This is a genomic window from Mesorhizobium sp. M1406 (genome assembly GCF_040317555.1).
GTDB lineage: Bacteria > Pseudomonadota > Alphaproteobacteria > Rhizobiales > Rhizobiaceae > Mesorhizobium.
Genome location: NZ_JAMYKW010000045.1, coordinates 1 through 41538, shown reverse-complemented (window position 1 = coordinate 41538; position 41538 = coordinate 1). Strand labels below are relative to the sequence as shown.

General features: G+C 61.1%; 42 protein-coding genes and 2 pseudogenes. 20 read left to right on the top strand and 24 right to left on the bottom strand.

Translation table 11 applies throughout. The annotated features are described in order from the left end of the window. The first annotated feature begins 103 nt into the window (after window positions 1-103). On the top strand, window positions 104-379 hold the full coding sequence (locus NKH03_RS26395) for a LysR substrate-binding domain-containing protein (RefSeq protein WP_352971515.1): 276 nt from the start codon (window positions 104-106) through the stop codon (window positions 377-379). A gap of 13 nt (window positions 380-392) precedes the next feature. Here the strand turns inward: NKH03_RS26395 and dsdA are convergent, their stop codons facing one another. Then, window positions 393-1769, bottom strand: coding sequence for a D-serine ammonia-lyase (dsdA, locus tag NKH03_RS26390; RefSeq protein WP_352882083.1), 1377 nt, complete (start codon window positions 1767-1769; stop codon window positions 393-395). 20 nt (window positions 1770-1789) lie between these two features. Beyond that, a pseudogene (locus tag NKH03_RS26385) lies at window positions 1790-1975 on the bottom strand (hypothetical protein); the annotation flags it as partial. On the opposite strand from NKH03_RS26385, the gene NKH03_RS26380 reads away from it, so the two are divergent. Then, a complete protein-coding gene (locus NKH03_RS26380) occupies window positions 1937-2614 on the top strand; it encodes a C-terminal helicase domain-containing protein (RefSeq protein ID WP_352971513.1) in 678 nt (225 codons plus the stop codon). The pseudogene NKH03_RS26385 and the gene NKH03_RS26380 overlap by 39 nt on opposite strands. A 158-nt stretch (window positions 2615-2772) precedes the next feature. Here NKH03_RS26380 and NKH03_RS26375 read toward each other — a convergent pair whose 3' ends face one another. The 4 genes from NKH03_RS26375 to NKH03_RS26360 all read right to left on the bottom strand — a co-directional run bounded on the left by NKH03_RS26375 (window position 2773) and on the right by NKH03_RS26360 (window position 5922). Further along, complete coding sequence (locus tag NKH03_RS26375; protein WP_352881278.1) at window positions 2773-3411, bottom strand: hypothetical protein; 639 nt, start codon at window positions 3409-3411, stop codon at window positions 2773-2775. Further along, the gene (locus NKH03_RS26370) at window positions 3408-3935 is read right to left on the bottom strand and encodes a gamma-glutamylcyclotransferase family protein (RefSeq protein ID WP_352881280.1); all 528 of its coding nucleotides are present in this window, start codon (window positions 3933-3935) and stop codon (window positions 3408-3410) included. The genes NKH03_RS26375 and NKH03_RS26370 overlap by 4 nt, the downstream gene beginning before the upstream one ends. 780 nt (window positions 3936-4715) lie before the next feature. Further along, on the bottom strand, window positions 4716-5219 hold the full coding sequence (locus NKH03_RS26365) for a cupin domain-containing protein (protein WP_352881282.1): 504 nt from the start codon (window positions 5217-5219) through the stop codon (window positions 4716-4718). 25 nt (window positions 5220-5244) lie between these two features. After that, complete coding sequence (locus tag NKH03_RS26360) at window positions 5245-5922, bottom strand: peroxiredoxin-like family protein (protein ID WP_352971511.1); 678 nt, start codon at window positions 5920-5922, stop codon at window positions 5245-5247. A 415-nt stretch (window positions 5923-6337) separates the two neighbouring features. Here NKH03_RS26360 and msuE point away from each other — a divergent pair, with 415 nt between their 5' ends. From msuE to NKH03_RS26290, 14 genes are all read left to right on the top strand, one after another. Continuing rightward, window positions 6338-6898: an FMN reductase gene (gene msuE, locus NKH03_RS26355; protein ID WP_352881286.1), complete on the top strand. Its 561-nt coding sequence runs from the start codon at window positions 6338-6340 to the stop codon at window positions 6896-6898. Window positions 6899-6932: 34 nt separating this feature from the next. After that, window positions 6933-8102 (top strand): acyl-CoA dehydrogenase family protein, encoded by a 1170-nt coding sequence (locus NKH03_RS26350; protein WP_352971509.1) that lies wholly within the window; start codon window positions 6933-6935, stop codon window positions 8100-8102. A 22-nt stretch (window positions 8103-8124) separates the two neighbouring features. Next, entirely contained in the window at window positions 8125-9249 is a 1125-nt protein-coding gene (locus tag NKH03_RS26345) for an LLM class flavin-dependent oxidoreductase (protein ID WP_352971508.1), read from the top strand. Window positions 9250-9312: 63 nt separating this feature from the next. Beyond that, window positions 9313-10374, top strand: coding sequence for an ABC transporter substrate-binding protein (locus tag NKH03_RS26340; protein WP_352881291.1), 1062 nt, complete (start codon window positions 9313-9315; stop codon window positions 10372-10374). A gap of 11 nt (window positions 10375-10385) precedes the next feature. Then, window positions 10386-11405 (top strand): ABC transporter permease, encoded by a 1020-nt coding sequence (locus tag NKH03_RS26335; protein WP_352971507.1) that lies wholly within the window; start codon window positions 10386-10388, stop codon window positions 11403-11405. Beyond that, complete coding sequence (locus NKH03_RS26330) at window positions 11399-12196, top strand: ABC transporter ATP-binding protein (protein ID WP_352881295.1); 798 nt, start codon at window positions 11399-11401, stop codon at window positions 12194-12196. The genes NKH03_RS26335 and NKH03_RS26330 overlap by 7 nt, the downstream gene beginning before the upstream one ends. Window positions 12197-12222: 26 nt before the next feature. Next, entirely contained in the window at window positions 12223-12744 is a 522-nt protein-coding gene (locus NKH03_RS26325) for a YcnI family copper-binding membrane protein (RefSeq protein WP_352881297.1), read from the top strand. Next, the gene (locus tag NKH03_RS26320) at window positions 12741-14387 is read left to right on the top strand and encodes a copper resistance CopC/CopD family protein (RefSeq protein WP_352971506.1); all 1647 of its coding nucleotides are present in this window, start codon (window positions 12741-12743) and stop codon (window positions 14385-14387) included. The genes NKH03_RS26325 and NKH03_RS26320 overlap by 4 nt, the downstream gene beginning before the upstream one ends. Window positions 14388-14564: 177 nt before the next feature. Beyond that, window positions 14565-15899 carry an LLM class flavin-dependent oxidoreductase gene (locus NKH03_RS26315; RefSeq protein ID WP_352971505.1) on the top strand — a complete coding sequence of 445 codons (1335 nt, stop codon included), beginning with the start codon at window positions 14565-14567 and terminating at the stop codon, window positions 15897-15899. A 55-nt stretch (window positions 15900-15954) separates the two neighbouring features. After that, on the top strand, window positions 15955-16929 hold the full coding sequence (locus NKH03_RS26310; RefSeq protein WP_352881302.1) for an ABC transporter substrate-binding protein: 975 nt from the start codon (window positions 15955-15957) through the stop codon (window positions 16927-16929). Window positions 16930-16953: 24 nt separating this feature from the next. Next, window positions 16954-17829 (top strand): ABC transporter permease subunit, encoded by an 876-nt coding sequence (locus NKH03_RS26305; protein ID WP_352971504.1) that lies wholly within the window; start codon window positions 16954-16956, stop codon window positions 17827-17829. Continuing rightward, complete coding sequence (locus NKH03_RS26300) at window positions 17802-18593, top strand: ABC transporter ATP-binding protein (RefSeq protein WP_352971502.1); 792 nt, start codon at window positions 17802-17804, stop codon at window positions 18591-18593. Before NKH03_RS26305 ends, NKH03_RS26300 begins: the two co-directional genes overlap by 28 nt. A gap of 12 nt (window positions 18594-18605) precedes the next feature. Then, window positions 18606-20195, top strand: coding sequence for an FAD-dependent oxidoreductase (locus NKH03_RS26295; RefSeq protein WP_352881306.1), 1590 nt, complete (start codon window positions 18606-18608; stop codon window positions 20193-20195). Beyond that, window positions 20192-20575, top strand: a complete 384-nt coding sequence (locus NKH03_RS26290) for a 4Fe-4S binding protein (protein ID WP_352881308.1) — start codon at window positions 20192-20194, stop codon at window positions 20573-20575. Before NKH03_RS26295 ends, NKH03_RS26290 begins: the two co-directional genes overlap by 4 nt. A gap of 126 nt (window positions 20576-20701) precedes the next feature. On the opposite strand, the gene ocd is transcribed toward NKH03_RS26290, so the two are convergent. Together ocd and rocF are read right to left on the bottom strand one after the other, a co-directional pair. After that, window positions 20702-21757 carry an ornithine cyclodeaminase gene (ocd, locus tag NKH03_RS26285; protein ID WP_352881310.1) on the bottom strand — a complete coding sequence of 352 codons (1056 nt, stop codon included), beginning with the start codon at window positions 21755-21757 and terminating at the stop codon, window positions 20702-20704. Window positions 21758-21759: 2 nt separating this feature from the next. Further along, window positions 21760-22692 carry an arginase gene (rocF, locus tag NKH03_RS26280; protein ID WP_352881312.1) on the bottom strand — a complete coding sequence of 311 codons (933 nt, stop codon included), beginning with the start codon at window positions 22690-22692 and terminating at the stop codon, window positions 21760-21762. 135 nt (window positions 22693-22827) lie between these two features. Between rocF and NKH03_RS26275 the strand changes: the two genes are divergently transcribed. After that, window positions 22828-23268, top strand: coding sequence for an Lrp/AsnC family transcriptional regulator (locus NKH03_RS26275; protein WP_352881314.1), 441 nt, complete (start codon window positions 22828-22830; stop codon window positions 23266-23268). Window positions 23269-23277: 9 nt separating this feature from the next. On the opposite strand, the gene NKH03_RS26270 is transcribed toward NKH03_RS26275, so the two are convergent. The 7 genes from NKH03_RS26270 to NKH03_RS26240 form a co-directional block, all read right to left on the bottom strand. After that, window positions 23278-24057, bottom strand: a complete 780-nt coding sequence (locus NKH03_RS26270) for an ABC transporter ATP-binding protein (RefSeq protein ID WP_502913561.1) — start codon at window positions 24055-24057, stop codon at window positions 23278-23280. Continuing rightward, window positions 24054-24773, bottom strand: coding sequence for an ABC transporter permease (locus NKH03_RS26265; RefSeq protein WP_352881383.1), 720 nt, complete (start codon window positions 24771-24773; stop codon window positions 24054-24056). Before NKH03_RS26265 ends, NKH03_RS26270 begins: the two co-directional genes overlap by 4 nt. After that, window positions 24773-25483, bottom strand: a complete 711-nt coding sequence (locus tag NKH03_RS26260) for an ABC transporter permease (protein ID WP_352881317.1) — start codon at window positions 25481-25483, stop codon at window positions 24773-24775. The genes NKH03_RS26265 and NKH03_RS26260 overlap by 1 nt, the downstream gene beginning before the upstream one ends. Next, window positions 25483-26664 carry an NAD(P)/FAD-dependent oxidoreductase gene (locus tag NKH03_RS26255; RefSeq protein ID WP_352971500.1) on the bottom strand — a complete coding sequence of 394 codons (1182 nt, stop codon included), beginning with the start codon at window positions 26662-26664 and terminating at the stop codon, window positions 25483-25485. The genes NKH03_RS26260 and NKH03_RS26255 overlap by 1 nt, the downstream gene beginning before the upstream one ends. Window positions 26665-26670: 6 nt before the next feature. Continuing rightward, a complete protein-coding gene (locus NKH03_RS26250; protein ID WP_352971498.1) occupies window positions 26671-28119 on the bottom strand; it encodes an FAD/NAD(P)-dependent oxidoreductase in 1449 nt (482 codons plus the stop codon). Continuing rightward, window positions 28116-28415 (bottom strand): (2Fe-2S)-binding protein, encoded by a 300-nt coding sequence (locus NKH03_RS26245; RefSeq protein ID WP_352881321.1) that lies wholly within the window; start codon window positions 28413-28415, stop codon window positions 28116-28118. Before NKH03_RS26245 ends, NKH03_RS26250 begins: the two co-directional genes overlap by 4 nt. Before the next feature lie 132 nt (window positions 28416-28547). Continuing rightward, window positions 28548-29495, bottom strand: coding sequence for a transporter substrate-binding domain-containing protein (locus tag NKH03_RS26240; RefSeq protein ID WP_352971521.1), 948 nt, complete (start codon window positions 29493-29495; stop codon window positions 28548-28550). 153 nt (window positions 29496-29648) lie between these two features. On the opposite strand from NKH03_RS26240, the gene NKH03_RS26235 reads away from it, so the two are divergent. Beyond that, complete coding sequence (locus NKH03_RS26235; RefSeq protein WP_352881324.1) at window positions 29649-30554, top strand: LysR substrate-binding domain-containing protein; 906 nt, start codon at window positions 29649-29651, stop codon at window positions 30552-30554. Window positions 30555-31170: 616 nt separating this feature from the next. Here the strand turns inward: NKH03_RS26235 and NKH03_RS26230 are convergent. From NKH03_RS26230 to NKH03_RS26190, 9 genes and pseudogenes are all read right to left on the bottom strand, one after another. After that, window positions 31171-32261, bottom strand: a pseudogene (locus tag NKH03_RS26230) (LacI family DNA-binding transcriptional regulator). Between the two features lie 59 nt (window positions 32262-32320). Continuing rightward, on the bottom strand, window positions 32321-32623 hold the full coding sequence (locus tag NKH03_RS26225) for a PfkB family carbohydrate kinase (protein WP_352971519.1): 303 nt from the start codon (window positions 32621-32623) through the stop codon (window positions 32321-32323). Between the two features lie 58 nt (window positions 32624-32681). Continuing rightward, window positions 32682-33161 (bottom strand): PfkB family carbohydrate kinase, encoded by a 480-nt coding sequence (locus tag NKH03_RS26220; protein ID WP_352881328.1) that lies wholly within the window; start codon window positions 33159-33161, stop codon window positions 32682-32684. A gap of 64 nt (window positions 33162-33225) precedes the next feature. Further along, the gene (locus NKH03_RS26215; RefSeq protein WP_352881329.1) at window positions 33226-34209 is read right to left on the bottom strand and encodes an SIS domain-containing protein; all 984 of its coding nucleotides are present in this window, start codon (window positions 34207-34209) and stop codon (window positions 33226-33228) included. A 60-nt stretch (window positions 34210-34269) separates the two neighbouring features. After that, window positions 34270-35088, bottom strand: coding sequence for an ABC transporter permease (locus tag NKH03_RS26210; protein WP_352971496.1), 819 nt, complete (start codon window positions 35086-35088; stop codon window positions 34270-34272). Then, complete coding sequence (locus NKH03_RS26205) at window positions 35085-35837, bottom strand: ABC transporter permease (RefSeq protein ID WP_352971494.1); 753 nt, start codon at window positions 35835-35837, stop codon at window positions 35085-35087. The genes NKH03_RS26210 and NKH03_RS26205 overlap by 4 nt, the downstream gene beginning before the upstream one ends. Before the next feature lie 273 nt (window positions 35838-36110). Beyond that, entirely contained in the window at window positions 36111-36299 is a 189-nt protein-coding gene (locus tag NKH03_RS26200; RefSeq protein ID WP_352971517.1) for a TOBE domain-containing protein, read from the bottom strand. 161 nt (window positions 36300-36460) lie between these two features. After that, window positions 36461-38317 (bottom strand): TPR end-of-group domain-containing protein, encoded by a 1857-nt coding sequence (locus NKH03_RS26195; RefSeq protein WP_352881337.1) that lies wholly within the window; start codon window positions 38315-38317, stop codon window positions 36461-36463. Between the two features lie 480 nt (window positions 38318-38797). Beyond that, complete coding sequence (locus NKH03_RS26190; RefSeq protein ID WP_352789692.1) at window positions 38798-39553, bottom strand: SDR family NAD(P)-dependent oxidoreductase; 756 nt, start codon at window positions 39551-39553, stop codon at window positions 38798-38800. Between the two features lie 201 nt (window positions 39554-39754). Here NKH03_RS26190 and NKH03_RS26185 point away from each other — a divergent pair, with 201 nt between their 5' ends. Together NKH03_RS26185 and NKH03_RS26180 are read left to right on the top strand one after the other, a co-directional pair. Next, window positions 39755-40636, top strand: a complete 882-nt coding sequence (locus tag NKH03_RS26185; RefSeq protein WP_352971492.1) for an AraC family transcriptional regulator — start codon at window positions 39755-39757, stop codon at window positions 40634-40636. Window positions 40637-40799: 163 nt separating this feature from the next. Continuing rightward, window positions 40800-41538, top strand: a 739-nt coding sequence (locus NKH03_RS26180) for a tyrosine-type recombinase/integrase (RefSeq protein ID WP_352971490.1), incomplete at its 3' end; no start/stop codon positions are given.

The following is a 41538-nucleotide window of genomic DNA, read 5'->3' as shown; positions in this document are numbered from 1 at the left end:
AGCCGTGGCACGCTGATCAGCCCGGCCCCATGCCGGAGAACGCGGCGACCAAGCCGTCAGCTACACCACTTCCTGGGACACGATCTCCGAAACCTACACACGAATGCTCGCCGATGCCTGTCAGGCAGCCGGCTTCAAACCAAACATCGTCGCACGCTGCAAGGGTTTCGAGGTCACGATTGCCATGATCCGACAGGGGTATGGCATTTCGATACTTCCTGGGCTTCGGGCCAGTCACGACCTCGAAGACGTATGGGTATGCAAAGTCGTTCCGGAAATCCGGCGCAAGATTTTCCTAGCGTTCCGAAAGGGAGAGAAACGAAGCCCGGCGTTGCAGATCTTCATAGACGAGATAACGCGCAAGCCGATTCTGTCATAAGCCGCCGCGAGGATTACCCCAAAGCAGCGGCAGCACGACCATTCGAACCTGTGCCGATCTCAGAGCCCTCGGCAAGAGCTTCCGCTTGCTGCAGGAAGTTCTTGAACTGCTCCTGCGGAACGAATGAACCGCCCGTGGTCCAAAGAATGTGGGTCGCACGAGACATCTTCGCCTGAAGGCCTCTCTCCCGCTGGAATCGGCGTCCAGCTTCATGTCGGACGATGAAATTCGGTCCAATCAGCGCCGCGGCCGCAGATGGCTCCAGCTTCTGACCCTGAGTTAACCATGCCGCACGTAGCAACCTGAACAGGTCGTCGTCGGCAACCGTGAAAATGCCTGCCAGCATTTCGCGCATCACTGTTGCCACGAATGACGACATTCGCGCGACCGCCATGCCATCAGCTTCGGTTCTGTTGGTCAGGCCGATATCATAGACCGAGACGAGTGCCTTGGACCCGGACATCATATGCGCAAGTGCGCATGGCGACTGGGTAGGCTCGACAAAGAAGGCGTGGACGTGGTCACCAAGAATGGCTTTTGCGCCGTAGGCCACGCCTCCGGGGGCCCCGCCTATACCGCAAGGCAGGTATAGAAATAGCGGATGATCCGCGTCGACCGGGATCCCCAGATCTGCAAGTTGCTCTGCTAGTTCACCCGCTGCGGCACTGTATCCCAGGAAGAGGTGACGCGACTGTTCATCATCGACGAAATAGATGGTTGGATCCGAGGCGGCTTTGTCCCGTGCGTTCTCCACCGCGGTTGTGTAGTCAGCTTCGTGCTGAACGACTTCAACGCCAAGACGGCGAAGGCGCTCAACTTTCCAAGCCTTGGCATCCGACGACATGTGCACGGTCGCCTTGAAGCCCAGGGCGCGGGCGGCGATTCCGACACTCAGTCCGAGATTGCCAGTACTGCCGACGGCGAGGGTATAGGCTGAGAAGAGTGCCCGGGCTGGGTCGTCGGCCAGCTTCACAATGTCATCGTCGTCGGAGAGAAGTCCGGTCTTTCGGGCGAGCTCCTCGGCAAATAGGAAAACCTCATAGACACCTCCCCGCGCCTTGATGGAGCCAGCCACGGGGAGATGACTGTCAGCCTTGATGAAGGTGCGGCCGAACTCTCTCGATCTGTAGCCAAGGGCCTCATGCAATTCCTTGAGCTCAACAAGCTCAGATCGAATCCGTCCTGACGTCGCCTTAAGTTCGGGGAAGCACGCCGCCAGCAGGGGCGCCAATCGCGCCCAGTTTCTACAAGCATCGGTTACATCGTTGGGCGAAATCGGAAGCTCAGCGTCACCGATGGCTCCATTGCGATACAAGGGATTGAGCCAAAGGGTCGGCTTCGCGGCCAGAAGATCGGCGCGGGCGGGATCTGTGGGCAGCCGAACTTTCATATTGGAATCCTTGGATGTCGCTAGTGTTTCAAGACACGGGCCAGGAACGAGCGGGCTCGATCGTTTCTGGGGTTGTCGAAGAACTCGTCGGGTTCGCCGATCTCAAGGATACTGCCCTGATCAATATAAACGATGCGGTCGGCCACCTCCCGGGCAAACCCCATCTCGTGCGTCACGATCATCATCGTCATACCGTCGGCCGCCACGCACTGACCGTCCATAAGGCCCAGGGCAGCGAGTTCGACACGGTGTTCGTGGTTCTGCCCAATCCCTGCAGAATCCTGTCCCGCGAGCTTCTCTACACGGCGCTGACCCGTCAAAGCCGACGACTCGTGATCCTGTGTCAGGGCGACCCGCATCGGCTGGTTGATTTCCGACACCTGTCCGACGCGGCCCGCCGCCTTACCAATCTATTCGGACCACCTCGACCGATCGTAGTTGGAACGCGGATTTTTGATGGCAAACACATTCACCGCTCACGCCGCGGCGAACTGATGATCTCCAAATCGGAAGTGATAATCGCCAACGAGTTGCAAAGCGCCGGTCTTGATTACGCCTATGAACGTCCACTCATCGTCTCTGACGGCAGCCGTCGATATCCTGACTTCACGGTCGAGGACGCGGTAACCGGCAGCATCTGGTATTGGGAGCATCTCGGCATGAAGGGAGATGCCGAATATGATCGGAAGTGGGCGCTCAAGCTCCAGTGGTATCGGGACAATGGGATCCTGCCAGAAGAGGCGGGCGGTGGCCCCAACGGCATCCTGGTAACTACCGAAGAGCTCGACGGTATCCAGACTGACCAGATCATGGCGCTGATCGCGAAGATCAAGGATGGTGTCTAGGGTTGGCCTCCTTACTCGCGTATAGTCTGCGGGGGCGAGCCTCGGATGGTCGCGGCGGCGTTCGCGGGTCGGCGGCTAGAATGTCATAGGACTCCAGCGGAGACATAGTTGTCAGTTTCATTCACGCTGGGGCGCCAATTGGCCAGAGAAGATTCGAACTAGCCCTCGCAAAGGCTATCGAATTTTCGAATGAAGGCTTCTTGAAGGGACCTGTTGGTCGTGAGCTGCCGTCCGTACGATTTGACGAAATCATTGAAGGCAGGTTGCAGACGATTCCGATAAATGGCCGGAACGCTTGTATCGATAGCCTGTTTAGCTGACGGGTCTACCTGTATACGCCATCGCCCTTTTGTCCGCGCTTCATGTAACAGCCCACACCGGACACAGGCATAAAACTCCCTAGCGGTTCCCGCGCGCGCAAACATAGTTTTGAAGGGCTCATTTGCTTCAAGGAAGCCAACAAACATATTGCCACTATCCGAATATTCATCAGCTCCCAACGGGGGGTCGCCTTTTCGCCGATAGCGGTAAGACTTGCCCACGAGCGTAGAGGCCAGAAATTCAATCAGTGAACAGTGAAGGGTGACGATAGCAAATCCTTCACCCGCCTTTTCCGGCATATTTTCCAATGCCCCAACCGGCTCAAAATACCTGCTGTTCAGACGCGCCAAGAAGAAGTCGCCAAAAGCATCTGTCCAGAGCTGCGGGTTCTTCGATCTTGAGAGCCGGCGTCTGGCCGCGGACCAATCGCCTACCGTCTTGTCGCCGGCGATGCGGGTATCCCTGTGAAGCCTCACAACGTTGCTCCCAACAGCGCCAGAGCCTCTATCCGCGATGGACGATCCTGGACCGGGTCGCCTGCCGTCTGAGTATTCTCGACTGCAGCGACATACTCCTCCGGCAAAGCGTGTTCGCGCGCTCCGGCCACCACGAGGCGCAGATACCAGTCGTAAGGCTTCAAATCGGGATCGAGAAAGCCATCACTGGCAATGTAGGTGAAGGCCTCAAGCTTTCCCGTTTCATCGCCAGTTCGCACGCGAAACCGTTCCACGCGATCATATCCCTTGCCGGCGCCCTCGAAACGGTCAAGCTGCGATAGCTCGCGTTCATCAAGCTCAAACATCACGCCCACAATCCGCTGCCCAACACGAGTATCCGGGACAAGTGTGGCCTTCCCGGATCCGTCTTGGCCGCGCTTGAAGAATGCGAGCGAATAGTTGCCTGCCGTCGCAACCCCTTTGACCTTTGCCGAAGGGCAACGCGCCTGAAGACGGGCTGTGAGCATATTTGAGCCATAAGCGAAGTACAGCAGCGTAGCCATTTTGAGGAAACTACCACGGAAGCCGGCGGAGACGTATGGACTGCCCGTTGCGCCAACGGACAGACCTTCAAACTACGAATCTGGGGGTCAGGAGTTCGAATCTCTTCGGGCGCGCCATTCCAAGTCGTTGAAATCGTTAACATTTTTGGCGATCAACCGGCAGCGGCACCGGCTTAATTTTTTTTCAGCCGGTTTTGAAAGAACGGACATTCCTTCGAGTTATGTCGCAGCTTGGCGTAGGCGCGACCGGGAAAGGAAGTGAAGCCTGACCCCGTGTCCCCCAAGAGCGGCCACGTTCGAAACCCATGCGGCACCAACTGACCGCCGAGTCGTAACCGATAGAGCGCTGCCCTACCCTGGCCTCGTCGAAATGCTCGTCGGTGCACGACAAGCCTTTGCGCCGGTCGAAAGGAATCGCGTGAAGTGCTTGGTCACAAGCGGATGGTCAGAAGAACGTGACCGGAAATGGGACCAGGACCCACGCGATGGGCGGATGTGGTCGTCATTATGACCGGGACCGCGAAAGTCGAAGAAGCGGGACAGCCAGCGTTCCAGCGGATTTGTAGCTCTCGCTGTGACTTTGCCAACGCTGGGAACTGACCTGCGCGGCAGACCCATCTCCCCGACAACAGATCATGACTTCGAGCCTATGTCGGTATCGGTGGTTGCGTGAACCTGCACCGTGGCGGATACATGCTCACGAACTGAAGCGGTTGGTGGAATGATTAGCGGAGTGAGTGAGGCCTTGGCTTCGTCGCGATTTCTATGAGGTCTGGAAGCTCACCTATGGATTGGATCTATCCACAGCACCTCTTCGGGTGCTTCCACAGGTTTGATGTCCAGATTGACGACCACCGGCTCTTGGCCTGACCTGACAAGAACGCATTCCAGCGTCTCGTCGCGGCTGGCATTGATCTCCTGATGCGGCACGTAAGGCGGCACATAGATGAAGTCGCCGGGGCCGGCCTCCGCCACATACTCCAGGCTCTCGCCCCAGCGCATGCGCGCCTTGCCCTTGACGACATAGATGATGCTTTCCAGATCGCCATGGTGATGAGCGCCGGTCTTGGCGTTGGCGTGGATGGTCACCGTGCCGGCCCATATCTTTTCGGCGCCCGCCCGAGCCTTGCTGATCGCCGCCGCGCGGTTCATGCCGGGCGTCTGCGCCGTGTTGGGGTCGAGCGAATTGCCGGGAATGACCTTTACCCCGTTCTCGCGCCAGTCGACTGGCGCGTGGTCGTGGTCATGCTCATCGTGGCCGTCGTGCCTGTGGTCGTGTGTCAAGATCTTGCTTCCTGTTGTCGGCTGTTCACGCCGCGACGCGGGCGGTGATGGTCTTCAGGGCAGCGATGATATCGACCGGTTCGGTGCGCACAAGCCAGTCCGGGCTGACATCGGCAAATCGCACCGTCCTCGATTGATCGATGATCACCGCCGTCGGCATGGGAAGTTCCCAGGTTCCCGTTCCGGTCACCTCGCCGATCGGGCTGCCGCTTTCGAGCGAAACGCGGCGGGAAGGTTCGTCGAAGGAATAGAGGATGCCGAACCGGCGGCCCAGCGCATTGTCCGCGTCCGTGGCGATCAGGAAATCCAGCCTGTGACGGTCCTTGATGTCGTGCAATTTTTCGCCAACTTGCGGACTGATCCCCACCAGGGTCGCCCCCAGCCTGCTCAGCTCCGGCGCAAGATGCTGATTGTAGTAAGGCAACGCGACATTGCAGACCGGGCATCCCGCGAAGCGGAAGAAGATCAGCACCAGAGGCCCGTTCTCGAGAAGACCCTCCAGCGTAAGTGACTGGCCGTCCACCTCGGTCAACGCGAAGGGCTGAACGGTATCTCCTGCTTTGACGAAGGCCGAGCGGTCGGCTGTATCGACGAGCAGGCGGCGCTGGTCGACATTGATCTTCAACCTGTCGGCCGGCATCGTCAGCGCCCGCTTGGCCTGGAATTCGGCAAGGGTTCCGTTGAGCGATTGCACCTTGGACATTGGTCTTCTCCGTGGTGAAGATTGGACGCCGAAGCGGCGCGGATGATCCGGCCGTCGAGTTTCGTTCAGGATAGGTGGCCGAGGCCGCCGCGCGAGAGAAGAAATTGCGCGAAGGGTTTCGCCGCGCAACGAATTGTCTATTTCGGGCGGCCAAGCCGAGGCCAGTTTTCCATCGAACGATCGGGCACGAACTGGCATCTACCAAGCAGCAGTCGGTCACAAGATGCGCGCGTCCGGCTGGGCTCGGCCGCAGGCATGATTTTCTAACAGACAGCAAACATTCGAAACGACAGCGACTCCTTCTCTCTAAAATCTATAAATATTGTAGACATTAAGACGCCTCGGCAGCCATTCGCTCGCGCAGTCCGGTGTTCGTTCGAAAAACTTGGAACTTTCAACGACAAAGGGGGCCTGCATGTCTCACGCAAAACTGGTCGGCCTGATCGGCAGTTTCAACCGTCCCTCCAAATCCTACGCTCTGGTAGAGGCGGTCGCAGGGCTTGCATGCGCCCGATACGGTCTTCGCTCTAGACTCTACGACCTGGCCGATATCGGTCCTTCGCTGGGCAACGCCCGGCGCTATGATGATCTCGACGCGGGCGCGCGGAAAGCCATGCAACACATCATCTCGGCCGATGTGCTCGTCGTCGGGTCGCCGACCTACAAGGGCAGCTATACCGGGCTCTTCAAGCATTTTCTCGATCTGATCGATCCGCTCGCCCTGCAAGGCAAACCGGTAATCCTGACCGCCACGGGCGGCGGCGACCGCCACGCGCTGATCGTCGAGCATCAGCTTCGCCCGCTTTTCGGTTTCTTCATGGCGCATACGCTGCCCAGCGCCATCTATGCGGCAGACAGGGATTTCGACGACTACCGCCTCGTCTCGCAGCCCGTTCGCCATCGTGTCGAACAGGCTGTAGCCGAGCTTGGTCCGTTCTTTCCGCAAGCATTGCATCACGCCGTGGCTGCCGAGTGATGCCGTCGTCTATTGCGGCAGAAGGGATGCGTAGATGACGGTTACCCCGCTTCGTCCAAGGGCTGCAACGACCGCTCGCAAATCCGTCGAGGCGGCGGCTGAATTGGCGCGAACATTTGCCGAGACCGCCGGCGACTTGGATGAGAGTGCCGCATTTCCGCACGAGAACATTTTTCGGTTGCATGATGCTGGTCTTATCGCCCTGACGGCGCCGGTCGAACTCGGCGGCGGCGGGGCGGGTCTCGCCGAAGCATCTGAGGTAATCCGCGAAATCGCCCGCGGCGAACCGTGCACCGCGCTTATCCTGATCATGCAGTACATAAACCTTGCCACGCTGCCAGGCGGGCGCTGGCCCGAACACCTCATGCGCAAGGTGGTCGGCGATGCCGTCGAGAACGGCGCCTTGATCAACGCGTTTCGCGTCGAGCCAGAACTCGGCACGCCGATACGAGGAGGGCTCCCGGCGACAACGGCGCGGCGCACGGCCGATGGCTGGTCGATCAGTGGCCGAAAGATCTATTCGACGGGCGTGGAAGGCCTGAGCTGGGCGATCGTATGGGCGAGAACCGAGGAAGATGAACCGCGTGTCGGCGGCTTTCTGGTTCCCGCCAATGCGCCTGGACTGCGCATCGAAAAAACCTGGAATCCACTCGGCATGCGCGCCACCGGAAGCCACGACGCCGTGCTGGAAGATGTGCGTATCCCCCTCGACCATGCCGCCGACATTCGTCTTCCGTCTGAGTGGGATACGCGCGGCGAGGGACAGGCCGCATGGTTCGGCACGCTGCCGGGCGCGCTCTATACCGGCGTCGCGCAGGCAGCGCGCGATTGGCTGGTGCGCTTTCTGAAGGAGCGCGTGCCGACCAATCTCGGCCAGCCGCTGGCGACGATCCCACGCATCCAGCAGGCGGTTGGGGAAATCGAGGAATTGATCGCCGTCAACCTCCGGCTGATCGCATCAGCGGCGCGCGATGTCGACGAAGGGCGTCCTTTCACCCTGTCGGCAGCCGGCCTGATCAAGGTGGTCACGACGGAAAACGCCATTGTCGCCGTCGAAAAGGCGCTGAAGCTTACCGGCAATCACGGCATCTCACGCCACAACCCGCTCGAGCGCCATCACCGCGATGTGCTTTGCGGTCGCATTCACAGCCCGCAGGAAGACACGGTTCGGCTCGGCGCCGGCCGCCTTGCGCTCGGTATCTGACCAGCAAACGACGGAGGTTTTCGTGCCAGTCGAATTCATCGGTTACATCGGAAATTTCAACGCATCGGAGACGATCGCCCGTTCCGGCCCAATCATCAGCCGCGAACACATCGCCGCTGCCGCCGCCATCCACGAGAATGGCGGGTTCGACCGGGTGCTGCTGGCGTTTCACTCCACGTCACCGGAAAGCATCCTCGTCGGCCAGTATGTGACCAGCATCACCCGGAAACTGAAATTGATGATCGCGCATCGGCCGGGTTTCACGGCGCCGACGCTTGCCGCGCGCCAGTTGGCGACATTGGATCATTTGAGCGGCGGCCGGGTCTCGGTCCACATCATCACCGGCGGCAACGATCAGGAGCTGGCGCAGGACGGCGACCACCTGACTAAGGACGAGCGCTATGCCCGCACGAGCGAGTATCTCGACATTGTGCGCAAGGAATGGACCAGCGAAAAACCGTTCGACTTTGAGGGCAAGTATTATCGGATCGCCGGCGGCTTCTCGGAGGTCAAGCCGCACGGCCAAGATGGCATCCCCGTCTATTTCGGTGGCTCCTCCGACGCGGCGATCGCAGTCGCCGGCAAACATGCCGATATCTACGCCTTGTGGGGCGAGACCTATGCGCAGGTTGCCGAGACAATCCAGCGCATCCGCGCCGCGGCGGACGCTCATGGCCGCGCGCCGCGCTTCAGCCTGTCGCTGCGCCCGATCCTGGCAGATACGGAGGAGGCGGCATGGGCGAAAGCCGACCGTATCCTGCAGCGCGCCAAGGCCCTGCGCGCCAGCGCTTCAGGCGAGCGCCTGATCAACGTCAATGCCAAGAATGGTGTCAGCGGGCCCCCTAACGAAGGTTCGCGCCGCCTGCTGGCGGCGGCCGCGCAAGGCGCGCGCCTCGACAAGCGTCTGTGGACGGAAATCGCAGCGCTGACCGGAGCCAGCGGCAATTCGACCTCGCTGGTCGGCACACCCGACCAGGTCGCGGAGGCGATGCTCGACTACTACGATCTCGGCGTCACCACCTTCCTCATCCGCGGCTTTGATCCACTCGAAGACGCCTTCCACTACGGCCGCGATCTCATCCCGCGCGTGCGGACGCTCGTGGCGGCGCGGGACCGCGCCGCGCCGCATGTCCAGGCGGCCGAATAGTTCCCAGGCGCAAGGTTGGCGGCCCCCACTAATCCAGCACGGCATCCTCAAGGAGAATCGAACATGACCTGGAAGACTTTTGCATCGGCAGGCAGCAGTTCCCTTATCGGCGGGCTTGACCGCCGCTCGTTCCTCAAGACGGCGGGAGCGCTCGGGCTTGCTGCGCCGCTTGGCGCGGTGTCCGCAAGCAGCCTCTGGGCGCAGGCCGTGGCACCGGCCAGCGAGCTGAAGAAGATAAAGTTCGCAACCAACGCCTCGGCCATCTGCCTGGCGCCGGTGTTTGTCGCGCAAGAGCAAGGCATCTTCAAGAAATACGGGCTCGATGTCGAATTGGTCAATTTCGGCGCCTCGACCGAAGCGCTTCTTGAAGCCATTGCCACCGGTAAGGCCGATGGCGGCGTCGGCATGGCGCTGCGCTGGCTGAAGGCCCTGGAGCAGGGCTTCGATGTGAAGATCACGGCCGGATCGCATGGTGGCTGCACGCGTCTCGTCGCGCTGAAATCGAGCGGCATCACCGATCTCAAGCAGCTCAAGGGCAAGACGATCGGCATTTCCGACCTCGCCAGTCCCGGCAAGAATTTCTTCTCGATTCTGCTCCACAAGGAAGGGCTCGATCCGATTGCGGATGTCGAATGGCGCCAGTATCCCGGTGAGCTTCTGCAACTCGCCGCCGAAAAGGGCGAGATCCAGGCCATCGCGGACGGCGACCCCAAGGCCTATTTCTGGCTGCAGGATCCGAAATACATCCAGGTCGCGTCGAACCTCGACCACGGCTTCGAAAACCGCGTTTGCTGCATCGTCGGCCTGCGCGGCAGCCTGATCCGCGATGATCTCCCCGCCGCGCAGGCGCTGACCCGTGCGCTGCTCGAAGCGCAGGACTGGACTGTTGCCAAGCCCCAGGACGCCGCCAAGGCCTTCCTGCCGAATGCACCCAAGGACAAGACGGTCGACGAGCTCGTCGGCGTACTGCTTTCGCAGACGCACAATCACAATCCGGTCGGCGCCGATCTGAAGCAGGAAATCGCGCTCTATGCGCAGGAGCTGCGTGACGTGCAGGTGTTCAAACAGTCGACAGATCCGCAGGAGTTCGCTGAGCGCGTTTATGCCGACGTGCTGACGGCGTAGGAGATGCTACGATGACTTCGATTGATCCATCGCTTTCCGGGCATTCTGAAACCTCTCCTCTGGAGGGAGCTCCCGCGCGAACCGGTGCGGGCATATGGGTGTTCGGGCTGGCAGCAGCGGCCAGCTGGGTCGGCGTGGCCGCGCTGATCGAACTCTGGCCGGAGATCATCCCGCAGCCTTACGGCCGGGAGCTGGCGATCATTTCGCTGGTGATCGCGCTCGGACTGATCGTCGTCGCGGCAACGGGGCGGCTCTTTGGAGCCACCGCAATCACCACCCGCTATTATGGACCCTGGTTCGTCGCAGCCGCGATCGTTGTCGGGGGCTGGGAGATCGTGACGGCAAAGACCGGCGTTTTGCCCGTGCCCTTCTTCTCGTCGCCGCAGAGCATTCTGGAAGTGTTCTTCGACGATTGGGGCCGGCTTGGCATCAGCGTCTGGTATTCGGTGCTTTTGCTGGCGAAGGGCTATTTCTTCGGCGCTGCCGCGGGCTTCGTCACCGGCGTGACCATCGGCTGGTCGCGGGCGGCGAGCTACTGGGTGCATCCGCTGTTGCGGCTGATCGGACCGCTGCCGGCGACGGCCTGGCTACCACTCGCCTTCTTCATCTTTCCGACCAGCGGCTCGGCCAGCGTGTTCCTGATCGCGCTCGCGACCGCCTTCCCGATGACCATCCTCACCTGGTCGGGCATCGCCAGCGTCAACCGGGATTATTACGATATCGCCCGCACGCTCGGCGCAAAGCCATCATTCCTGATCCTGAAGGTCGCGATACCGGCTGCTCTCCCGCATGTGTTTGTCGGACTTTTCATGGGTCTCGGCACGTCCTTCGCAGTGCTCGTTGTCGCCGAAATGCTCGGTGTGAAAGCAGGCCTCGGCTGGTACCTGCAATGGGCTCAAGGGTGGGCCGCCTATGCCAACATGTATGCGGCTCTTCTGGTAATGGCGCTGATGTGTTCGAGCCTGATAACCATTCTCTTCAGAGTGCGCGACTGGACGCTTTCGTGGCAGAAGGGCCTGGTCAGATGGTAGCTCTTGCAACGAACACCATTGCAGCGTCCGCCGCTGCCGGCCAGAAGATCGATATCCAGAGCGTCTTCCATCAATTCGAGCTCGAGGGCGAGCCGCTGCCGGTGCTCGACGGCATCGATTTTTCGGTGGAGCCAGGATCGTTTGTCGCGCTGCTCGGCCCGTCCGGTTGCGGTAAGTCAACGCTGCTTCGCCTTCTCGCCGGGCTCGACCATCCGACCAAAGGTGACTTGAAGGTTGATGGTGAAAACGTCGGCGATCCGGATCCCTCGCGCATCATGGTCTTCCAGGATCCGACTTTGTTTCCGTGGCGCACGGTGTGGGACAATGTAGCGCTTGGCCTCGAAGCCCGAGGTATCCTGAAAAAGTCGCGCCAGCGTGTCGATGATGCCATCCAGCTCGTTGGGCTTGACGGCTTCGACAAGGCCTATCCGCATCAACTCTCAGGCGGCATGGCGCAGCGTGTGGCGCTGGCCCGCGCCTTGGTGAACGAGCCGCGCCTGCTGCTGCTCGATGAGCCTCTGGGCAAGCTGGATTCGCTGACGCGCCTCACCATGCAGACGGAGCTTGTTGGGCTTTGGCAGCGCGCCGGACTGACCGCCGTTCTCGTCACGCATGACGTGGAGGAAGCGCTGTTCCTGACCCAGCGTGTGCTGATTTTTGGCCCGCGCCCGGCGCGCATCGTCGCCGATCTGAAGGTTGATCTTCCCTATCCGCGCCATCGCGGTGACCCGCGCCTTGCCGAACTTCGGCGCGAAGCGCTCGGCCATCTCGGTCTGGCGGCGACCTGGTAACCGAACACGGATTGGAAGCCCCGATCATGGAGAAACTGAACCGCAGCCTACGCGCCGCCCTTGCAGCCGCCGCTTTTGCGATTTCGTTGCCCGCCAGCGCTCACGTCACTTTCGAGAACAAGGAGGTGGAGGCAGGACGCCCCGTCAGGTTCGTGCTGCGCATTCCGCATGGCTGCGCGGGTTCGGCGACAACCGCCATACGAATTGCGATTCCCGACACGCTGAGCGGCGTGACGCTCGAGCCCAAGCCCGGCTGGACGCTTTCGGCCGCGACCGGCGATGCGACACCTGTTCAGGTCGCGGGCGCCGGCAACGGCAATGGCGGCCTGCAAGAGAAGGAGATCGCCTGGACTGGCGGCAGGTTGGAGAACGGCCAGCACGACGAATTCATCTTTTCGGCGACGGTCAGCGCGCAGGCTGGCACGATCTACGTTCCGGTCGTGCAGGAGTGCGAGAAGGGCGTCGAACGCTGGATCGAGATCCCGCCGGCCGGCGGTTCGTCCGAAGACCTCAAACATCCGGCGCCCTCGGTCCGCGTCCAGCCTTGACCCTGCCGACCAGAGCGGCACTCCTGGCGAAGGCAATGGTGGCGATCTTCGCCGCCATTTTCGTGCTGGGGTTTTGCGCCGGCTCGGCTTTTGCCCACGCGACGTTGATCACGGCCGAGCCCGCCGACGGAGCGGTTGTGCCGGTTGCCCCGCAAGCCGTTACGCTGCGTTTCTCCGAGCCGGTACGACCATTGGTCGCGCGGCTGATCCATCCGGGCGGACACACCGAAATCCTGAAAGACATCGATGACAGGGGCTCGGTCATCGTGCTGACCCTGCCGCCAAACCTCGAAAGAGGCACACATATCCTGTCCTGGCGCGTGGCATCGTCCGACGGCCATCCGATCGCCGGCGGGCTGCTGTTCTCGGTCGGCGCGCCGAGCGCGGTTGCCCCGCAGGCCGTCCAACAATTCGATCTCCCGGTTCGGATCGGCCTCTGGTCGGCACGATTTCTGCTGATGCTCGGGCTGATCGTTGGCGTCGGCGGCGTGGCCTTCGAGGCCCTGATCGGCCGCTCTGGCCCAGGACAATGCCGGATCGTGACGGGGTCTCTCTTCCTGGGCCTGGCCGCGACGCCAGTGCTCATCGGGTTCCAGGGCCTCGATGCGCTGGGCGAATCCGTTCCAGCCCTGACCCGGTCCGAAGTCTGGAGTGCCGGCCTCTGGGCAACGAGCTATGGCCGCTCCACGTTGCTGGCGGCGACGGCACTGGCCCTCGCCTATGCGGCCGGCGAGGCCGGCCGGACGCGGTTCGGCCTTTGTCTTGCCGCCGTGGCGCCTCTGCTGGTCGGCGTGGCGGTCGCCAGCGCCGGTCACGCCTCGACCGCATCGCCGCGATACCTCACCGTGCCTGCCGTCTTTCTCCATACGGTGTCGGTCTTGCTCTGGATCGGCGCATTGGCGCCACTCGGTATGGTGCTGGCCCGTGGAGATGCCGCAGCGTCTCTCGCGCTCAGGCGCTTTTCATCCGTCATTCCGGTGATCGTCAGCGTCCTCGCTCTGTCCGGTCTGCTGCTTTCCGTCGTGCAGGTGCAAACCGTCCCGGCTTTGTGGAATACCGACTATGGCCGCGTGCTTGTGGCCAAGCTCGCATTGGTTTTCGTGCTGTTCGTGTTCGCAGCGATCAACCGTTTCTATTTGACCGCTCCCGTGATTGCCGGCGACGCCCGCGCGACGCGGCGGCTGACGCGCAGCATAGGGACTGAGATCGCCATTGGGACAGCCATTATCGCCGTACTCGGCCTGTGGCGTTTCACGCCGCCGCCGCGCGCGATCGCGGCAAATCCCGCACTGTTTGAGGCGCAGGAAGTCCATGCCCGGAAGGACGGCGTCGGGGCCAACCTGTCGATCCATCCGCCCATCGTCGGGCCGGTCAGGATCGAGATCCGTGATCTCAATCTCGATGGAAAACCGCTCACACCGATCAGTGTCAGCGTCGATCTCGACAAGCCGTCTTACGGCATCGGCCCGTTCACACGCGACGCGCGCCCGATCGAAGGGCATGGCTATCTCGCAGACGGGTTCGTCTTGCCTCTCGACGGGTTCTGGATCGTGCGTGTAACCATTGTGCTCTCGGAATTCCGGTCGGTGACGCTGATCGACGTCTTTGATGTCCGCAAGAGCGTTCCGACAAAAACTGGATGAACACGCCGAAGCCTCCGCCGGACAGCCGCGCCGGAGAAATCAACTCCCCAATACGCCGCGAATTCGCAATCATATTTCTAGTCTATAGATTTGATAAAATTTAGGTTGATGTGACGTTCGGCCGTTCGCGCAAGATGATTTTCGTATTCGGCCTCATCGACCGAACAGGAGATTGAGATGTCGAAAAAGCGCCAGTTGAAACTCGGGTTCATGCTGCATGGCGTCGGAATGGGATGGGGCGACTGGCGTCACCCGGACGCCGACCCGACCGCGAGCACCAGCTTCGAGTACTACAAGAGGCAGGCGCAGCTCGCCGAAGCCGCCAAGTTCGATTTCCTCTTTGTTGCCGACAGTGTTTTCATTACCGAAAAATCCAGCCCGCATTATCTCAACCGCTTCGAGCCGCTGACGATCCTGTCGGCCCTGGCCGGCGCGACTTCCCATATCGGCCTCGTCGCCACGCTCACCGCCAGCTACAGCGAGCCCTTCAACGTCGCGCGCCAGTTCGCCTCGCTCGACCACATCAGCGGCGGTCGCGCCGGCTGGAACGTGGTGACCTCATGGCTTGAAGGCAGCGCGGTCAATTTCAGCAAGTCCTCGCATCTGGCGCACGACACGCGCTATCGGCTTGCCGCCGAACATCTCGATGTCGTCCAAGGTCTGTGGGATTCCTGGGAAGACGACGCGCTCGTTCACGACAAGGCGAGTGGCGTGTTCTTCGATCCGGCAAAGCTTCATCCGCTCAATCACAAGGGCGAGTTTTTCCAGGTCAAAGGGCCGCTCAACATCGCCCGCTCGGCGCAAGGCCAGCCCGTGATCTTCCAGGCTGGTGCTTCCGAAGACGGCAAGAACTTTGCGGCCAAGCGCGCCGACGCGATCTTTGTCCACCATGACGATCTCGACGAGGGCAAAACCTACTACCTCGACACCAAAAAACGCGCTGCCGGTTTCGGTCGTGATCCCGACGAACTCGTCATCCTGCCCGGAATCCGCCCGGTGATCGGGTCGACCGAGGAGGAGGTCGAGCGCAAATACCGGGAATTCGCCAACCTGACCTCCATCGAGAACGCGCTGTCGATGCTCGGCCGCCCTTTCAACGACTATGATTTTCTACAGCACGACCTCGACGCGCCGTTCCCGGATGTCGGAGCGCATGGGGCGAACAGCAACCAGAGCACATCGCGCAAGATCCTGGAAACCGCGGCGCGGGAGAACCTTACGCTTCGCCAGGTCGCGCTGCGCTTTGCGACGCCGCGCACCGAATTCGTCGGGACGCCGGAGCAGGTCGCCGATGCGCTCCAGCGCTGGCTGCAAGAACGCGGCTCCGACGGTTTTGTGATCAACGTGTCGTTGCCGAAGGACTTCGACGTCTTTGTCGAGGCCGTCGTTCCAATCCTTCAGGCGCGCGGCATCTACCGCACCGAATACGAAAGCGAGACGTTCCGCGGCAATCTCGGCATTCGCGTTCCGCCCAACCGTTACGCCACGAGTGTCGCCGTGGCGGCCGAGTAAGCCTTCTGCCGTCCCCCCAGCAAATTCCTCCCACAAGCTGAAAGTGAACCCTCCCATGACCGCCATCTCCCGTCGCACATTCAGCCTCCTCGTTGGCGGGCTAGCAGCCGTCGCGACCCTCTTAACGCTGCCGGCTCTCGCCGCCGAAGACCTGAGCAAGGTCGTTCTGCGCGTCGGCGACCAGACCGGCGCGACCCGCGCCAAGCTGGAAGCGGCTGGTCTCCTCAAGGACGTGCCTTATCACATCGAATGGTCTGTCTATCCGGCCGCCGTCAACCTGCACGAGGCGCTCAAGGCCGACGCCGTCGACATCGGCCAGGCGGCGGATTCTCCAACCGTCAGCGCGATTGCAGGCGGCTCCAAGATCAAGGTCGTCGCCAATTTCTCGAATGGCGGGCTCGGCAGTTCGCTGATCGTTCCGGCCGGCAGCACGATCAAGACGATCCAGGATCTCAAGGGCAAGACCATCTCGCCGACGACCCGCGGCAGTGTTGCTCACTATTTGACACTCGGCGTGTTGAAGAGAGCCGGGCTGACCACCAGTGATGTGAAACTCGCCTTCCTCACGCCGGCCGACGCGAGCGCCGCCTTTCAGTCTGGCAGCATCGATGCCTGGGGCACGTGGGGCATCTACCTGGCGCGCTCGGTCGGCACGCTGAAAGCGACTGTGCTGATCGACGGGCCGGGCATCAACACCGGAAACTTCGTGCTGAGCGCGACCGACGGCGCGCTTGCCGACCCCGGCAAGGCTGCCGCGATCGCCGATTTCTCCGACCGCATCGAGCGCGGCTACAAATGGTCGCTCGAAAACAAGGGTGCGTTCATCGATTTCTATGCGGGCTTCACTAAGCAGGACAAAGCCCTTGTCGAAAATATCTATCCGATAGAAGCCGCATACAAGCGCACGCCCATCGACGACACATTCGTCGCCTCGCTGCAGAACGTGTTTGACACGTGGAAAGAGGCCGGCGTGCTAACCGGCTCGCTCGACCTCCGCGACTACGTCTATCGCGGCCTTCCGATCAACTGAGGCAGATTTGAGGAACAAAGGTCGATGAACTCGATCGCGACGATCACCATCGCACCAAGCGCCGCCGAAAGACATGTGCCTGGTGAACCGGCAGGGTTGGCCAGGCAACGCATCGAGCCGGCCTCGGCTTCCGCGCGCAGCCTGCCGCGCTGGGTGAGGCGGGCATCCGGACCAATCGCTCTTGTTCTGCTTTGGCATATTGCCTCGCTGACGGGCGCTTTGCCTGGTGAAGTCTTGGCTGGTCCGTCCACGGTGATCTCCAGCGCCGTCAAGCTATTCCAGACAGGCGAATTGCAGGCAGCGATATGGGTATCTCTCGTCCGTGTGCTGATTGGCCTGGCAATCGGCGGTACGGTCGGGGTGGCGCTCGCTGTGCTGGCGGGGCTGTTCCGGATCGGTGAAGATCTCATCGACGCGACGATGCAGATGGCGCGCACGCTGCCCCATGTCGCGCTGATTCCGCTGCTCATCATCTGGTCTGGCATCGGCGAAGCGCCAAAGATCGCGCTGATCGCTCTGGGCACCGCTTTCCCGCTCTACCTCAACGTTTATGCCGGCATTCGCAACGTGGATTCGACGCTGATCGAGGCCGGTCGCACGCTCGGGCTTTCACGCGCGGCAATGATACGGCATGTCGTGCTGCCGGGTGCGCTGCCGAACGCACTGGTTGGTCTTCGCTATTCGCTCGGCGTTGCGTGGCTGTCGCTCGTCTTCGGCGAGCAGATCAATGCCACGGCCGGCATCGGCTATCTCATGGCCACGGCTCGCGAGTTCTTCCAGACCGACGTCATCGTGGTCTGCCTCGTCGTCTACGCACTGCTTGGGCTTGCGGTCGATTTCACGGTCAGAACTCTAGAAAAGGTGTTCCTCGCATGGCGGCCAGCGTTCAGCGGAACTTGACAGTGGTCGAGACGGATGCGCCTGTGCGCGTATCCGAACGGCCGAAGGTTGCAGGACAGGCGGTCAGGGTTCGTGGCCTCACGCGTCGCTTCGACGAGCGCGAGGTGTTGAAGAGCCTCGACGTCGACATCGCGCCGGGCGAGTTCGTGGCGCTTCTCGGCGCCAGCGGCTGCGGCAAGAGCACGCTGCTGCGCATCCTCGCTGATCTCGACCGCGAAATCATCGGTGAGGTCGAGGTGCCGGTCCGCCGCGCCGTCGCGTTCCAGGCGCCGCGCCTGATGCCATGGAAGAAGGTGTGGCGCAACGTCGTGCTCGGCCTGCCGGGGCGGCCTGACAGGGCGCGCGCGCTGGCCGCGCTCGAGGAGGTTGGCATCGGCCATCGCGCCGACGCCTGGCCGAAAGTTCTGTCCGGCGGCGAGGCGCAACGCACCTCGCTCGCACGCGCGCTGGTCCGCGAGCCCGACTTGCTGCTGCTCGACGAACCTTTCGCCGCGCTTGATGCGCTGACGCGCATCAAGGCGCAGGACCTGGTAGGCGAACTCTGGGAACGGCATGGCTGCGCCATTCTTCTGGTCACGCATGACGTGGAGGAGGCGGTGCTTCTCGCCGACCGGGTCCTTGTGATGAAAGACGGCATCATCGCGCACGAGGAGCGGATCGACCTGCCGCGCCCGCGCGACGTCGCCGATCCGGTCTTTGGCAGAACACGCGGCAGCCTTCTCGACTGGCTGGGGGTGCGACATGGAACTCACGGCAATGCCTGAAGGTCTTGGACGATGAGCCGGTCGCCGGAAGAGACGCTTGGATTGACCGCTGACGTGCTTGTTGTCGGCGGAGGTCTTGCCGGAACCTGGGCGGCGTCTGCCGCGCGTCGAGCCGGCGCTTCCGTCATCCTAGTGGATAAGGGTCATTGCGGCACCAGTGGCGTAACCGCGACTGCGGGACCGGGGCATTGGTGGGTGCCTCCCGATCCTGCGGAACTCCGCGAGACCACGATCCTCAACCGACTGAAGACCGGCTTTGGCCTCAACGATCCGGAATGGATGGCGCGCGTTCTGGCGCTCACTTGGGAAAGCCTGCCGACCCTCGAGGGCTTGTACGACTTTTCCACGGACGAGAATGGCGTGAAGCAGTATCGCGCCTTGCGCGGCCCGGAATACATGCGCGCCCTGCGCAAGCTGGTGGACGGTCTTGGCGTGACCGTTCTCGACCACAGCCCGGCGCTGGAATTGCTCCAACGTGCCGACGGCTCGGTGTCAGGCGCGCGCGGCATCCGGCGACAGGCGGGCGGGGACTGGCAGGTCAATGCCGGCGCTGTGGTGATGGCCACCGGTGGCACGTCGTTCCTGTCGCGCCTGCTTGGCTCGCACACCAATACAGGCGACGGCTATCTGATGGCGGCGGAAGCTGGCGCCGAACTCTCCGGGATGGAGTTCACGACCTACTATACGGTCGCGCCGGTACGCTCCACGATGACGCGCTCCATGTCCTACGCCTTCGCCACTTATTACGACGAGGACGGCGCGGTGATCCCGATGCCGCCAGGCCCGGATACAACGCGGCCACTGGCGCGTGCCATGTTGAAGGGACGCGTGTTCTGCGACCTCGCTCGCACGCCCGAGGACATCCGTGCTCAGGTGCCGACGATTTCGCCGAACTTCATGTTGCCGTTCCGGCGGTGGGGCATCGACCCCTATAAGGATCGGTTCGAAGTGACCTTGCATGGGGAAGGGACGATCCGCGGGATCGGCGGGCTCCGCATTGTCGGCGAGGATTGCGTGACCTCTGTTCCGGGCCTCTATGCCGCTGGCGATACGGCGACTCGCGAACTCGTTGCGGGCGCGATTTCGGGAGGCGGCAACATCAATTCGGCTTGGGCGGTGTCGTCTGGTCAATGGGCCGGAAGGGGTGCGGCGCGCTTTGCCGCGGAAAATCCTGCCGCGCCGGGCGCAAGACCCATCGGGCAGGCGGGCCTGCGTCCGGCCACCGTGCCGAGCGATGTCGATCTCGGTGCGGCGCAGTCCGCCATACAGGGCGAGATGCTACCTTACGACAAGAACGTCTTCCGCAGCGGTCACGCGCTGAAACGTTCGGCCGAAACGCTCGACGCCGCCTGGGCGGAGTTCGATGCGCGCGCCCGCGGCGTCGGCGATGCGCTGCTGAGAACTCGGGAGACCGCGGCCATGCTGGCCACGGCGCGCTGGTGTGTCGCGTCGGCTCTGGCACGCGACGAAAGCCGCGGCATGCACCAACGCGAGGACCGGCCGCAGACCGATCCCCGTTTCAACCGGCGCATTCTCGTCGGCGGCCTGGACAAGGTCTGGACAAGGTCCGACTACGGCCGCGCATTGGAACTCGCATCATGATCGAACTCGTCATCGCCGAGCGTTGCACGGGCTGCAACGCCTGTGTCGAAGTCTGCCCGACCAACGTGTTCGAAGTGGCAACCGGCGGCTTGCCGCGCATCGCCCGGCAGGCGGACTGCCAGACCTGCTTTATGTGCGAACTCTATTGCCGGGAAGACGCGATCTATGTCGCCCCGGACTGCGAAGCCCCTACCCTAGTCGACAGCGACGTGATCGTGGCCTCCGGTCTGCTCGGCGAGTTCCGCCGCAACCACGGCTGGGACGAGTGGGCAGCCGATTCGCGCTATACTAACGAACATTGGCGGATGGAGAGCGTGTTCCTGCGCGCACGGGATATGGCGATCTCCGAGGCGGCGGCGAAACGGAAGGATGGAAACTAGCCGTCGGGCAAGTGAGGATCGTGCGACCTGACGACGGGAGTGTTTGATGATTTTGGCTGAAGGTGTAGTGCAACCGAGGCGAGGCAGTAAGAACTTGCCCCGGAGGCAGCTTTCGGGCGAGCTTCCTCAAGCCGCCGGCTGCATGGCCGCCCTCAGCAGCATACCGAATAAATCGCGCGGTTCGTCGGGATCGGCGAGCAGGTCGAGTTCCTCGTAGAGGCCGGTCGCCTGCAACTGGTCGCGCACATAGCGCAGCGCCGAAAAATCCTCGATGGCGAAGCCGACTGAATCGAACAGCGTGATCTGCTTGGCGTCCTGGCGGCCTTGCACCTTGGCGGTGATCACTTGCCAGAGTTCGGTCACGGGATGGTTGGGATCGAGCTGCTGGATCTCGCCCTCGATGCGTGTCTGTGGCGGGAACTCGACGAAAATGTCGGAGCGCAACAGGATGTCCTTGTGCAGTTCGGTCTTGCCGGGGCAATCGCCGCCGACGGCGTTGATGTGGACGCCGGAGCCGACCATGTTGTCGGTGAGAATTGTGGCGCACTGCTTATCGGCGGTAACCGTCGTGATGATCCCGGCACCTTCAACCGCTTCCTGCCCGGTTTCGCAGATGGTGATGTCGAAGCCCATGCCAGCCAGGTTCAGCGCGCATTTCAGCGAGGCCGAGCGGTCGATGTCATAGAGCCTGAGCCGGTCGACGCCGGTAAGCGCCTTGAAGGCGATCGCCTGGAATTCCGACTGGGCGCCGTTACCGATGATGGCCATGGTGCGCGCGCCGCTTGGCGCCAGATACTTGGCCGCGACAGCAGACGTGGCGGCGGTGCGCAGCGCGGTCAGGATGGTCATTTCGGTCAGCAACATCGGGTAGCCGCTGCCGACGTCGGCGAGCACGCCGAAGGCAGTGACCGTCTGCAAACCCTGGCGCATGTTCTTCGGATGGCCGTTGACGTATTTGAAGCCATAGAGGCGCCCATCGCTGGTCGGCATCAGCTCGATGACGCCATCGTGGCTGTGCGAGGCGATGCGAGGCGTCTTGTCGAAAAGTTCCCAGCGACGGAAGTCTTCCTCGATGTAGCTGGCGAGTTCGGTCAGGAAGCGCTCGACCCCGATAGCAATCACCAACTTCATCATGCGATCGACGCTGACGAAGGGGACGATGTTCAGCTTTGCCGTGGTCATTATCAAAAGCTCCCGGAATGGCTGCGGGTGGGGCGGTCCATGATACGGCGGCCCATCAGGCTCGCCGTCAGGTCGACCATAAGCGTCGCGGTGCGGCCGCGCTCGTCGAGGAAGGGATTGAGTTCAACCAGATCGAGGCTGGTGACCAAACCGCTGTCGGACAGCATCTCCATCACCAGATGCGCCTCGCGGAAGGTGGCGCCGCCGGGAACCGTGGTGCCGACCGCCGGCGCAATTGACGGGTCGAGGAAGTCGACGTCGAGACTGACATGTAGCAGCCCGCCTTCCGCCGACACGCGCGCCAGGAAGGCGCGCAGCAGCGGCGCGATGCCATGCTCGTCGATGGCGCGCATGTCGTGCACGGTCACGCCCGCCTGGTTGAGCGCGCTGCGCTCGGCCGGGTCGACGCTGCGCAGGCCCATGGTGCAGATACGCTTGGGATCGACCGCTGCCGGCAGATCCGGAAAATAGCCGCTAAAACCCGGCTGGCCGCTGGCGTAAGCGAGCGGAACACCGTGCAGATTGCCGCTGGCGGTGGTGTCGAGCGTGTGGAAGTCCGGATGCGCGTCGAGCCACAGCACGAACAGCGGACGCCCGGTTTGGGCAGCGCGGCGGGCGAGGCCCGACACGGTCCCGGCCGAGATCGAATGGTCGCCGCCGAGAAAGATCGGCATGGCGTCGTCGCTCGCGGCGTAGGCAGCTTCGGCAATGGCGTATGTCCAGGCCGATATCTCGGGCAAGGCCTTCAGCGCCAGGTTGCCATGTATGACGTGCCTCACCGGAATTGCCTGGACGGCGCCCATATCCTCGACAGCGTGACCGAGGCCGGACAGCATCTCAACAAGGCCGGCGGTCCTCAGCGCACTCGGCCCCATTTCGCATCCCATTCTGCCAGCGCCGTCCTGCACCGGCGCCCCGACGATTTTGCAACGCATTGTTTTTTCCGCGGCCCAAGTTTCGAATGATCGCGAGAAGATCATGGCGAGCCGGCGATCTGAACAGGCAAAATTGGCAATTCGGGAAGCGTGGTTTATCGTAATGGCACCCAAACTGATCAAAATGGTACCCCGATGGATTCGCTCGACGAACGGCTTGTGACCTTGCTTCGGCATGACGCTCGGCGCAGCGTGTCGGATCTCGCCGTCAATCTCGGCGTCTCGCGCGCCACGGTCAGGGCACGTATGGAGCGGCTGGAACGGTCCGGCGACATCATCGGCTACACGGTGGTGCTGCGCGCGGACGCGGTTGATCAGCGCATCCGCGGTATCATGCTGATTGAGATTGAGGGCCATGCCGCCGACCGCGTGGTCCGGGCGCTGGGTGGCTTTCCGGAAGTCTCGACCATCCATACCACCAATGGCCGCTGGGATCTGGTCGTCGAACTTGGGACCGCATCACTGACGGATTTCGATGCGGTGCTGCGGCGCATCCGACTCATTGCCGGCATAACAGGCAGCGAAACCAGTTTGCTCCTGGCGACGCCGCGCACGACCCGAGCGCGACTGACCTAACGGTGGCGCTTAGCCGTTGCTGCCGGCCAGAAACTGACGGAAGCGCTCCGATCGGCTGGCAGTGAATAGCTCGCCTGACGGTCCTTCATCCTCGACCAGCCCCTTATGCAGGAATACGACCTTGCTGGAGACATCTCTGGCGAAACCCATCTCGTGGGTTACGATGAGCATCGTCCTGCCTTCCTCGGCAAGCGCGCGCATGACACGCAAGACTTCGCCGACAAGTTCGGGATCGAGCGCCGAGGTCGGCTCGTCGAACAGCATAACTTTGGGCCGCTGGGTAAGCGCCCGCGCAATGGCCGCACGTTGCTGCTGGCCGCCGGACAGGTGGGCCGGATAGTGGTTGCGCTTATCGGCAATCCCGACCTTGACCAGCATCGCCTCCGCCTCTTCCACGCATGCCGCGCGAGGACGTTTCTGGACGTGGATGGGCGCCTCGATCAGGTTCTCGAGGATCGTCATGTGCGACCAAAGATTGAACCCTTGAAACACCATGCCGACGCGAGCGCGTATTGCTTGGAGCTGCCGCAAGTCGGCCGGGCGCGTCTTGCCGCCCTTTTTCTCGAGCAGGATTGTTTCGCCCCCGACCTCTATGCGCCCTTCATCCGGAACCTCCAGCATGTTGATGCAGCGCAACATCGTTGATTTTCCCGATCCGGAAGAACCAAGGATGGAGACCACGTCTCCCTCCCTGGCCTCCAGGGAGATGCCCTTCAGAACCTCCAGATTGCCGAAACGTTTACGGAGCCCGGTCACGCTGACGGCCGGTTGATGCGGGTTTGTCATCATGCACCTCTGTGCAGGGCGTCGGCGGACACCGGTGGCAGTCTCAAATGACCAGTCAGACCGTAGTCAGCCCACTGAAGAAGCCGCGTGACGAGGAAATTGATCAGGAGGTAGATGGCCCCCGCGACAACAAGAATTTCGATGGCGCGGAAAGACTGGGAGATGAGTTTGGCGGCAAGGCCCGTCACCTCCATCAACGTGATGATCGATGCCAGCGACGTCGCCTTGACCATGAGGATGAACTCATTGCCGTATGCTGGCAGTGCCTGACGCAGGGCAAGGGGAAAGACGATCCGTCGGTACAGCACGGTCGTGCGCATGCCACAGGCGCGTGCCGCTTCGATCTGGCCTGGCGGCACCGACAGCAGAGCGCCACGAATAACCTCGCTCGAATAGGCAGCCGTGTTCAGGCTCAGGGCAATGAGGGCGCACCAGTATGGTTCGCGCAGGATCGGCCAAAGAAAGCTCGTCCTGATAGCATGAAACTGTCCGAGCCCATGGTAGATAAGGAATATCTGGACAAGGAGCGGGGTAGACCGGAACACGAAGACATAAAACCGGGTTGGCCAGGCCAGCATGAAGATTCCGGACAAGCGCGCTAGAGCAAGGGCGACTGCCAGTACAGTTCCGAGCGCCACCGACGAAACCGCCAGTTTGAGCGTCAGTGGGACCCCTGTCAGGAGCGTCAGCAGCGTCTCGTACAGGAAGGAGAAGTCCATCATACTGGCCTCGTTCCACGCGTGAGGCGCCATTCGGTCCGCCGTAGGAGCCATCCCGAGATCGACGAGATCACCAGATACAAAACAGCAGCGGCAAGGAAGAAGGTGAACGGCTGGCCAGTGGAACCGGCGCCGATTTGCGCCGTCCGCAGAATTTCCACGAGGCCAGTGACAGAGACAAGCGCGGACTCCTTCAGCACCAGTTGCCAGACATTGCCGAGGCCCGGCAGCGCGTGCCGGAGCACCAGTGGGGCCACGATCCTGCGAAACAGTGTCAGCTGCGACATGCCGCTTGCTATCGCCGCCTCGATCTCGCCTGACGAGACCGCCCGATACGCCCCGCGCATGACCTCCGTCTGATAGGCGCCCGATACCAGGCCGATGGCAAGCGAACCAGCCAGGAAACCGGGTAAGCTTATGAAGCCAGATGCTCCAAACAAACCGCCCAGCGGCGTCAGCACGGCACTCGAGCCAAAATAGAACAGATAGATCACGAGCAGATCGGGTATGCCGCGAAGGATCGTCGTATAGGCGTCGGCAAGGCCCCGGGATAAGTAACCACCCTTGAGCTTTGCCCAGGCGCCTGTCGTACCAATCAGCAGGCCTATCCCGAACCCTGTCAGTGCCACCGCCATGGTCATTACGGCCCCATGAAGTAGCAAAGGCCCCCAGCCATTCTCGCCAAACCCAAGTAGGAAGCCGGAGCCCATCACCCTGTGGCTCCCTGCTGCTCGTGCTGCGCGGCATGAATTGCCCCAGAGGCGATCGCACCGTTCGAAAATCGGGCGGGACTGAAAGCTGCAATTGAGAACGCGCTTTTGCCGTCGGCGATCATCTCGGAGATGACTGAACCCACGATCGGTCCAAGTTGAAATCCATGACCGGAAAAGCCGAACACATGCCAGAAGTTTTTGGCGACGGAGCTTGCACCGATGATCGGAAGGATGTCGGGCGTAACTGCCTCCAGCCCTGCCCATGTTCGAACGATGGTCGCCTGACGCAGAATCGGGAAAAAATCCCAGACTGTTCGCGCACTTTCGACCATGCGGTCAGCCACGGTCAGCGTGGTTCCGGCATCGAGGTCCGGCTCGCCAAGAACGCCGCCGCCGATGACCACCGTGCCGACTTCCGTCTGCTTCAGGGATAGCTTGCGGTCGATGCCGATGACGACGGGATCGAGAAAGCGCTGTATGCGCGAGGTTACCATAAGGGTCAGCGCGAGATGCGTGCTTGGCAATTGTTCGCCGATCATCCCTGCGATCTGCCACGCCCACGCACCACCACAATTGACGACAATGTCCGCATGCATCTGGCCTCGTGTTGTATCGAGCTGCCATTTCGAACCAGCTTCCGCCACATCGGTCACACAGGTGTGCTCATAGAAACGGGCGCCAAGCTGCTCTGCCCTGGCACGGAAGGCCTGTGTCGAGCGAAACGGATTGGCGTGGCCGTCGCGACGGGAAACAATGCCGCCAATACACATGTCTGATAGTGTCGGGACCAGTCGCCTGACACCCTTGGCATCGAGCATTTCCTCCAAATCGTAACCCAACGCCTTCATCTCGGCGGTCCGCTGCTCGCACCAGGCGAGTTCCGAGGCGCTTGCCGCCACCCCCACCTGTCCGACGCGGCTGATAAATTCGCAGGTTTCAGCCAAGTGCGATCCGAGCAGCCTGTCCAGGTTTTCCCAGATATCCATCGCTGCGATCGACAGCGGGATTTCAGCGACGTCCCGCATCAATTGCCTGACGCCACCGGCATTTACGCCCGAGGCATGGCGGCCCACGATATTCTTTTCCAGCACGATCGGCTTGAAACCCTGCTGCGCCAGATGAAGCGCGATGGAGCAACCGTGCAGGCCTCCGCCGATGATGATGACGTCTGTTTGCATGGTCCCCTAGACTCTCTGGCTGGGATCGCCCGAACTGGCAGACAGTTCAGGGTCGCATTCGGCATTCTGCAGATGAGCCAGTTGATCGAGTGGCAGTGGTTTGACCGGAATGCGGAGCCGGAAATAGCCGACATCCTTCATCGAGAGGCCGCGGTGCTCAGCCAGGATTCGCGCGATCGTCTGGCCACACATGCGGCCCTGGCATTGCCCCATTCCGCATCGGCTTTGAGATTTGAGCTGATCGAGTTCGACAAAGCCCTGGCCGTCGATCAGTTTTCTGATCTCCCCAGCGGAGACCTCTTCGCAGCGGCAGACGATGTCAGCGTCGGCCGGAGTCCTGATCGCCTCAGAAGGAGAATAGAGGTGGTCGAGAAGGCTGCGCAGGCCTACCTGACGGGCGAGCGCCTGCTTGTCCCCGGTTGCCAGCCGGTCTCGTTCCTTCATCGATATCAGCCCAAGTCGAAACGCTGTTTCCAGCGCGGCAAGTCGCCCGGAATGTGGCGCGGCCTTTGCACCTCGGGTACCCGCTCCATCGCCAGCAACGGCGATACTCTCATGGCTGGTGGTGCCCCATTGATCGACAACCGGTGCCCAGGCCACTTGCGCCTCATCCCATCGATGTGCGCACCGCAGGCTCGCGGTCAACTGGATGTTCGGGATCACGCCCTCGTGCAGAAGAAGAGCTGACGCATCCACTCGATGGCGCTGTCCTCGGCTTTGAAACGTGACCGCTTCCAGTCGGTCCCGGCCTTCAGCTCGGATGTCACTTGCATGGAATACTGGAACGCCGGAGGATTTGATCGCTCGGATCCACTTCAACCCGTCAAGCAGATCGCCGGCGCCAGCACGCACTTGTGACAGAAGCCGGATTTTCGAAAACCACGACGTGGGTTTCTGCGTCTGAAGGATTGCCCGCAAAGGTGCACTAGCAGCAAGCAGTTGCAGAGCGATGAGATAGACAAGCGGTCCAGAGCCGGCGAGAACCGTGTCTTCATCCGGTACGATGCCGGCGGCTTTCATCAAGGTCTGGACGGCGCCTGCCGTCATAACCCCCGGCAGCGTCCATCCCGGCACGGGCACCGACCGCTCGGCAGCCCCAGTTGCGATCAGCACGCGGTCGGCTTTGAGAAGATAGGCCTGCCCAGATTGTGAAACACCGATCTTGCCGCTCGGCGTGACCTGCCAAACCGAACTCGAAGGCTCGTAGCGAACTCCACTTTGGCGGAAGCCCTCTACCAGCGCGTTTCCCTGTCCATAATGCTTTCCCAGGATTTTCAGCAGGCGCCAGGAAGAGCGGCTGACCGCTTCGATGTTGCGATAGGCTTGGCCGCCTGGAGTGGGCTGCTCGTCAAGAAGCACGGTATCGATGCCGAGGCCTGCGGCAAGTGTGGCGGCCGCCAGGCCCGCTGGACCACCGCCAATGACCGCAAACTGGCATGTTCTTGGCAATGTCATTTGTCTTCCAATCTGCCTGTGCCCAACTGAGACCGAACGATCATTCCGTCGGCAACAATCGACAGGCACGCTTGACGGTCCGACTTTCCGTCGATTTCCACCAGGCAATCGAAGCAGTTTCCAATCATGCAGAAGGGCAAGCGCGGCGATCCCGAAACGGGTGTCGTTCGGAAGTGATCGACGCCAGCAGCAAGCAATGCGGCGGCGACACTTTCTCCGGCCTGGCATGAAATCGCCTGACCATCGAAGACGATCGTCGCCGTCGACGGCACTTCGTTGAGTCGTCGAAATTTCATAGCGCATTTCTTCTCGAGTTCGGTTGTCGCTAGAGCCTGAGCCCGCGCTGCGAATGAAGCCAAGCCCCATTGAGCCGCCGCGGAGCCTCATCGTGCGGTGCGAGCGATCCGAGGTCGCTTGCACGGGTCATGTCAGTCCTTGACCGAAATATCGGCCCCGAACCATTTTTCCGTCAGGGCCTTGTTGAACCCGTCGGAATCCACCGCGTGGATCGCCGTGTTGAACTTCTCCTTGAGCGCGGTATCGCTTTTGCGAAGCGCAACATTCGTCGTACCGCTGCCGAGCACGCCTTCGACGAACGTTGGCCCGACCAACTGTGCACCACTCAACTCGGGCTTGGCCAAAGCCGCGTTGAGGACCGTGACGTTCGCCATGACGAGATCAACCCTGCCTGCCACCAGGTCGAGGTTCATCTCATCGATCGTCTTGTAGGAACGGATGGTCACCGCATCCTTCAGGTAGGCATCGGCAAAGAGCCCAGCCGTCGTCGATCCCTGAACGCCAAGAACCTTTCCTTTGAGGGAAGCAGCCAGATTTTCGACCACCTTTCTGGAGCCGTCGGGATTGGTGCGCAGGTTGAAATCCTCCCGCGCCGGAACGACGTTGTCGAGGCCGCTCTCCTTCATGGCCATGAACGCGTTCGGTGCCCTGGAATATGGATCGGAGAAAGCAGCGACTTTCTGACGATCGGGTGTCACCCCCATGGACGCAATGATAGCGTCGAACTTCCCTGCGTTCAGCGCCGGCAGCATTCCATCCCAATCCTGCCCCACAATCTCGCATTCAGCCTTCATGCGACGGCACAATTCCTTGGCAAGATCGATCTCGTAGCCGGCCAGGCTCCCGTCGGGGAGCGTGTAGTTCCAGGGTGCATAGGCACCTTCCGTGGCAATACGGATGTGGGTGACATCCTCAGCCCAAGCTGAGCCTGCCGACGGCATGACGGTGAGAGAAAGGACGGCCGACAACAGAATATTCTTGATCATGTGAACCCCTTTTTGTTGCCGAACAGCGACCGACACATCCGAAATGAATCGGAAAATTGAATAGGGTCGGTGCGAGCGACAATCGACCCGCACCTGCGCCAAGCTCGTGAAACTGTTCGATTTAGTCTGCTTTGTGCAGACCTCGTTGGAGTTAATTACAAATCGCCGCTCCGTTCCAATACGAAAAGTTGCGCAGCGTATAGGAGTTACCTATGGATTTGACTCATCACTTCCGAGGAGCGATCCATGAACTACAAGCAGCTTGAGGCGTTCCGCGCTGTGATGGAGGCGGGAACCGTGACCGGCGCGAGTGAGCTTTTGCATATCGCCCAGCCATCGGTCAGCGCGCACATCTCCAACCTTGAACACGCGTTGAAGATTCAGCTGTTCATACGGCGTGCGGGTCGCCTGGTTCCAACCGCAGAAGCGATGCTGCTCAACGAGGAGGTTGGCCAGATCGTCAAGGGCATGACGCGGATTCGTCGCTTGGCCGATGACATTACCCAACTTGAGGCCGGCCGCCTCACCATCGGTGTCTATCCAGCACTTGCAAGTATCGTCCTGCCGCGTTTTCTCAAGGATTTTGCCGGACGCCATCCGAAGGCTCGGATGAGCATTTTCCCCAGCGCCTCACCGAGGATCGCCGAGCTGACCGCTGGGCGGCAGATCGACGTTGGTCTCATCCAGGCGCCGGTGGTCGACATTGCGATCACCTGCGATCTGATCTTCGAGGCCGAGTGTGTCTGCGTGGCGCCTCTCGACCATGCCTTTGCCAACGAAGAAATCATTGGCCCATTACAATTTGCGGAGCAGGCTTTCATCGCCTTGGGGCGAGATGATCGTACCAGGCAGGATATTGACCGCGCGCTCGCCGATGCGGGCATCTCCATCGACTGCCGTTTTGAAACTCCCTTCGCCGATACAGCCTGCGCGCTCGTCGCACAGGGCCTGGGAGTTTCGATCGTCGATCCGTTTTCTGCAGCCCGGTGGGAAGGCCAACTCACCATCCGACCTTTCGCTCCTCGACTTCCCTGTCACATCTACATGACACGCAACCGCACGCAGGTGGCATCGATGCTGCAACAGGTATTCGAGCGGGAGTTCCGAACCGCGCTTGAAGATAACCGAAGTGGCAATGTGAGGCTGTTTTAGCTGAAGCAGGAGGATCACATGCAAACTGGGTCGCGACGCTTTAGGCCGCACACTTGCGATTATCCATCGGGTTGACGAACTCGCGACGAAAGGCCAGCCGAGCTCGCCACGGCCAAGCTGAGGCGAGCGCGGCAGACGGTTCTAGATCCTTACCTCAACGATCCAAGCGTGCTGGTAAAACCTCACTCGGGACCTTGAACAAGGGCAAACCTCAATCGCCAACCGCCAGCCCGCGACTTGCGATCCGAATGGCACCCCTCGCCGGGTGCTTGCGCTTTGTACGCCCTTTTTCCTTTAAGGCCGTCGGCGACCGAAATGTCCCCTGACGGGGACAAGCCATCTCGTGCTGAAGCCGGTTCGTGACTCCGAGACCGGTTCAACAGGGCGGCCTAAGGAGCGTTAGCATAGCGCCGCCGCAGGCGGGACGCGGGACTGACCGCCCGGAAACGTCAAGTCAGCAGCCTTTCCATCCGAGATGCCGCGCTGCTGCTGCCATTCGGCATAGTGGCGCGCCGGTGCAGACTTGGCTCAAAGCGCATCCTTGATTCGAACCACAATGGTGAATCATCAAAGCAGGGGATCAAACACGTAACTCTTCGGTCATCGGTTCTAAAACCTATGGGAACGGTCGGCCTTGTCCTTCCATAGGCGGGGCTACCGAGCCCCTTTCGATGATGGCAGTCGGCAGAATGAGCTTTTCGGGCGGTCGAACTTCGCCCTTCAGACGTCGAATAAGAAGCTCCGCGACGCTTTTGCCAAGCGCATAGTCGGGCTGGTCGATGACGGTAATCGGCGGGGTTGTCACGCTCGTCCAGTCCGCATCATGGAAGGTGATCAGCGAAATGTCCTCGGGAACCCGCAAGCCGTGCTGGCGGATCACCCTGAATATCTCCAGCGCTATGACACTGTCGGAGGCAAGGATCGCCGTCGGCCGATCTGGTCCGGACAGCAGCCTGTCGGTAATCCTGCGCGTTTCGGCGGGCTTGTCGCACCAAGGCGAACATAACGTTCTGGCCGCTCAATTCCGGCATCTCGACACACGGTGAGGAAACCGTCGATGCGCTCGCGAATCGAAGAGGTGTATATTTGCCCGAGATCGCGGTACTCACGCCCTTCGGCGTCGACCGCGATCACATAGGTAATCTTGCGGTGGCCGGCATCCGCAAGAATGCGCGTCGCACGAATGGTGATGCCGCGATCGTCGACGGTGACAGTGTCGACATCCAGATCGGGCAGCGCCCGGTCAAGCAGGGCAAGCGGCCGGGCTGAACGGTGGATGTCGCGCAGATGCGAGATATCCCGCAATTCCGACGGCGTGACGATCAGCCCGTCGACGCGCTTGCCAACCAACAGCCGCACAGCTGCCTTTTCGACTTCGATCCTCTCGCCGGAGTTGGCCAGAATGACGTTGAATCCGGCTGCCCATGCCGCATCGGTGATGCCGCGCACCGCGAGGCTGAAGAAAGGGTTCTCGATGTCGCCGACAACCACCCCGATGATGCCGGACCGGCCGGTCGTCATGCTGCGGGCTAGCTCGTTTGGACAGTAGTTCAGTGTCTTGGCGGCGGCCATGACGTCCGCGCGGATCGCATCGCTGACGACGCCGTATCCGCCGAGCACGCGCGCGGCCGTCGCTTTCGACACATCTGCCGCGCGGGCGACGTCCCTGACTGTTATCGACCGGGGATTGGGCGCGGTTGTTTTCATCGGAACGCGATCATCCGGTCCGCGCTACGCAGGTGGCAACCAGGCGGGAAGCGCGAACGCTATTTTGCTGGGTGTGGATAGCCGAAGGCTCCCTCCCACTCGCAAGCAGCGGCCGCTGACTTCGCTCCATGCAGGAGAGATGCCTCGATGGCAGCTCCCTGGATTGTGGCGGAAAGGAAGCCTGCTATGAACGCGTCACCCGCCCCCATTGTGTCGACGACCTTGGCTTGAACGATCCCTTGGCGGAAAGTGGATCTGCCGTCACTGAAGACAGCGCCACGTACGCCTTGGGTAACGCACACCATCGGTGCGCCGAGCGAATGGAGTTCCCGTATGAACGCCTCTGTCTCTGGGTCGTTCATGTCCGAGGCCGAGAGGAAAGCAGTCGTCACGAGCGGGCAGATCGCGGCGAAGTAATCCTTATCGCGACCGGTCGAAAAATCGTAAGAAAGGCGCCGCATGCGAGCGAATTCGGGGCAACTCTGGCTCAAGATAGCTGAAACACGACGAGTGGACGTTTCCGAACCGCTTAATCAGAGACAGATCGGATTCATCCATGCGCAGGGCGAGACGCTTTCGCACGCCACCGTGGTTGGATCCGACGAAGACACGATCGCCGTCCACGAGAGTGACTCTGGCTTTGCCAGTTTCGCCCCTGACGTAACGCGTATAGTCGTCGGAGAGGCCCTCGGCGGCCATGCAGGATTGAATGTGCCTGCCTTCCTCGTCGTCTGCCAGAATTCCGAGATAGACCGTATCTGCCAGTCCGGACCTTCGAGCAAGAACGGCCACGTTGAGCGCATTTCCACCCGGATAGTAGACGCCCTGGTCGAGATAGTAGTCCACAACATTGTCGCCGATGCCGACCAAGCCGCGTTCGCGGGAGAAGTTCGAATCCATTTTGATGCCTACGACGAAGAGAAAGAAAAAGGCGGAACCGCGGTCGGTTCCGCCCCCTTTGTTCCTAGTATTCCATCTTCCACATGAAGCGACGAACAGTCAGCGGATGGCCCTTGGCTTCTGATAGCTTGTCTGCGTAAACCCGCAGGACGGGCGAGAAGACCCGAGGTGCAAGGTACTCGGACACTGTTCCAGGCAGCGAGGTAACCCCGAGATCCTTCGCGTCCAAGACAGTCACGCGCTTACTGTATTTTTGCACGAAGGTAAGCGCGCGCTCGTCCATCGGACGGGATGGTCCCACACCAAGAAGCTGGATGAATGGCACGTCGAAGTCTGTGATCTCGAACGGCCCGTGGAAATATTCGCCGGCGTGAATCGCTGCCGAGTGAACCCACTGCATTTCTTGCAAGAGGCAAATGGCGAAAGAGTAGGCCGGGCCGTAATTCGCTCCCGAAGCCATCGTGTAAATGACAGCCTCACGTTTGTGGGCCTCTGCAAATTCAGCGACCTTTCCAAGATGCTGCGAGACGAGGTTGTCCACCAAAGCAGGCAGCGCGGCGAGGCCCTCGTCGAGATCATCGATCTTGGTGTTGCCTTCCCGAATTTTGAGAATGCCAAAGGTTAGTCTCGCCAACACTGCGGCCTGGTGTATCGGCGACATGGTCATGGGCGAGAAAAAATAGGAGACGGTAAATTCGGAAGCTTGATCGAGAGGGCTGCCAAGGTCATGCGTCAGCGAGATCGTCAACGCACCCGCCGCGCGCGCGATTTCGACGGCTTCGACCGCTTCGGGGGTCGTGCCCGAATGAGAAAGGGTGATGACGATCGAATTCTTGCCGAGGCGTTTCGGTGCCCGCGCTTTGAACTCGGCCGCATTGAGGGCGTTGCCAATGATGGCCTTTGCCTCGCGCTCCACGATGTACTGGTTGGGGAGCATTTGGGCATAGGAGCCGCCACAGGCAACGAAGAAGATGTCAGTGACATTTTCCCGAGCCGCCACGGCATTCAACGCATTCGCAATTTGCGTGTCGGTTTGTTCGGCAGTCATGTCGAGTCCTTACTTGTTTTGACGAGGTTAAAGGCGCGCGTTTGCGCTATGTAAACCGCGCTATCTGGGGGCGCGGGATCTGGAAAGCTGACCGATCACGATCAGCAGTATCGAAACGGTGACGAGACAGGTGGAGATCGCGGCGATCGTCGGATCGACCTGATCCCGTAGTGAATTGAACATCTTGCGATTCAGGGTGGCGCCCGATCCGGTCGAGATGAACATTGCCACCACGACTTCATCGAACGAAGAGAAGAAGGAGAACAACATCGCCGACACTATTGAGAATCTTATCTGCGGCAGCGTAACGGTAATGAAAGCGTACAGTCGGGTCGCACCGAGGCTGCGGGCCGCTTGCTCCTGGTTCATGTCGTAGGAGGCGAACCCCGACGTCATGACAATCATGACGAACGGCAACGCCATGGCAGTGTGCATGAGAGTCAGGCCGAGCGTCGTGTTTACGAGGCTGAGACGCGCAAAGACGAATAGAGAACCGACGGCAAGTAGGATGACGGGGATAGCGATCGGCAGAGCGAACAAGCCCCAGAGAGCGGTCTTGAAGCGTATCCTGCCGACCCAAAGGGCATACGCTGCGGCCGTTCCGATGATCGTGGCGGATAACATGCTGAGGATGGCAACGTTGACCGAAATCAATGTTGCTCGCATCCACGCCGGCGACGTGAAGTAGCTCTCGTACCACCGAAGAGAGAAGTGCTTGGGGGGGAACTCCAGAAATTCCGATCCCGAGAACGACATCGGGATAACAATCAAGGTGGGCGCTACAAGAAACGCTATCGCGAAGATGGTGATGATGTACAGCCAGAGGCGCTGCAGATGCGTGACTTGCGTCATTGACGCAGGTTGAAGCAACCATTTCATCGGAACATCCCCTGTCCGGCTCTTCTGCCGACATAGGTCGCCACGAGGATCAGTAGAATGGTGATCACAAGCAGAACGATTCCGAGCGAACTGGCAGCGCCCCAGTTCGTGTAGAGGCGTACAGTTGCATCGATGCGCATCGCAGCCATGATCACCCTGCCACCGCCCAGCACCGCTGGAGTGACGTAGAAGCCCAGGCACAGGACGAACACCATCAGGATGCCTGCGAGGAATCCGGGCAACGAAAGCGGGAAGAAGACGTCGCGAAAGGCCCGTGCGGGTGTGGCGCCGAGGTTAGAGGCGGCGGCGATTAAATTTTGGTCTATCGCTTTCATCGAGGAGAAGAGGGGTAGGACCAGGAAGGGCAACATGATCTGTACCATGCCAATAATCGCACCCGTCACGTTGTGACTTAACTCGAGCGGCTCCTTGATCAGCCCAAGCCCAATCAGGCCATTGTTTATGAGGCCGTGGTCCTGCAGCAACACGAGCCACGCGTATGTCCGGACGAGTACGGGGGTCCAGAAGGGCAATAGGACAAAGAGCAATGCCCAATTCTGCAGACGCTCCGGCAGATGCGCTAAAATGAACGCCAGCGGATAGCCGATCGCAGCCACCATGATTGTGGTGAGAAGCGAGATCCGGAAGGTGATGTTAAAGACCTCGCCATAGACTGGAGTCGTCCAAAGTCTCGCGTAATTTTCGAAGCTGAAGGAGCCGTCCTCCCCAACAAAGGAAAGATAGAGCATGACTCCAATCGGCAGAAGGATAGCGCATGCGAGGAGAGCTATGCCTGGCAGGAGAAGGGCCTCAAGACTGAGGCGTTCCCGCCTATCGGCCTTTCGAAGCACTTCACGGTTTAAGCTGCTCGACTGCGTGGGGGTAGGGCTTGTAGACATGTCAACGCCCCCTGTCGTCGCGTACGACTCGGCTCTCGCTCTTGTGTAGACTGAGCACGATCGGACTGCCGACAGCGGGCAGGTCCGAATTGCTTGCCTCGTTGAGGTGGCGTCGAACCGTTATCAACTCCCCCCAGCGAGACGGACGAATGCCAGGCTGCTTTCGCCCTGGAAAAGGACGCGCTCCAACGAGCCGTCAAAGTAATTGCGGTCCGGCCGCTTTTGATCGGCCTTTCCAACCTCTAGTTTTTCCGGCCTAACGACCAGAAGACCAGGCGCTTGCCCCGCCGTGCTATCGGCGACATCGAGCAACTGGTCGCGATAGTAGGGCGCGCCATCTCGGATCGAGACGCTAAGCAATGTGGACTCGCCGATGAATTCGGCGATGAATGCGGTTTTCCTCCCCTGAGAGACACGATTGTGCCGCCAAGGTCAGGCATTTCCGTCCACCACTATGCGGCGGCGCTTCATGGCTATGCTGCCAGCTCCAGCACGCGCTGCCAGCGCGGATGCTCGTGCAGTGGCGCAAAGTCAGAATCCTGCTTCACCCATGCCTTGGTCTCGTGGTTTGCATGAGGCAGCAGGCGTTCCAGCAGATCGAGCGCACGATCGAGCTCGCCGAAATGACAGCAAAGGCAGGCGGTATTGTATTGCGTCAGAATGTCGTCCGGATCGATTGCCAGCGCACGTGCCGACCATTCCGTGGCACGTTCGGTCTCCCCGATCAAGGCGAGAGCATTTGCGCCGAGATAGGCTGGCCGGGGGTTCTCAGGATACTTCGCCAATTCGCGCTCGGCGCGTAACACGCCTTTGCGACCCGCTTCCCTTTCGTCTTCCGGCCGCCCTAGAGAACGATAAACCTGCATAAGCAGAAGAACAGACTGGTAGTCATCGGGCTTGATCTCGGCGGCCCGCTCGTAATGGTGGGCAGCCCCTTTGAGCTTACCTTGTGCATAGCACGCACGCGCGTAGAAATAATGCGCTTCGAATAGATTGGGATCACTTGCGATAGCCTGCTCGAACTCCTTTTCGGCCTCTTCATATCTTTGGCCGACCGACAGAGCGAGGCCACGCGACGCGTGTGCTTCTGCCAGTCCACTTTCGATATCGAGCGCCTTACCGCTGTTGGCCAGAATGCTTTCGAGAGAAACTTTCTCGTCGTAATTTAGGAATAGAAAGGAGTCGCAGTCGGCGATGCCCGCATAGGCGCGCGCATAAAGTGGGTCGAGTTCGATAGCTTTGCCGAACATCCGCTTCGCCAGCACATAGTAGGTTTTGGACGTTCGGTGAAAAAACTCTCTCCCCCTCAGATAATACGTATAGGCCTCTACATTGTCAGTGGGAGCCGCCCTGATCGCCTTCTTTTCGGCCGGCAGCAGCTTGACCTTGAGCTGATCGACGATGGTGTGAGTGATCTCGTCCTGGATCGCGAAGATGTCGGTGAGTTCACGGTCGTATCGGTCGGCCCAGACGTGACCGCCATCAGCCCCGTCGATAAGCTGTCCCGTGATACGGACGCGCTGACCTGCCTTCCGTACGCTCCCCTCGAGCACGAATTTGACGCCGAGTTCCCGCGCCACTTGCTGCACCTTCACGGGCTTGCCTTTGTAGGTGAATACCGTGTTGCGGGCGAGGACGTGGAGGCCAGAGATTTTCGACAGGTCGGTGATGATGTCTTCGGTAATTCCGTCGGAGAAATACTCCTGCTCGGGGTCGCCGCTCATATTTGTGAACGGCAGGACAGCGATTGAAGGTTTTGCCTTCATGTGGCTTTGAGGAGATGCTGTTATCGCGCTGTCCTCAAAACTGAACGGCGCGGCGAGTGCGACGTGGTAGACCCTGACCGGCCGGTCGATGTTCTTGAGCTCGTGTTCCCCCATGTCCTCGAAATCCAGATCAAGATTCTTGCCGAGATGGTCGCGAACCGCACCGGAGATCGCAATGCCTCCGGGCCGGGCGATGCTTTCAATTCGCGCCGCCACGTTGACGCCGTCGCCGTAGATGTCGTTGTCATCGAAGATTATGTCGCCAACATTGATGCCGATGCGAAATTCGATGCGGCGCTCCTCTTGCACGTCGGCGTTGCGCTCGAGCATCCTGCGCTGGATGTCGGTCGCGCAAGCGACAGCGTTCACCACGCTCTGGAATTCCACCAGCATACCGTCGCCTGTGAGTTTCACGATCCGGCCCTGGTGCTCGGCGATCTTGCCGTCGACCAGTTCTCGCCGATGCGTCTTGAGCGCCGAAAGCGTGCCGCCCTCGTCGAGACCCATGAGCCGGCTGTAACCGACCACATCGGCAGCAAGTATCGCGCTAAGTCTCCGTTCCATGCGCGGCTAGCCTGTTTTTTTCGGCGGGTCAGGGTAGCAGGTTCTCACAGCAGCGGCATCACACTAAATACGGTCCTCGTAACACCGGAAGGAGAAGGCATTCAACTTAGGTGCAGACGAGGCGAGCCACGGAGATAAAGCGGAAGCGATGAAAGCCCCTGCGTCAAGAGTGTCACCGCGGCCTCATGGCTTTTTCTACGGCGATCACGGAGCGTCCGCTTCCTGTACCTATCCGAAGTTGACAGGCACGTTCTGGACCGAGCCGGCGGTAGGATTCGGCTCTGCCGTACAGCCGCGGAGCGTTCTACGTCGCCGTTGGGTGGAGGACCGCTCTTCAAGTGTGGCTCTCGGAACGACGTGGTTGCCGGACTTCCGGTCTTTCAGCTTCAGTCGACGGCCAAAGGAGGCTTTTCCCGACGGCGGAATGACAATGCGCGCGGCTATACGGCCGCGCGCTTCAGTTGTCGGGGGTCCGACTGATCAGATCGCCTGACCACCCGAAACCTCGATCCGCTGTGCCGTAACCCAACGGTTATCCTCGCCCAGAAGGCTTGCCACCATCGGCCCGATGTCGTCGGGCAGACCCACGCGGCCAAGCGCGGTCATCCCTGCGAACTGCGCGTTGACTTCGGCATTGTCGCGCACCAGCCCGCCACCGAAATCGGTCTCGATCGCTCCGGGCGCGACCGTGTTCACTGTGATCCCGCGCGCACCCAGCTCTTTCGCCATATAGACGGTCAAGATTTCGACCGCCCCCTTGGCGGCCGCATAGGCCGAGAAGCCCGGATAGGACACGCGGGTCAGGCCCGAAGAAAAGTTCACGATCCGCCCGCCATCTGCGATGAGCGGCAGAAGCGCCTGCACGAGGAAGAAAACGCCCTTCACATGGACGTCGAACAGACCGTCGAACTGCGCCTCGGTGGTATCGCCGATTATGGTGAATTCGCCGTGGCCGGCATTGTTGATTAGGTAATCGAAGCTGTCGCGGCCCCAGGTCTCTTTCAGCGCCGCGCGCAGGGTCTCGGCAAAGGCCGCGAAGCTGGCGACCTCGCCGAGATCGAACTGCAGGGCAACCGCCTTACGGCCCAGGGCTTCGATCTCGGCCACAACCTCGCGAGCCTGAGATGCGTTGCCGCGATAGGTGACGATCACGTCGCGGCCATGCTGCGCGATGCTGACAGCGGTGTTGCGGCCGAGGCCGCGGTTGGCGCCGGTGACAAGTGCGATCTTGGTCATGCGGGAAGTCCTTTCATCCGAAGCGATGGGGACAACATGCGGCAAGAGCGTCTCCAGTTGTTGCCGATTCCTCGCGTAGTCTTGCCTGTTCCTGCAAATCTGGATCGGCCTTGCGGCAAAGATTTTCCAGAATGTCCGGATTTCTTGCCTGATCCTTCTTTAGTTCTTGCCTGAAACGCCACCACCCTTCAACTTGCCCCCATGAGCCGAACGCTTCTCGACCTTGTGCGCAGCTTTGCCGACACTCATGCCGACCGTTCCGGGGCGGCGTCGACGCCTATTCCCGGCATGACCGCGATCCGCGCCACGCAGCCCGGCGAATTGCAGGTCGCTGTCAATCGGCCGCTGGTGGCCATGCTGTTACAAGGTGTCAAGCGGGTCACGATAGGGGCCGAGACATTGGAATTCGGTCCGGGCGAGTCGCTGCTGATCTCGGCCGATGTGCCCACGGTCAGCCAGATCACGCAGGCAAGCCTCGGCGCGCCCTACTATTCGCTGGTGCTGGAACTCGACCCCGTCCTTATGCGGGAACTCGCGGTCGAGATGGCGGCGGTCCCGGGCGATCCGTGCAAGCCTGTCCGAGTGGAGCCGACCGACGCAGATGTCGCCGATGTGGCCCTGCGCCTGATGCGGCTTCTGGACCGTCCCTCTGCCCTCCCGGTCCTGCAAGGGCCGTTGCTGCGCGAGATTCATTTCTGGCTTCTGGCGGGACGGCACGGATCGGCTCTCCGCAGCCTCGGCGGGGCCGATGGCCATGCACAACGCATCGCCCGTGCGGTCGCTATGATCCGCGAAAGCTATGCACGGCCGATCCGCATCGAGGAACTGGCCGAGGCCGCGGGGATGAGCACCTCGTCCTTCCACCAGCATTTCCGCCAGACCACCACGCTGTCTCCCTTGCAATTCCAGAAGCAGTTGCGCCTGATCGAGGCTCGGCGCCAGATGCTGGCCGATGGCATGAGCGTGAGTTCGGTGGCTTATGCGGTGGGCTATGAGAGCGTGCCTCAGTTCACCCGCGAATATGGCCGTCTGTTCGGCAAACCACCGGCCCGCGACATACGACAGGCACAGATGGATGCGTAGTCTGACTCTGCTTCAGAAGAAAGTGAGCGTCCGCTGTGGGCTCATGCACGAACCCGCTTCGCGGGAGGGTCGCCTGATTCTGAGATGACGCATATTCATAGGCCTTGAGCAGGTAGAGGCCGCGATCCGACCATGGAGTTCCCTTCAACGAGAGGAACTTGCCATGGCTACCCTGTCGACCGATGCTCCGATCACGCCGCTTCGCCAGCGCATGCAGCAAGACATGCTGATGCGGGGCCTGGGACCGCATACGCAGCAGGACTACGTTCGTCATGTCCGACGCTTCGCCGCGTTCCTTGGTCGCGCTCCCGACACCGCGACAACCGAGGACATCCGACGCTTCCAGCTGTGCCAGCATGAGAACGGCCTGGGCCCGGCGACGATCAACGGCGCGGTCTCGGCGTTGCGTTTCCTGTTCACGGTGACGCTGAGGCGGCGCGATCTGGCGCGCGCGCTGGTGGTCACGCGATATGCGCGCAAGCTGCCTGAGGTGCTGAGCGTGGAGGAAGCGGCGCGGCTGCTCGAAGCGGCGCCAGGCATCAAGTACAAGGCCGCGCTCGGTGTCGCCTATGGCGCTGGTCTGCGCGTGTCCGAGGTCGCGCATCTCAAGGTCGACGACATCGACTCCACACGCATGCTGATCCGCGTTGAACAGGGCAAGGGACGCAGGGACCGCAACGCCATGCTCTCGCCGCAACTGCTGGAACTGCTGCGGTTGTGGTGGCGCGAAGGCAAGCGGCGCGGGGTCATGCTGCCGCATGGCTGGCTGTTCCCGGGGCGCAGTTGCACCGATCCGATCTCGTCGCGGCAACTGCATCGCGCCGTCCAGGAGTCTGCTGAAGTCGCAGGCATCCGCAAGCGCGTCAGCCCGCACACGCTGCGGCACAGCTTTGCCACCCATC

Bases quoted from the DNA above. Each gene is read 5' to 3' on its own strand.
- NKH03_RS26335 (WP_352971507.1), top strand. From the start codon at position 10,386: ATGACTTCGATTGATCCATCGCTTTCCGGGCATTCTGAAACCTCTCCT.
- NKH03_RS26330 (WP_352881295.1), top strand. From the start codon at position 11,399: ATGGTAGCTCTTGCAACGAACACCATTGCAGCGTCCGCCGCTGCCGGC.
- NKH03_RS26295 (WP_352881306.1), top strand. From the start codon at position 18,606: ATGAGCCGGTCGCCGGAAGAGACGCTTGGATTGACCGCTGACGTGCTT.
- NKH03_RS26360 (WP_352971511.1), bottom strand. From the start codon at position 5,922: ATGTCCAAGGTGCAATCGCTCAACGGAACCCTTGCCGAATTCCAGGCC.
- NKH03_RS26270 (WP_502913561.1), bottom strand. From the start codon at position 24,057: ATGATGACAAACCCGCATCAACCGGCCGTCAGCGTGACCGGGCTCCGT.
- msuE (WP_352881286.1), top strand. From the start codon at position 6,338: ATGTCTCACGCAAAACTGGTCGGCCTGATCGGCAGTTTCAACCGTCCC.
- NKH03_RS26190 (WP_352789692.1), bottom strand. From the start codon at position 39,553: ATGACCAAGATCGCACTTGTCACCGGCGCCAACCGCGGCCTCGGCCGC.
- NKH03_RS26370 (WP_352881280.1), bottom strand. From the start codon at position 3,935: ATGGCTACGCTGCTGTACTTCGCTTATGGCTCAAATATGCTCACAGCC.
- NKH03_RS26250 (WP_352971498.1), bottom strand. From the start codon at position 28,119: ATGACATTGCCAAGAACATGCCAGTTTGCGGTCATTGGCGGTGGTCCA.
- NKH03_RS26210 (WP_352971496.1), bottom strand. From the start codon at position 35,088: ATGAAATGGTTGCTTCAACCTGCGTCAATGACGCAAGTCACGCATCTG.
- NKH03_RS26395 (WP_352971515.1), top strand. From the start codon at position 104: ATGCTCGCCGATGCCTGTCAGGCAGCCGGCTTCAAACCAAACATCGTC.
- NKH03_RS26260 (WP_352881317.1), bottom strand. From the start codon at position 25,483: ATGGGCTCCGGCTTCCTACTTGGGTTTGGCGAGAATGGCTGGGGGCCT.
- NKH03_RS26310 (WP_352881302.1), top strand. From the start codon at position 15,955: ATGACCGCCATCTCCCGTCGCACATTCAGCCTCCTCGTTGGCGGGCTA.
- NKH03_RS26350 (WP_352971509.1), top strand. From the start codon at position 6,933: ATGACGGTTACCCCGCTTCGTCCAAGGGCTGCAACGACCGCTCGCAAA.
- NKH03_RS26300 (WP_352971502.1), top strand. From the start codon at position 17,802: ATGGCGGCCAGCGTTCAGCGGAACTTGACAGTGGTCGAGACGGATGCG.
- NKH03_RS26220 (WP_352881328.1), bottom strand. From the start codon at position 33,161: ATGGATTCGAACTTCTCCCGCGAACGCGGCTTGGTCGGCATCGGCGAC.
- NKH03_RS26205 (WP_352971494.1), bottom strand. From the start codon at position 35,837: ATGCTCTATCTTTCCTTTGTTGGGGAGGACGGCTCCTTCAGCTTCGAA.
- NKH03_RS26195 (WP_352881337.1), bottom strand. From the start codon at position 38,317: ATGGAACGGAGACTTAGCGCGATACTTGCTGCCGATGTGGTCGGTTAC.
- rocF (WP_352881312.1), bottom strand. From the start codon at position 22,692: ATGCGTTGCAAAATCGTCGGGGCGCCGGTGCAGGACGGCGCTGGCAGA.
- NKH03_RS26290 (WP_352881308.1), top strand. From the start codon at position 20,192: ATGATCGAACTCGTCATCGCCGAGCGTTGCACGGGCTGCAACGCCTGT.
- dsdA (WP_352882083.1), bottom strand. From the start codon at position 1,769: ATGAAAGTTCGGCTGCCCACAGATCCCGCCCGCGCCGATCTTCTGGCC.
- NKH03_RS26315 (WP_352971505.1), top strand. From the start codon at position 14,565: ATGTCGAAAAAGCGCCAGTTGAAACTCGGGTTCATGCTGCATGGCGTC.
- NKH03_RS26305 (WP_352971504.1), top strand. From the start codon at position 16,954: ATGAACTCGATCGCGACGATCACCATCGCACCAAGCGCCGCCGAAAGA.
- ocd (WP_352881310.1), bottom strand. From the start codon at position 21,757: ATGACCACGGCAAAGCTGAACATCGTCCCCTTCGTCAGCGTCGATCGC.
- NKH03_RS26255 (WP_352971500.1), bottom strand. From the start codon at position 26,664: ATGCAAACAGACGTCATCATCATCGGCGGAGGCCTGCACGGTTGCTCC.
- NKH03_RS26265 (WP_352881383.1), bottom strand. From the start codon at position 24,773: ATGGACTTCTCCTTCCTGTACGAGACGCTGCTGACGCTCCTGACAGGG.
- NKH03_RS26225 (WP_352971519.1), bottom strand. From the start codon at position 32,623: ATGAACGACCCAGAGACAGAGGCGTTCATACGGGAACTCCATTCGCTC.
- NKH03_RS26215 (WP_352881329.1), bottom strand. From the start codon at position 34,209: ATGACTGCCGAACAAACCGACACGCAAATTGCGAATGCGTTGAATGCC.
- NKH03_RS26340 (WP_352881291.1), top strand. From the start codon at position 9,313: ATGACCTGGAAGACTTTTGCATCGGCAGGCAGCAGTTCCCTTATCGGC.
- NKH03_RS26245 (WP_352881321.1), bottom strand. From the start codon at position 28,415: ATGAAATTTCGACGACTCAACGAAGTGCCGTCGACGGCGACGATCGTC.
- NKH03_RS26275 (WP_352881314.1), top strand. From the start codon at position 22,828: ATGGATTCGCTCGACGAACGGCTTGTGACCTTGCTTCGGCATGACGCT.
- NKH03_RS26235 (WP_352881324.1), top strand. From the start codon at position 29,649: ATGAACTACAAGCAGCTTGAGGCGTTCCGCGCTGTGATGGAGGCGGGA.
- NKH03_RS26185 (WP_352971492.1), top strand. From the start codon at position 39,755: ATGAGCCGAACGCTTCTCGACCTTGTGCGCAGCTTTGCCGACACTCAT.
- NKH03_RS26325 (WP_352881297.1), top strand. From the start codon at position 12,223: ATGGAGAAACTGAACCGCAGCCTACGCGCCGCCCTTGCAGCCGCCGCT.